Origin of the sequence: Streptomyces sp. NPDC050287, assembly GCF_044459385.1 — a bacterium.
In the GTDB taxonomy this organism is placed as follows: domain Bacteria; phylum Actinomycetota; class Actinomycetes; order Streptomycetales; family Streptomycetaceae; genus Streptomyces.
This window is the reverse complement of sequence record NZ_JBITIY010000005.1, coordinates 1-56,245: the sequence shown is the minus strand read 5'-3', so window position 1 is coordinate 56,245 and position 56,245 is coordinate 1. Positions and strand designations below refer to the sequence as shown.

Annotated in this window: 69 protein-coding genes and 1 pseudogene (1 of these 70 cut by a window edge); 42 read left to right on the top strand and 28 right to left on the bottom strand. The window is 70.5% G+C overall.

From position 1 onward, the window contains the following. The 3 genes from ACIBK3_RS18870 to ACIBK3_RS18860 form a co-directional block, all read left to right on the top strand. On the top strand, positions 1–518 hold the 3' portion of the coding sequence (locus ACIBK3_RS18870; RefSeq protein WP_266586666.1) for a relaxase/mobilization nuclease domain-containing protein. It extends 1,207 nt beyond the left edge of the window; 518 of the gene's 1,725 nt are visible here — the last part of the coding sequence; its start codon lies beyond the left edge, outside the window; its stop codon occupies positions 516–518. A gap of 82 nt (positions 519–600) precedes the next feature. Next, positions 601–1,038, top strand: a complete 438-nt coding sequence (locus tag ACIBK3_RS18865; protein ID WP_266586664.1) for a hypothetical protein — start codon at positions 601–603, stop codon at positions 1,036–1,038. Between the two features lie 95 nt (positions 1,039–1,133). Next, positions 1,134–1,826, top strand: coding sequence for a hypothetical protein (locus ACIBK3_RS18860; RefSeq protein WP_266586662.1), 693 nt, complete (start codon positions 1,134–1,136; stop codon positions 1,824–1,826). 79 nt (positions 1,827–1,905) lie between these two features. Here ACIBK3_RS18860 and ACIBK3_RS18855 read toward each other — a convergent pair whose 3' ends face one another. The 4 genes from ACIBK3_RS18855 to ACIBK3_RS18840 all read right to left on the bottom strand — a co-directional run bounded on the left by ACIBK3_RS18855 (position 1,906) and on the right by ACIBK3_RS18840 (position 4,681). After that, positions 1,906–2,979, bottom strand: coding sequence for a hypothetical protein (locus ACIBK3_RS18855; protein ID WP_266586660.1), 1,074 nt, complete (start codon positions 2,977–2,979; stop codon positions 1,906–1,908). A gap of 179 nt (positions 2,980–3,158) precedes the next feature. Continuing rightward, positions 3,159–3,845, bottom strand: a complete 687-nt coding sequence (locus ACIBK3_RS18850) for a DUF317 domain-containing protein (RefSeq protein WP_266586658.1) — start codon at positions 3,843–3,845, stop codon at positions 3,159–3,161. A gap of 78 nt (positions 3,846–3,923) precedes the next feature. After that, a complete protein-coding gene (locus ACIBK3_RS18845) occupies positions 3,924–4,205 on the bottom strand; it encodes a hypothetical protein (RefSeq protein WP_266588548.1) in 282 nt (93 codons plus the stop codon). A gap of 104 nt (positions 4,206–4,309) precedes the next feature. Continuing rightward, entirely contained in the window at positions 4,310–4,681 is a 372-nt protein-coding gene (locus ACIBK3_RS18840; protein WP_266586656.1) for a DUF317 domain-containing protein, read from the bottom strand. A 313-nt stretch (positions 4,682–4,994) separates the two neighbouring features. Here ACIBK3_RS18840 and ACIBK3_RS18835 point away from each other — a divergent pair, with 313 nt between their 5' ends. Both ACIBK3_RS18835 and ACIBK3_RS18830 read left to right on the top strand, forming a co-directional pair. Continuing rightward, the gene (locus tag ACIBK3_RS18835; RefSeq protein WP_266586654.1) at positions 4,995–5,753 is read left to right on the top strand and encodes a hypothetical protein; all 759 of its coding nucleotides are present in this window, start codon (positions 4,995–4,997) and stop codon (positions 5,751–5,753) included. A 120-nt stretch (positions 5,754–5,873) separates the two neighbouring features. Beyond that, positions 5,874–7,208 carry a hypothetical protein gene (locus ACIBK3_RS18830; protein ID WP_266586652.1) on the top strand — a complete coding sequence of 445 codons (1,335 nt, stop codon included), beginning with the start codon at positions 5,874–5,876 and terminating at the stop codon, positions 7,206–7,208. A 373-nt stretch (positions 7,209–7,581) separates the two neighbouring features. Here the strand turns inward: ACIBK3_RS18830 and ACIBK3_RS18825 are convergent, their stop codons facing one another. The 24 genes and pseudogenes from ACIBK3_RS18825 to ACIBK3_RS18710 form a co-directional block, all read right to left on the bottom strand. Next, positions 7,582–7,857, bottom strand: coding sequence for a hypothetical protein (locus ACIBK3_RS18825; protein ID WP_266586650.1), 276 nt, complete (start codon positions 7,855–7,857; stop codon positions 7,582–7,584). 438 nt (positions 7,858–8,295) lie between these two features. Continuing rightward, positions 8,296–9,294 carry a SpaA isopeptide-forming pilin-related protein gene (locus ACIBK3_RS18820; RefSeq protein ID WP_266586648.1) on the bottom strand — a complete coding sequence of 333 codons (999 nt, stop codon included), beginning with the start codon at positions 9,292–9,294 and terminating at the stop codon, positions 8,296–8,298. 499 nt (positions 9,295–9,793) lie between these two features. Then, complete coding sequence (locus tag ACIBK3_RS18815; RefSeq protein ID WP_371651766.1) at positions 9,794–10,231, bottom strand: hypothetical protein; 438 nt, start codon at positions 10,229–10,231, stop codon at positions 9,794–9,796. Then, complete coding sequence (locus ACIBK3_RS18810) at positions 10,113–10,733, bottom strand: DUF317 domain-containing protein (RefSeq protein ID WP_399367796.1); 621 nt, start codon at positions 10,731–10,733, stop codon at positions 10,113–10,115. Before ACIBK3_RS18810 ends, ACIBK3_RS18815 begins: the two co-directional genes overlap by 119 nt. A 72-nt stretch (positions 10,734–10,805) precedes the next feature. Then, the gene (locus ACIBK3_RS18805; RefSeq protein WP_266586638.1) at positions 10,806–11,141 is read right to left on the bottom strand and encodes a DUF317 domain-containing protein; all 336 of its coding nucleotides are present in this window, start codon (positions 11,139–11,141) and stop codon (positions 10,806–10,808) included. A 47-nt stretch (positions 11,142–11,188) separates the two neighbouring features. Then, positions 11,189–12,061 carry a DUF317 domain-containing protein gene (locus ACIBK3_RS18800; RefSeq protein ID WP_266586636.1) on the bottom strand — a complete coding sequence of 291 codons (873 nt, stop codon included), beginning with the start codon at positions 12,059–12,061 and terminating at the stop codon, positions 11,189–11,191. Between the two features lie 45 nt (positions 12,062–12,106). Next, a pseudogene (locus tag ACIBK3_RS18795) lies at positions 12,107–12,758 on the bottom strand (HAD family hydrolase). Next, positions 12,755–13,918 carry an MFS transporter gene (locus tag ACIBK3_RS18790; protein WP_266586634.1) on the bottom strand — a complete coding sequence of 388 codons (1,164 nt, stop codon included), beginning with the start codon at positions 13,916–13,918 and terminating at the stop codon, positions 12,755–12,757. The pseudogene ACIBK3_RS18795 and the gene ACIBK3_RS18790 overlap by 4 nt, the downstream one beginning before the upstream one ends. Then, a complete protein-coding gene (locus ACIBK3_RS18785; protein ID WP_266588546.1) occupies positions 13,915–15,135 on the bottom strand; it encodes an ATP-grasp domain-containing protein in 1,221 nt (406 codons plus the stop codon). The genes ACIBK3_RS18790 and ACIBK3_RS18785 overlap by 4 nt, the downstream gene beginning before the upstream one ends. A 93-nt stretch (positions 15,136–15,228) precedes the next feature. Further along, entirely contained in the window at positions 15,229–15,492 is a 264-nt protein-coding gene (locus ACIBK3_RS18780) for a hypothetical protein (RefSeq protein ID WP_371651764.1), read from the bottom strand. Then, positions 15,489–16,727, bottom strand: a complete 1,239-nt coding sequence (locus ACIBK3_RS18775) for an MFS transporter (RefSeq protein ID WP_266586632.1) — start codon at positions 16,725–16,727, stop codon at positions 15,489–15,491. Before ACIBK3_RS18775 ends, ACIBK3_RS18780 begins: the two co-directional genes overlap by 4 nt. Further along, positions 16,724–17,239 carry a hypothetical protein gene (locus ACIBK3_RS18770; RefSeq protein ID WP_266586630.1) on the bottom strand — a complete coding sequence of 172 codons (516 nt, stop codon included), beginning with the start codon at positions 17,237–17,239 and terminating at the stop codon, positions 16,724–16,726. The genes ACIBK3_RS18775 and ACIBK3_RS18770 overlap by 4 nt, the downstream gene beginning before the upstream one ends. Further along, positions 17,236–18,126 (bottom strand): winged helix-turn-helix transcriptional regulator, encoded by an 891-nt coding sequence (locus ACIBK3_RS18765; protein ID WP_266586628.1) that lies wholly within the window; start codon positions 18,124–18,126, stop codon positions 17,236–17,238. The genes ACIBK3_RS18770 and ACIBK3_RS18765 overlap by 4 nt, the downstream gene beginning before the upstream one ends. A gap of 30 nt (positions 18,127–18,156) precedes the next feature. Continuing rightward, a complete protein-coding gene (locus ACIBK3_RS18760; RefSeq protein WP_266586626.1) occupies positions 18,157–18,576 on the bottom strand; it encodes a hypothetical protein in 420 nt (139 codons plus the stop codon). Between the two features lie 11 nt (positions 18,577–18,587). Next, positions 18,588–19,031 (bottom strand): hypothetical protein, encoded by a 444-nt coding sequence (locus tag ACIBK3_RS18755; protein WP_266586624.1) that lies wholly within the window; start codon positions 19,029–19,031, stop codon positions 18,588–18,590. Then, positions 19,028–19,483, bottom strand: coding sequence for a hypothetical protein (locus ACIBK3_RS18750; protein WP_266586622.1), 456 nt, complete (start codon positions 19,481–19,483; stop codon positions 19,028–19,030). The genes ACIBK3_RS18755 and ACIBK3_RS18750 overlap by 4 nt, the downstream gene beginning before the upstream one ends. A gap of 114 nt (positions 19,484–19,597) precedes the next feature. Further along, the gene (locus ACIBK3_RS18745) at positions 19,598–19,924 is read right to left on the bottom strand and encodes an SH3 domain-containing protein (RefSeq protein WP_266586620.1); all 327 of its coding nucleotides are present in this window, start codon (positions 19,922–19,924) and stop codon (positions 19,598–19,600) included. 199 nt (positions 19,925–20,123) lie between these two features. Beyond that, entirely contained in the window at positions 20,124–20,846 is a 723-nt protein-coding gene (locus tag ACIBK3_RS18740) for a hypothetical protein (RefSeq protein ID WP_266586618.1), read from the bottom strand. 56 nt (positions 20,847–20,902) lie between these two features. Beyond that, positions 20,903–21,592, bottom strand: coding sequence for a hypothetical protein (locus ACIBK3_RS18735; protein WP_266586616.1), 690 nt, complete (start codon positions 21,590–21,592; stop codon positions 20,903–20,905). Then, positions 21,589–22,062: a GNAT family N-acetyltransferase gene (locus ACIBK3_RS18730; protein ID WP_266586614.1), complete on the bottom strand. Its 474-nt coding sequence runs from the start codon at positions 22,060–22,062 to the stop codon at positions 21,589–21,591. Before ACIBK3_RS18730 ends, ACIBK3_RS18735 begins: the two co-directional genes overlap by 4 nt. 29 nt (positions 22,063–22,091) lie before the next feature. Next, the gene (locus ACIBK3_RS18725; RefSeq protein ID WP_269653734.1) at positions 22,092–22,850 is read right to left on the bottom strand and encodes a DUF3631 domain-containing protein; all 759 of its coding nucleotides are present in this window, start codon (positions 22,848–22,850) and stop codon (positions 22,092–22,094) included. Then, positions 22,847–23,332 (bottom strand): hypothetical protein, encoded by a 486-nt coding sequence (locus ACIBK3_RS18720; protein ID WP_266586610.1) that lies wholly within the window; start codon positions 23,330–23,332, stop codon positions 22,847–22,849. Before ACIBK3_RS18720 ends, ACIBK3_RS18725 begins: the two co-directional genes overlap by 4 nt. Beyond that, positions 23,329–23,979: a DUF4913 domain-containing protein gene (locus ACIBK3_RS18715; RefSeq protein ID WP_266586608.1), complete on the bottom strand. Its 651-nt coding sequence runs from the start codon at positions 23,977–23,979 to the stop codon at positions 23,329–23,331. Before ACIBK3_RS18715 ends, ACIBK3_RS18720 begins: the two co-directional genes overlap by 4 nt. A 169-nt stretch (positions 23,980–24,148) precedes the next feature. After that, positions 24,149–24,904 carry a site-specific DNA-methyltransferase gene (locus tag ACIBK3_RS18710; RefSeq protein ID WP_054243551.1) on the bottom strand — a complete coding sequence of 252 codons (756 nt, stop codon included), beginning with the start codon at positions 24,902–24,904 and terminating at the stop codon, positions 24,149–24,151. A gap of 527 nt (positions 24,905–25,431) precedes the next feature. On the opposite strand from ACIBK3_RS18710, the gene ACIBK3_RS18705 reads away from it, so the two are divergent. From ACIBK3_RS18705 to ACIBK3_RS18525, 37 genes are all read left to right on the top strand, one after another. Then, complete coding sequence (locus ACIBK3_RS18705; RefSeq protein ID WP_266586606.1) at positions 25,432–26,547, top strand: C40 family peptidase; 1,116 nt, start codon at positions 25,432–25,434, stop codon at positions 26,545–26,547. Between the two features lie 142 nt (positions 26,548–26,689). Further along, a complete protein-coding gene (locus tag ACIBK3_RS18700; protein WP_266586604.1) occupies positions 26,690–27,055 on the top strand; it encodes a hypothetical protein in 366 nt (121 codons plus the stop codon). Positions 27,056–27,309: 254 nt separating this feature from the next. Next, complete coding sequence (locus ACIBK3_RS18695) at positions 27,310–27,618, top strand: DUF6112 family protein (protein ID WP_033530972.1); 309 nt, start codon at positions 27,310–27,312, stop codon at positions 27,616–27,618. Beyond that, positions 27,618–28,304: a hypothetical protein gene (locus ACIBK3_RS18690; protein ID WP_266586600.1), complete on the top strand. Its 687-nt coding sequence runs from the start codon at positions 27,618–27,620 to the stop codon at positions 28,302–28,304. Before ACIBK3_RS18695 ends, ACIBK3_RS18690 begins: the two co-directional genes overlap by 1 nt. Before the next feature lie 39 nt (positions 28,305–28,343). Next, positions 28,344–29,705: an ATP-binding protein gene (locus tag ACIBK3_RS18685; protein WP_399366885.1), complete on the top strand. Its 1,362-nt coding sequence runs from the start codon at positions 28,344–28,346 to the stop codon at positions 29,703–29,705. A gap of 87 nt (positions 29,706–29,792) precedes the next feature. Beyond that, positions 29,793–31,265: an SCO6880 family protein gene (locus ACIBK3_RS18680; RefSeq protein WP_266586596.1), complete on the top strand. Its 1,473-nt coding sequence runs from the start codon at positions 29,793–29,795 to the stop codon at positions 31,263–31,265. 56 nt (positions 31,266–31,321) lie between these two features. After that, the gene (locus ACIBK3_RS18675; protein ID WP_266586594.1) at positions 31,322–31,792 is read left to right on the top strand and encodes a DUF6238 family protein; all 471 of its coding nucleotides are present in this window, start codon (positions 31,322–31,324) and stop codon (positions 31,790–31,792) included. A gap of 24 nt (positions 31,793–31,816) precedes the next feature. After that, positions 31,817–32,359, top strand: coding sequence for a hypothetical protein (locus tag ACIBK3_RS18670; protein WP_266586592.1), 543 nt, complete (start codon positions 31,817–31,819; stop codon positions 32,357–32,359). 45 nt (positions 32,360–32,404) lie between these two features. After that, positions 32,405–33,919 (top strand): ATP-binding protein, encoded by a 1,515-nt coding sequence (locus tag ACIBK3_RS18665; protein WP_266586590.1) that lies wholly within the window; start codon positions 32,405–32,407, stop codon positions 33,917–33,919. A 44-nt stretch (positions 33,920–33,963) separates the two neighbouring features. Next, the gene (locus tag ACIBK3_RS18660; RefSeq protein ID WP_266586588.1) at positions 33,964–34,416 is read left to right on the top strand and encodes a hypothetical protein; all 453 of its coding nucleotides are present in this window, start codon (positions 33,964–33,966) and stop codon (positions 34,414–34,416) included. A 34-nt stretch (positions 34,417–34,450) separates the two neighbouring features. Then, positions 34,451–35,239: a hypothetical protein gene (locus ACIBK3_RS18655; RefSeq protein ID WP_266586586.1), complete on the top strand. Its 789-nt coding sequence runs from the start codon at positions 34,451–34,453 to the stop codon at positions 35,237–35,239. Between the two features lie 23 nt (positions 35,240–35,262). Next, a complete protein-coding gene (locus ACIBK3_RS18650) occupies positions 35,263–35,802 on the top strand; it encodes a hypothetical protein (RefSeq protein WP_266586584.1) in 540 nt (179 codons plus the stop codon). A 301-nt stretch (positions 35,803–36,103) separates the two neighbouring features. Further along, entirely contained in the window at positions 36,104–36,901 is a 798-nt protein-coding gene (locus ACIBK3_RS18645) for a hypothetical protein (RefSeq protein ID WP_266586582.1), read from the top strand. Between the two features lie 32 nt (positions 36,902–36,933). Further along, complete coding sequence (locus ACIBK3_RS18640) at positions 36,934–37,452, top strand: hypothetical protein (protein WP_266586581.1); 519 nt, start codon at positions 36,934–36,936, stop codon at positions 37,450–37,452. 310 nt (positions 37,453–37,762) lie between these two features. Further along, positions 37,763–38,035, top strand: a complete 273-nt coding sequence (locus ACIBK3_RS18635) for a hypothetical protein (RefSeq protein WP_266586579.1) — start codon at positions 37,763–37,765, stop codon at positions 38,033–38,035. A gap of 77 nt (positions 38,036–38,112) precedes the next feature. Further along, complete coding sequence (locus ACIBK3_RS18630; RefSeq protein WP_266586577.1) at positions 38,113–38,850, top strand: glycosyltransferase; 738 nt, start codon at positions 38,113–38,115, stop codon at positions 38,848–38,850. A gap of 151 nt (positions 38,851–39,001) precedes the next feature. Continuing rightward, on the top strand, positions 39,002–39,403 hold the full coding sequence (locus ACIBK3_RS18625; protein WP_266586576.1) for a hypothetical protein: 402 nt from the start codon (positions 39,002–39,004) through the stop codon (positions 39,401–39,403). Continuing rightward, on the top strand, positions 39,400–39,750 hold the full coding sequence (locus ACIBK3_RS18620; protein WP_266586575.1) for a hypothetical protein: 351 nt from the start codon (positions 39,400–39,402) through the stop codon (positions 39,748–39,750). The genes ACIBK3_RS18625 and ACIBK3_RS18620 overlap by 4 nt, the downstream gene beginning before the upstream one ends. A 324-nt stretch (positions 39,751–40,074) precedes the next feature. Beyond that, complete coding sequence (locus ACIBK3_RS18615) at positions 40,075–40,827, top strand: hypothetical protein (protein ID WP_266586573.1); 753 nt, start codon at positions 40,075–40,077, stop codon at positions 40,825–40,827. Between the two features lie 119 nt (positions 40,828–40,946). Then, complete coding sequence (locus ACIBK3_RS18610; protein ID WP_269654463.1) at positions 40,947–41,444, top strand: hypothetical protein; 498 nt, start codon at positions 40,947–40,949, stop codon at positions 41,442–41,444. A 109-nt stretch (positions 41,445–41,553) separates the two neighbouring features. Beyond that, positions 41,554–41,976 carry a hypothetical protein gene (locus ACIBK3_RS18605; protein WP_266586569.1) on the top strand — a complete coding sequence of 141 codons (423 nt, stop codon included), beginning with the start codon at positions 41,554–41,556 and terminating at the stop codon, positions 41,974–41,976. Between the two features lie 547 nt (positions 41,977–42,523). Then, on the top strand, positions 42,524–42,742 hold the full coding sequence (locus ACIBK3_RS18600; protein WP_266586567.1) for a tetratricopeptide repeat protein: 219 nt from the start codon (positions 42,524–42,526) through the stop codon (positions 42,740–42,742). After that, positions 42,739–43,644 (top strand): hypothetical protein, encoded by a 906-nt coding sequence (locus ACIBK3_RS18595; RefSeq protein ID WP_266586566.1) that lies wholly within the window; start codon positions 42,739–42,741, stop codon positions 43,642–43,644. Before ACIBK3_RS18600 ends, ACIBK3_RS18595 begins: the two co-directional genes overlap by 4 nt. Before the next feature lie 21 nt (positions 43,645–43,665). Continuing rightward, positions 43,666–44,376 carry a hypothetical protein gene (locus tag ACIBK3_RS18590; protein WP_266586564.1) on the top strand — a complete coding sequence of 237 codons (711 nt, stop codon included), beginning with the start codon at positions 43,666–43,668 and terminating at the stop codon, positions 44,374–44,376. A gap of 29 nt (positions 44,377–44,405) precedes the next feature. Beyond that, on the top strand, positions 44,406–45,164 hold the full coding sequence (locus tag ACIBK3_RS18585; RefSeq protein WP_266586562.1) for a hypothetical protein: 759 nt from the start codon (positions 44,406–44,408) through the stop codon (positions 45,162–45,164). Positions 45,165–45,208: 44 nt separating this feature from the next. Then, positions 45,209–45,829: a hypothetical protein gene (locus tag ACIBK3_RS18580; RefSeq protein WP_266586560.1), complete on the top strand. Its 621-nt coding sequence runs from the start codon at positions 45,209–45,211 to the stop codon at positions 45,827–45,829. A 20-nt stretch (positions 45,830–45,849) separates the two neighbouring features. Then, a complete protein-coding gene (locus ACIBK3_RS18575; protein ID WP_266586558.1) occupies positions 45,850–46,272 on the top strand; it encodes a hypothetical protein in 423 nt (140 codons plus the stop codon). Between the two features lie 25 nt (positions 46,273–46,297). After that, positions 46,298–46,669 carry a hypothetical protein gene (locus tag ACIBK3_RS18570; RefSeq protein ID WP_266586556.1) on the top strand — a complete coding sequence of 124 codons (372 nt, stop codon included), beginning with the start codon at positions 46,298–46,300 and terminating at the stop codon, positions 46,667–46,669. 308 nt (positions 46,670–46,977) lie between these two features. After that, entirely contained in the window at positions 46,978–47,370 is a 393-nt protein-coding gene (locus ACIBK3_RS18565; RefSeq protein WP_266586554.1) for a hypothetical protein, read from the top strand. Next, positions 47,367–48,173 (top strand): DUF317 domain-containing protein, encoded by an 807-nt coding sequence (locus ACIBK3_RS18560; RefSeq protein WP_329225683.1) that lies wholly within the window; start codon positions 47,367–47,369, stop codon positions 48,171–48,173. Before ACIBK3_RS18565 ends, ACIBK3_RS18560 begins: the two co-directional genes overlap by 4 nt. 513 nt (positions 48,174–48,686) lie before the next feature. Further along, positions 48,687–49,505 carry a DUF317 domain-containing protein gene (locus tag ACIBK3_RS18555; protein ID WP_266586548.1) on the top strand — a complete coding sequence of 273 codons (819 nt, stop codon included), beginning with the start codon at positions 48,687–48,689 and terminating at the stop codon, positions 49,503–49,505. A 68-nt stretch (positions 49,506–49,573) separates the two neighbouring features. Then, complete coding sequence (locus ACIBK3_RS18550) at positions 49,574–50,176, top strand: hypothetical protein (protein ID WP_266586546.1); 603 nt, start codon at positions 49,574–49,576, stop codon at positions 50,174–50,176. Then, the gene (locus ACIBK3_RS18545) at positions 50,173–50,931 is read left to right on the top strand and encodes a DUF317 domain-containing protein (RefSeq protein WP_266586544.1); all 759 of its coding nucleotides are present in this window, start codon (positions 50,173–50,175) and stop codon (positions 50,929–50,931) included. Before ACIBK3_RS18550 ends, ACIBK3_RS18545 begins: the two co-directional genes overlap by 4 nt. A gap of 48 nt (positions 50,932–50,979) precedes the next feature. Then, entirely contained in the window at positions 50,980–52,773 is a 1,794-nt protein-coding gene (locus tag ACIBK3_RS18540; RefSeq protein WP_266586542.1) for a type IV secretory system conjugative DNA transfer family protein, read from the top strand. Between the two features lie 77 nt (positions 52,774–52,850). Then, positions 52,851–52,979, top strand: a complete 129-nt coding sequence (locus ACIBK3_RS18535) for a hypothetical protein (RefSeq protein ID WP_266586540.1) — start codon at positions 52,851–52,853, stop codon at positions 52,977–52,979. A 5-nt stretch (positions 52,980–52,984) separates the two neighbouring features. Beyond that, positions 52,985–54,223, top strand: coding sequence for a DNA cytosine methyltransferase (locus ACIBK3_RS18530; RefSeq protein ID WP_269649220.1), 1,239 nt, complete (start codon positions 52,985–52,987; stop codon positions 54,221–54,223). Next, entirely contained in the window at positions 54,223–55,338 is a 1,116-nt protein-coding gene (locus ACIBK3_RS18525; RefSeq protein ID WP_399366875.1) for a DnaB-like helicase N-terminal domain-containing protein, read from the top strand. The genes ACIBK3_RS18530 and ACIBK3_RS18525 overlap by 1 nt, the downstream gene beginning before the upstream one ends. Positions 55,339–56,245 lie beyond the last annotated feature (907 nt).

Genomic DNA, 56,245 nt, shown 5'->3' with positions numbered 1-56,245 from the left:
TGATCGATATGGTGCTTTTCCTGGTCACCGCCGCCGCCCACTGGCACGGGAAGAAGGAGCACGCCCAGCAGGCGGCTGCTGCTCGCCAGGCCGCCGAGCACCTACGCGCCGCTTACCAGGCCGCCGCGCCGGTGTACCTGTCCGTCATGCACCAGCGCGGTCGGCGTCTGTCCCAGCCCCTGCAGCGCAAGCAGGCCGCCTACCTGCGCCAGGCGGTGCCGGAGCTGGCCGAGCAGGTCCTCACCGAGCAGGGCTGGTACGCCCTTGCCGCCACGCTCGCCGATGTTGAGCACGCTGGGCACGACCCGGCCGTGCTCCTGTCCGAGGCCGCCGAGCGACGGGAGTTGGACACCGCAGACTCGATCAGCGACGTGCTCGTGTGGCGGCTGCGGCGCATGGCCGATCTGCCCGCCGACCCTTCCGCCATGCCCGAGCACACGGCCACCGCGCCCGCCGCCGCCCGCGGTGCTGCGCAGCGTCCGACGCACCGCACCGACCGTCCCGCCAAGTCCCGCTGAATTCAACCTTCTTAGAGTTGCAGCAGGTCAGGGACTTGCGGCACTCTCCTCGTGCAGGCGAGACGACAGAGATGGAGACGGCATGTTCCGACGCAATCGTGCGGACCGAGAGTTCCGTGAAGCTCAGCGTGCCGGCCAGGCGGTGCTGGCGATGCACACCGAGCTGCCGCTGCCGGAGGCACCCGGCCCTGTCGCTGCCTCGGCTGTGCCGGCGGCCACGGTGGTGCCCGATTTCCTGCCGCCGGACTTCCGGGCGCCGTCCCGCCAGGACGTCTCGGGGTTCATGATGCGCTGGGACCTGCCGCTCGTCATCGACGGTGAGGTCCACGCGTGCCACTGCGGTGCGTACCGGAACTGGATCGTCTTCAACATGAGCGACGACTCGGTGTGGCTGCGCTGCCCGGTCGGCCACGAGACGGAGGAGACCCGGCTGGACACCGCCTGGTACAACCGCAACTCAGGTCCGGTCGACCACTTCCACCCCACTCTCGAAGACGGACTGCGCCACCTCGGCCGCTGAAGCCACGAAACCCCTTCCCTCACCCCTGCGTTCGTCGGCGCCCGGAGGGCCGACCCGGTCAGACCATCCGTCTCGCATCACCAAGGGGTTTCCGCATGCGCCGTTCCACTACGACCGCCCTCGGCCTCGGCACCGTCTTCACCGTCCTTGCCCTGACCGGCTGCTCCAGCCACACCGAGCCCGCCGACGTCTCGGCCGCATCCTCCGCACCCGCGCACCGGGGCGGCAGCTCGGCATCCGCGCCGCTGTCCTCGATCCAGCTGAACCAGCGGCTGCTGAACGAGAGCGACCTGGGCGAGGGCTACACCCGCAAGCCCGAGCCCGCTCGCAGCAACGACGACGTCACCGTCATCGGCTGCCCGGCGCTGGAGGAGCTCGGCAGCGACGCGGCCACCGGCTCCGGCCTCGACTTCAGCCGCAAGGCGAAGGCGTCCTTCACCTACACCGGCAGCAGCAGCTCCGAGGTGAGCGAGGAGCTGTACAGCGACAGCGCCGCGAAGTTGTCCAAGGGCATCGGGAAGATCTTCGACGCGATGCTCTCCTGCCCCTCCTACCAGGTGACGTCGGGCAGCACCGTAGTCGACATGGGCACCGCGAAGGCGTCCGCGCCGGGCCTCGGCGACGAGCAGTGGAGCCAGCTGCTCACCTTCTCCGCCGGCGGGCAGCGCAGCGTCGTCAAGCAGACGGCGATCCGCACCGGCAGCATCCTGCTGATCGTCTCCGGCTCGCCGGGCCTCGTGGACGCCCACCTGGGCGAGGCGGTCGCCAAGGCGCGCATCGCACGCTGACCGGCTCCTCCACCTGCCCCGGTGTCCGGGCCTGTCCTCCCGACAGGCCCGGACACCGGGGTTTCGGCGTATGGGGCGATCAGCCGTCGAGGCGGAGTTCGCCTGGCTCGTAGCGGAGTTGGAAGGTCTGCGCGTGCTCCCCGTGCATCCAGTACAGGGTCATGGTCGACAGCATGCTGCGCTTGATATAGCGGGTGCGCGAAGGCATTCCTTCGTCCTGTTCGACGATCCAGGCTTCCACCCGCTCTGGCAGCCCGAACCGCAACGCGTATGCCTCTGGGTGCTCCGCGGAGCGCAGTTCCCAAACCGGATGTGACGCTGCCTGATTGATGCGACGCAGGCGCACCGCGTGCGTGGGGTGCGCTCTCGCGTAATCCACGAAGGCGTACAGATCATCCGAGGCCAGTCCCAAGACGAACGGCGCGGCAGGGAAGGCCAGGACAAGACCCAGTTGCGACCGGCTGTGCAGGGCCTGCGCCAGGTAATCGAGTGGGCCTCGAATCGCATCGGGCAGGTCCACGTCGCCCGCGTCCATTTCCAACAGCGGGCCACGAAGATACGTCCGTATCTCGTGCACCTTCGGCCGCTCGGCCGCGGGGGTCACTTCGAGCGCTGCGTGAATGGTGTCAGCCGTGGTCTTGACGAGATTCCGCAGGACGGCGAAGTCCGGTGCGGAGAGGTCGATCAGGGATATCTGGTGGGCCAGCGCGTAATCCTGCGCCTCCGGGCTGAAGCCGGACGTAGAGAAGATCGCGTAGCTATAGCGGTATCGCGTCCGCGGCCGGCCTGTCCCCGGAGCGGTGAGCGTGGTGGTCTCGCCCTCGTTCACATCGTGGATCACACCGTGGCCGTTGCGCACAGTGGGCAGACCAACTGGAGCTGTGGTCAGGTACTTTGCCTCGACGAACAAGCGGACCGGCAGCGAGAACGGCGGAACGTACCGGAACTGTCCGAGCGCGTCGACCTGGTGCCACGCCCCGCGTCCACGGACCAGCAGACCGTTCTTGTCCTTCTTCAGCACCTTCCACGGCTCTTTGTCCTTGTCGTCGTCGGCAGTGAGGACTTCGAAGCCGCTGGAGCGCAACAGCCAGGCCAGCACCTCCTCCAGGAGGTAGCCGCGCAAGGGTCCTTTGCCGATCACTTTGCCTGCCACGACGGGGATCCTATGCGCGGTCTGGATCTTCGTTCCAGGGTCCCCTCAGGCGCGCGGCTGCCGGGGTACGGCGAAGGCCCGGCGGTTCTCCTCCCGCGAAGAGAGTGGAACCACCGGGCCTGGAAAAGGGGCATCACCCCGCCGATCCCCCGCCTCGGCCACCGGCTCTGAGCTGCCCGTCAGCCGCGGCGGACGACGGTGAGACGGTCCTTCGCGCCTTCGGGGAGCGTGCGGCGCGGTACCGGGCCGGGTGCGGCGAGCGAGGAAGCGAAGGCGGCGACGAGCTCGTGTGGGGCGCTCGCGCTGAAGCTGGCACACCACAGATACGGCGCCCCGAGCACGGGCTCCGCCCACGCCTGCCAGCCCAGCAGGTCATCGCGGGGGTCGGCGTCGTGGATGAGCGGCGGCAGCATCTCCAGCGAGACGTTCGTGGAGAAGCCCGGGTCGGTGGCGGTCGTACGCGGGCGGTCCATGTCGCGCCGCCAGCCCCGGGTGCCGAGTGCGGTGAGGACCGACTCGGCGTTCTCGAGCCCGGCGTCGGGGGTCTCGCTGGCGTCGAGCGCGAGCAGGAAATCGGTGAGCGCCTCGTGCGGTACGCCGGCGGTGAAGTACGCGTTCCACTCGGTCAAGGCCGACGCAGGGTACGGACGGGCCGACAGCTGCCAGGCCACCGGGAGGCCGCCCAGCTCGAACGGGTAGGCGGCGAGGATCCACTCGGCGCCGCGCAGGCCGTCGGGGCTCACATAGAGCAGGGTGCTGCGGGAGGTCGGCCACATGCGCCAGCCGAGCTCGGTCAGAGTGTCGCCGATCCGCTCGGCGAGGACGCCGTCATCACCGGCCAGGTGGCGCGGGGTGACCCAGTACATCGAGTCCGGCGAGTGGGGGTGGGAGGGATCGATGGGGTGGTGCGGGTGCAGGGGCGCCTCCGTCAGTTCGAGGTTGGATCACTGGCTGGTGTTCGGCCCGGTTGCGCCGCGTCGGCGGCGCGAGGGTCCCTCGGCCGGCGGTTGCCAGGTCAGAGCGACAGCCACGGCGGGCGGCAGAGGGCCGAACTGCTCGGCCTCCGGGGACTCGGCGATGTAGACCATCGGCCGGCCGTGCTCGTCCACCGCTTTCTCCACGCCGCCCAGACGGTGGGCCATGGGAAAGAAGGGGTTGACGGCGAGACGGACGGGCGTGTCGCGGTCGCAGACGGACAGCAGATCGAGAATGTCACCGACGGTCATCTCGGGCGAGTGCGGGTCCAAGGCGTTCTCCTAGCGGTAGCGGACGGGGCCACGAGAGCAGGGGCAGGGTACGCGGCGCGTACGAGGGGAAGCGGACGTGCCGGTCACAGGGGCTGGGAGGTGGCCAGGATCTGGGCCACGACAGCAGCGATGATCTCCGCCGGGGTCTCCGTACCGAAGGACATCCGGTAGCCGGGAACGTTCGCGGTGCCGGTGACCGCGATCACCCAGCCCTCGCCCGTCACCCAGTCCTCGTCCGCGCCGCCGGGCCGGCCGTTCGGGAAGTAGCCGAGGTAGAACCGGCCGTCGTGCGAGCTGACGTGCACGTCGGCGCGGTCGTCGACGATGTGGGTGAAATCGGCCTCCGAGAACTGGTCGACCACCTCCATCGCCTGACCGGCACCGAGCTTCCAGGAGCGGAGCCGCAGGGCCCCGACCGTGGTGGCGAATCCGGGTTGCGCCGCATCCAATGCCACAGCATCACCTCTCTGACCTGGGGTTTTTCGGAAGGTCGTTCAGGTTGACATGCCGTTGCAGCGTCCACCAGTCCTTTGGGCGATCTTCTTGTCTGCCACCGGCGAACTTGTCCTTGGACAGCGATGTGGGATCTCTATCTCCGTGGCCGAATCTCACGACCGATGGCCAAGCGGTGGCCGATCGGCCACGGATCTGAGATTGGTTGGTCAGCCCCTGTCCCGTCTCGCTGCTGGGACATGCCGTCTGTGCCAGGCGAGAGCGGATGGCCCGGGCCCTGTGGAAGAGCCACCGCGGCAGCGAGATACTGAGGCCGTGGAGAGCGGACAGGTTCGCACGCTGCACTTTGCGGTCGAGTGGGTCGATCAACACCCGGTGACCTGGCTCGAAGGTGCCTTCCCCGCCTCGTACGAGGTCGAAGGTTGGAAGCTGACGCTCACCGAAACGAGGCTCGCCGCCGCGCCAGCTGCGCGGATGATCGAGGACGAGGCCCGCTCTGCCGTCATGCCGCTACTGGATACTTGGTCGGCCGAGCTTGAAGTTGATCAGCGCCTCGTCGTGATGCTCTACTACCTCGGCGCTGACGTGGAGCCGGATACAACTGGCGCGAGGGGAACAGTTGCCAGCGCGGACTTCGCAACTGCGTCGGCCACAGCGTTCGACGCAACCATCGTCATTGAGCGCGACGCCCCTCCGCAGCCGGACTGGTCCTGGCGGGACACAGACGTGACCAAGGCTGCGCGGACGATGTGCCTGCGTCCTCTGCGGAGCGGGACCCGACCGATTGCAGACGCCGCCTACTGGCTCTCGACCCACCTGAAGAAGTGGGCCGCCGACGGGGATCAGACTGCAGCCGAGCGGCTCAACGTGTCCTCGGGTTACTTCAACAAGGTCAGTCAGTTGGGTGCAAGAAGCGACGAGCGGAAGGTCTCCACGGCCTCACTGGCGCTGGCTGCGGAGGACAAGGAATCACTTAGGAGCGCAGTAGAAGTGCTCATCCGGCGGCTGCACTTGGCAGAGAGTGGCCTCCGCCCGGGCCAGCACCTGGACCTGTCCGATTGGCCGGCTTCGTAGCGGTCCGGGCTGCCCCGGTGACCGGCTCGAAGACGACCCACGGGCAAGCACCTCGATTCGGGCGGGCCAGTCGGCCAAAACCGCTGGTGGGTTTGGGGGCGTAACCGGGATAGTGGCCCGGTGCCTGCGAAGTTGACCGATATGCCGCCTGACCGGCTGGATGCGCTGATCAAGCATCCCTTCCACCGGGAGAACGCCGAGGGGCTGATCAGGTTCATCCGCGATCTGCGGGAGTGTCACGGTCCCGAGGACTTCGTAGCCTTTCAGCACGACCTACTGACCGCCACGCTCGAAGCGAGTCATGCGCGTGCCGCGCGAAATCGGGTGATCAAGCGGCTCAAGAGGGGAGAGAAACTCCCCGCAGACGCGCCCGAGCTGGTAACGGGCAACCACCACGACGTGGACGACTGGCGGCTCGAGTCGGATGTCCTTGAGCGCATAGGCCGACAACTGCGTTCCGTGGGGGATGCCATGGCGTGGCGGGCATTTGGCTACGACCGCCGCTACATCCTCACCCTGCGACGGAACGAAGCGCCCGGCCCGATGACTTTCGCTAAGGAAGGCACCGTCCACGAGGTCCAGTTCATGCAGCAGCAGTGGAGCGAACACCGGCGCTTCGCGATGTTGCATGACCTGACGAACTGCCTGCGCATCGGCGACGCGACTGTCTTCGACACCCCCGACGAGAACAACCTGCAGACCATCTACCTGCATGAGCTCAAAACAAACCCGAAACGGCGTGAGGGCGCCCAGCTCACACGGACCCGCATGGCGGCCGAGGCACTGGACGTGAACGGGCCGCTGCCCGGACCCGACAAAGCCCGTCTCATCGAAACCGGCATACCGTACGCCAGCCACCTGTCGACCCTCCGCGACGCCTTCGCCTACGCCCACCAAGAGGGACTGAAGACGATGCGTGTGCCTGGGCAACGCGCACTGCTCGCGCTCGACATCCCGGCGGCCGGCAACCGTTGGGGCCTACAGGAAGCCACACGACAGTTCCACTCCGCGTACGCGGCATTGCTGCGCCGCACCCGACTGACCGGACAGCAAATCTGCTTCGGCAGCGGTGACAACACCGCCCGCAACACGCTGGCCCCGCCATGGGGCATCTATCCCCTACAGCCTGCGGAGTGCGCCGGCCTGATCGCCGACGTTCTGGTTTTCACCGTGACGATGTCGTCCGACAACTTCATCGAGGAGCTACATAAAGCCGGCCTGAACGCCGAGTGGGTCCTGGCCGAAGGCGCCGACATGGCGCCCCTCCAGCCCGTCGTGGCAATCTACGGACATGGCCACCGCGTCGTGATGGCCCGTGCGGAAATCGAGCGGCTACTGCTGGAACTCACCGACCTTGGCACGTGGGCACGAGGAGTGGAACGTCTCCTTCAACTGGGCGTTGCAGGCTGGCAGCCGTGGCCTTACTTCACTGACGAACACAAAGTCTGGGCATGACACGGGGCGCAGCCCGCGCGCGAGGCCCGTGACCTGGCCGACCAGACCCGGGTGCGGGTCGGCGGACTGGCCAAGTACATCCAAAGGCCCCCGATGGCCAGGGGAGTTGCGTTCGGCGCCCTGGAAGATAAGACCGGCGTGATCAACCTGGTCTTCTCTCCTCCGGTCTGGGAACGCACGCGAGAGGTAGTCCTCGGTGCTGCTGGAGGGGCACATCGAACGTGACCGCGGCTCGGTCAACATGATCGTGCACCGCGCGCACGCCCTGGCGGGCCCCGGTCGGGTCCATCAGCCGGGGCCATTCAGGTGACGATCTACGGGAAGCGGAGGTTCGGCCGCTGCGCCCGCGGCAGGGTCATCGTGATGCCTGCCGTCACGTGCGGCGCTGCGGGTCGGGCGCGAGCGTGATGGACATCCAGTGCGCCGCCGCTTCGCGATAGCTGTGTCCGACCGGGGCCAGTTCGCCGCTGCGGGTGAGGCTGAAGATTGTCACCATGATCATGTCCGAGCCGTCCGCGACGGAGGTGAGCTGGGTGCGGCAACGGCTGCAGGACCCTCGATGCAGCGTCGGCCAGGTGGAGAAGTACGTCGGCTCGCCTGCGGGGCCCGTCCACTTCAGGGCGTCCCTGCGGAACCCGACCCATGCCATCGCCGGCGCCCCGGACAGGCGCGTGCAGTGCTCGCACGAGCACAAGTGGGGGTGTCGTCCGGGATGCCTGACGCCTCATACGTGTGGTCACCGCACTGGCAGCGCCCACTCCACAGGACAGGGACGACGATCGGCTCGGCCACGGAGACGGCTCCTCTGGTGCGGGAAAGCTGATTCCGGCGGCAGTGTGCCGTACCGCCGCGACATCGCGCTGATGTTCGGTACCGCTCGACCCGAACGGGATGGCGAATCCACCCTTGAAGGCGAATGTCAGTACGAGCCCTTACGGCCACGGCGGCTATCGGCGGTACCTCCCAGTCGGGGCGGTGGCGCAGCCTCCAGCGCCTCCATCAGCTGGCCCCACGTGAGCGCCCACGACGAAGCCCCCAGAATCGAACGATCCGATTCCGGGGGCTTTACGGAGAGAAGCGGGTGAGGTCAGCTCGTGGTGGAGCCGTCGTCGGTGGCGTTGTCCGCGCGTCGGCGACGGGCCGCGAAGAGGGCGCCTCCGCCAGCAGCGATCAGGACTCCGGCGCCGCCGATCAGCCACGGGGTGGCGTCGGCGCCGGTGTGCGCGAGAGAGCCCGCAGGGGTGGGGGCCGCAGTGCTCGACGCGGTCTCGTCGGAGGTAGGGGTACCCGAGGCGGACGGCGCCGGGTTGTCCTCATCCTGGCCGGGCTTGTCCGGGGTCGGCCGGTTGCTCGGCTGATCGGTCGGCTTCTCCGTGCGCGGCGGGGTGGTGACGGTCTTGGCATTGGTGACGGCCACGGTGACGGGATCGCCCGGCTTGGCCTTGAATGCCTTCACGGACGGGTAGATCTCGTAGCCAGCGGGCGCCTTCACCTGTTTGAGCCAGAAGTCGCTGCCGCTGCGGGAGTTGATGGGCAGCTTGCCGCTGGCCGTGCCGTCGGAGCCGGTGGTCAGCGTCAGGATGGTCTTGTCGCCGCTACCGATGTTGACCGTGGATCCGGCCAGCAGCTTGCCGGTCTTGTCGTCCTTGGCCTTCAGCCGAACTGAGGCGGGCTTGAACGGGTCGATGATGGTCAGCGGGGTGTCGGCACCGGGGGTGACGATGACGTCCTGGTCGTCGACGACCTCGTGCAGCGGGCTGCCGCTGGAGACTTCCTTGAGCCGGTAGACACCGGGCGGGAGGTCCTGGAAGGTCAGCTGGCCCTCGGCGTCGGTGGTGCCGCTGGCGGCCTGCTTGCCGGTGGAGTCGAGCAGGGTGAACGTGGCTCCGGCGAGAACCCCTCCTCCCGGGTCCTTCTTCAGGATGGTGACGCCGCCGTTCTCGGCCGCGCTCAGCGGAGTGATGGACGTGGACGTGGTCGGCTCGGGGGTGTTCGCGGAGGCGGCTGGGACCAACGCCAACGTGCCGGTCACTGTGGCGACAGTGACGGCCACGGCGGACAGGCGGCGGGCGGAACGGGTAGGCAAAAAGGAACTCTCCTGGAGGGGACACGGGCAGAGATGCCCGTCGGTGCAAGCGGGGTAAGGCCGGTCAGCGGGTACGGGCCGGCGACGGCTGGGGCAGCAGGGGCGGACGGGTTTGCCCTGGAAGGTGCGCGGGGGCGTCGATCGTGGTTCCGCGGGCGGCGGTCTGGACGAGGTGGTGTTGGTCCTCGATGGGCAACGTCACGATGTGCGATAGGCCCTGCGCGACGGAGGCACCGCGCAGTGTGCCCGCTGGCAGGTCGGCGGCATGCACGATCCGGGCTGCCGCCTCGGCTTCGATCAAGAGGCCGAACGCCGGTGGAATGTTGAGCAGTTGGGCAGCCTGCTCGCGGCTGCCGGTCAGTGCTTGAGTGAGGGGAAGTCCGTCGTCGAGGACGCTGTCGACGATGTCCAGCCAGACCGGCGTGGCCTGGTGGAGGCGGGTGAGGAAGTCGGCGTCTGTGAGCCAGCATCCCCGGGACGGCTCAGGATCCGTATCGAGCTAAGCCGGTCGCCGCCGTGCGCTGTCGGCGCTGCTGGGCGGGGACGGTTCGTGCGTCCAGACCTTCAGGTAGTCCTGGATGGCATGGCTCAGGGGTATGACGGCGGCGCCGATCCAGGGTGAGGTGTCGTCGTGGTGCCAGTCCCGTACGACGCCGTAGCCGTCATGTCCGGGCTGTTTGCCGAGGCGGGCGTCCCGGACCACGAACGTGCTGTGGTCGGCGAAGGACAGGTACGCGTGGTCGAGGGCGCCGCGGTCCGGGTGGAGGATGCTCAGGCGCAGTCCGCCGTACTCACGTTCTCGGATGGTCTGGGCGAACTCAATGCGCAGCCGCAGCGGCGAGTCGGGCGAAACGACGGCGTAGCAGGCGTCGCCGATCACTCGTCGTTCGTGGACGGGCAGGTCGAGCAGGTCGGTGAAGAAGTGCTGGGCGTGCAGGGACAACGGTGGTGGTGCTCCTCGGCAGCGGACGGTTCTGCGGGGCGGTTACCTGGGTCGGCTGGCCGACGGGGCGGGACGAACGGTCGGCGCGGGCCCGGTGCCCGGGGCGCTGACGCCGGCGTGCGCGGACGGCAGGGTCGGCGACGAGGGTGCCGACGCGCGGCTCTGTGCCGGCGCCCTGGCGCGCGGCGGCATAGGTCAGAGCGGCGGGGAGGGTGAGATGGAGGCGGGTGTCGGCCGGAATGTTCCCCATGGCGCGGGCGAGCGGCACGGGTGAGGCCAGGGAGGAGGCGAACGCCGCGACCAGGGAGGCGGGCACGGCGGAGGAGAACGTGGCCTTCCACAGCGGGTGGTCCGGTGGCCCGCCCCACGCGGACCAGACGGGTGCGGCCACGTTCTTGTGCACGTAAGCGTGTTGCAGCATGCCGTAGCCGTCTGGGCTGCGGAAGTACTGGACTCCGTCCGTCTTGACCGTGTGGTGCCAGCGGGCGGTGAGCAGCGGCAGGTATACGTCTTGGGGGCGGACGTCGTCTGGGCGCAGCAGGTTGCGTTCGCCCTGTCTGTTCGCCTGTCACAGCGCGAGCACTTCGGCATACAGGTCGCGAACGAGTTCGACGGGGGTACTGGCGTCGAGCGTGGCCGTCCAGGTGGCCGACAGGAAGGGCTCCTTGTGTGCGGCGATCAGCCACTCGCCACCGCGCACGTGGTCCTCGGACGGTACGTGCCCGGCGAGCAGCTGCATACCGGGACTGATCACGATGGCGGGGCCGTCTCCGGAGTGGTGGAGGGTCCAGCCCTGATCGAAAGGGAAGGGCCATACGTCGACGAGGTCGTGGATGCCGGGGCCGGCGAGGTGGCGGGGCAGGACCTCGACCACGTCGAGATCGTCCAGAGGGCTGAGTGACACAAGGTCCGTTCGGCGGGAGGGAGTTGCTGGTCGTGGGTGGCGGCGGATCAGCGGCGCGCGGCCGTGCGTGGGGCGGCGGGCGCCGGAGGAAGGGTGGCCGTGCTCCAGCGCGGGACGCTGCGGGTGCCGAGTGCCGGCGGTCGGCGGGTGAGGGCGCGCTGGACGTCGAGCGGGGTCGGAACCGGGGGCGCGGGCGGTGTGATGGGAGTGAGCTGTGCGGCCTGGCGCAGCCCAGGGAGCATCGAGTCCCTCCAGCGTGGCAGGGGTGCCGGGTCGGACACGCTCTGGGTGATGGCCTTCACCAGAGCGGTGGGGGTGTTGGTGGTGGCGGTGGCGTACCAGCGGGCGTACCTGTTCTTCGGTCCGCCCCACAGGTGCCAGCGGGCCTCCAGAGTGGTGAGTTCCTTCTCCGGGTCGAGGCGGCCGGTGGTGTACTCACAGGTGGCCATCCCGTCCGGGGACTGCAGTTCCATCACGCCCCAGCGCGGGTGCTGGAACTGCCAGCCGTTTTTGATGAGCGGGACGACTGCGTCGAAGGCGCCGAGCTCGGGGTCCTTGAGGTCGGGCTCGGCGAGGTAGATGTCGGGGCCGGCGGTGTACGCCTGAGCGAGGGCGGTGGTGAAGGCGGTGACGAACTCCGTGGGTGCGGTGTCGTTGAAACTGACGCCCCACGCTGGCGGGGCGAAGCGGTCGCGGTAGGCGCTGATCCGCCACAGTCCGTCGTCGTCGCCCTCGGGCAGGAATCCGAGTCGGACGCGGTGGTCGGGCGCAGTGACGTAGGCGTTGGCGAGGTTGTCGTGATGGAGGTCGAAGCCAAGCGCGAGGAGCGGCGCCAGCGCGGGGTCTGCATCGCAAGTGCTGCCTGCGAGGTAGCGCGGGGATACGTAGTTGTCGCCGTCGATCTCTTCGGTGTCGGGCACGAAAGTCCTGAGGTTGAGGCTGGGGAGATGAGCACACGCTTCTGGTCAGGTACGCGTGCTGTTCGCAAGTGCGGGCAGCAGCTGGTGTTCCAGGTCTGCGGGTTGGCCGGCGTAGTGCAGGGCGCGCAGGCCCAACTCGGCGGCGGCCCTGCAGTTGTCCTCGCGGTCGTCGACGAACAGCACGCGTCCCGGGTCGGCGACGCCGGTGGCCGCCAGGGCGTGCTCGTACGCGGCCGAATCGGGCTTACACAGGCCCAAGCGGGCGGAGTACAGGGCGTCACTCATCAGATCGCGCCGCCAGTTGGTGGCGTCCAGGACGTCGCTGAGGTGGGCCGGGGCGTTGGAGAGGAGCACCATGGGCAGCCCCGCGGCCCGGGCGCGGTACAGGATGTCGAGGACTCTGGGGTCGGTGCGGGTCCACATGGCGGTATCGGCGGCCCGCAGCGTACGCAGCCACCGCGCCGGGATGGTGCCCGAGCACCTTCGCCCAGTAGGCGAGATCGCTCAGTTCGCCTGCGTCGTACGCGTTCCGGGGGGCCCAGAAGGCTTCTTGGAAGGAGGGGAGGTGTCGGTCGGGCCACTCGGCGAGGTCGGCGAGGCGGGTCCACATGCCGGGGCTGGGCTGGAGTCCGAGGACTCCGTTGTAGTCGAGGAGTAGGGCGTCCACGCCGTTCGGGGAGACGGAGGTGTGGGTCAAGGGCTGGGTTTCTCCAGGGCTTTGGGAGCGAGGGCGGCGACGGCAGCGGCGAGGAGGGCGGGCAGCAGCAGCGCGTGCGACAGGGCGGTGACGGTGGCGAGGGCGCCGATGAGGGCGGGGCCGGCGAGCAGGCCGACGTAGCCGGTGACCGCGACGGTGGCGACCGTGCGGGGGCCGCCGATGCCTGCGGCGGTGATCAGGCTGGGGATGGTGACGGACAACCCCAGGCCGAAGGCCGCCCACCCCAGGAGGGCAAAGACGATGGTGGAGCCAGCAAGCCCGGTTGCCAGGCCGAGCGCGGCCAGGGCGGCGCCGGCCCGGACAACAGCGGGAGCGCCGAAGCGGGCGGTGAGCCGGTCTCCGGCGAGGCGACCGGCCGCCATGGCGGCGCTGTAGACGCCGTACGCCACGGCGCTGGTCGCGGCGGTCGCACCGAGGTCGTGCAGGTGGACGGCAGCCCAGTCGGCAGCGGCCCCCTCGCCCAGCAGGGTTCCGGCCGCCAGCGAGCCCAGCAGCCACAATCGGGACCGCGACAGACCCCCGCGCTCGTCCAAGCCCGGTGCCACACGGTCGTGGACGGGCTCGAGTCCAGGGCTGGCAAGACAGCGGGTAAGGCGCGTCGCCGCACCTGCCGCCGTGGCGGCGGTGGCGGCGACGCCGGCGAACAGGACGGTGTGCGGGGTGGGGGCGGTAGCTGAGGCCAGCACAGCGCCTGTGAGGCCGCCGAGGCTGAAACTCGCGTGCAACCGGCCCATGATCGGGCGGCCGTGAGCGTCCTGGCAGCGGACTGCGGCGGCATTGACTGCGACGTCGAGGACGCCGTGCGCGGCGCCGAAGACGAACGCCGCCACCAGGAGGCTCTCCAGGCTGCGGCATACCCCGAGGACGGCAAGGCCGACGGCGAGAGCGATGGCACCGCCGGTCAGCAGTGCGGGCAGGCGGGCCGAGTGGGCGAGGCGTCCGCCGGTCTGGAGTCCAACGACCATGCCGAGGGCAGCGGCCAGCAGGACCAGGGCGAGCCCGGCGGTGCTCACCTCGGCGGTTTTCTGAACGGCCGGCATGCGTGCGCCCCAGACGGCCATCACCACGCCCAAGCCGGCAAAGTACCCGGTCAGCAGACGGCGGCTGCGCGCCAGCTCGGGTCCCGCGGTCTGGTTCACGCGGCGTGCTCCCGGGTGGCCGGGGCCGCCTGCGCGACCGCAGCCACCTGGACGTCGAGGTTGCGGTACGCCTCCTGGGCACGGGCTTGGGCGATGGTGGCGGTCGGCCCGGTGGTGATCAGGTAGCCGATGCGGGCGGTGAACAGATCGCCCCCGTCCTGCGGCAGCACGAGCTGGTCGCCGGCCTGTCGCTGGAAGCGCACGCGCTCCACTCCCCCGGTGGGTGCCGTGACACAGCGGGCGGTGAGGGTGCCGGAGTAGGCCGGGTAGATGAAGCGGATCGCCGCGGCCTGGTGGCGAGTCGGCGTCAGGTCGGGAGTATGTCCGCAGGCGATGTCTGCGGCAGCACGGGCGAGGTCGACGCCGGTGGCCAGGTGAACGAGGTGGCTGATCATGTCGCCGGCGATCCGCGCGTTGACCTCAATGAGGCGGGGGCGGCCGTCGACCACGCGGATCTCGACGTGGCTGACGCCGTCGGTGACACCGAGGGCGTCGATGGCCGAGACGGCGGCCGGGGCCACGGTGGGAAGGAGCGGGTCGGTCGCATCGACCATGTGCGCCAGCTCCTCGAAGTGGGGCGGCATGCCGACGGTCTTGCGGGTGACAGCGACGACAGTGGTCTGCCCCTGGTGGGTGACGCACTCAACACTCACCTCCGGGCCGTCGAGGTACTCCTCGACCAGGACCTGGGTGCTCTCCACTCCGTGGCTGGCGGTCTTGGCGGCGAAGGCGTACGCGGCCGGCAGCTGGTCGGCGGTGTCGACGCGGACAACGCCCATGCTCGCGGCGTGCGCGGCGGGTTTGAGGACGACGGGGAAGCCGATGCGCCGGACGGCAGCTGCCGCCTCGTGCTCGGTGCGCACGCTGACGGAGGCGGCGGAGGGCACCCCGTGGCGGGCGAACAGGCTGCGGCTCGTGTGCTTGTTGCGGCAGCCCTGGAGGGCCTCCGGAGCGGTGGTGGGCAGGCCGAGCCGGCGGGCCAGGCGGGCGACGGGGATGAGATACCACTCGGTCCACGTCATCACGCCGGCCAGCGTGTGCCGCTCGGCGAGCGCGTGCCCGGCCGCGGTCAGCGCCGCCTGATCGGCGGGGTCGGCAACCTCGTAGTCGAGGAGGAACTCCTTCTCCCAGGTCGGCGCGGCGCCGGAGATCAGGACGACGTCGTAGTGGGCGGCGACGTTCTGAAGGCAGGTGCCGCGATACGCCTGGGCCTCCATGTCGGAGGCTGCAACGACCAGGACGACGGGGCGAGAGGACAACAAGGCTCCAAACAGTGCGGGGGAACGGAGAGCTGAGGCAGGACGCCTGGGTCAGGGGGTGCGGCGGCGTCGCAGCTCGAAGGCAGACGCCCACTGGGGGTGGTCCTCGATCAACTTGCGGGCGTACAGGGCGGTGAAGGAGTTGTTCAGTCCGCGCACGCCCGCGGGCAGCTGCCAGCGCAGGTCCTCGAACAACGTCCTGAGACCGACCCGGTGGCTCGAAGCGACGGGCGAGATACCGGCAGGGCGTAGAGATCGGCAAGGGTGCGGGAGGTGGGTTTGGCGGCGTCTCCGTGGGGTGTTCCGAGAGGTCAGGTGAGAGAAGTTCGCAGGGCGGGGGTGGCGCGCAGCCGGGCGAAGGAGGCGAAGAGGCCCAGGGCCTGCAGTGCGGCGCAGAGGGTGATCACGTGGCCGAGCTGGGCGGGCGGCACGGTGGCGACGAGGACACCCGCGATGGGGAAGGGCAGCAGGAGCAGCAGGATGGTCAGCGACAGGGTGGCACCGAACACCGGTGCGGGGATGAGGTGGGAGCGCAGGGTGCGCAGCACGACGGTCATGCCGCCCTCGCCGGCCATGAGGACGGCGATCAGGGCGAGATAGGTGCCGTAGGTGTCGGCGAAGGAGACGGCCAGGCACGCCAAGGCGGCGATCGTGGCGGACACGGCGCCGATGGGCCACAGGCCGAAGCGGTCGATCGCCCGGCGGCACAGGGCGACCGCGAGGAGCGAGGCGACGGCGGCTGCCGACCAGATGAGGCCGACGTCGGCCGTGGAGTGTCCGAGCTGTTTGACGATGATCACTGGGGTGGCGGCCTGCAGCAGGCCGACGGTCAGGTTGGAGACGGTCAGTCCGGTCACCAGCCAGCCGAGGGCCGGTAGCGCGCGGAGGGTCGACCAGCCGGTGTACAGCCCCTTAAGGACGGGCCGCGGCGCGGCGGGCTTGCTCCGGTGGCGCTGGCGCGGGGCCAAGGCGCTGGTGAGCAGCGAGAATGCGGCGATCACGATCAGCATTCCGGTGGCGCCGGCCCGCTGCAGGAGCAGCCCGGCGAGTGCGGGGCCGACCAGGGTGGCGACCTGGTCGATGCCGAGCAGCACCGACTGAACGCGGTGGGCGCGGGCGCCGGCCTCGCGGCCTGCCACTCCGCCCGCGGTCTCGGCCGCGATGTAGGAGCATTCGGTGAGGATCCCGGTGGACGCGGCGAGCAGCATGACGGTGACCGTCGCGCTGAGGCCCGCCTGCGTTGGCAAGATGAACGCGGTGGCCAGGACAACCAGGGCCCGGCCCGCAGAGGCGAAACGGAGCACGGCGGTGGTCCCGTGGCGGTCGACCAGAACTCCTGCGAAGGCGAACGAACCCAGCCTCGGCACCCATTCCAGCGCGAACGAGAGGCCGGTCAGGGCGGCCGAGTTGGTGGTGGCCAGTACCAGCAGCGGGATGCCGTAGGTGGCCATGGCGAACGCGGCAGCGTCCGTGCTGCGCGGCAGGTAGATGCCGCGCAGCAGAGTGGGGACCGGGCAACGGGCATGCCAGGGTCCGACACGGGATCTCACGCAGCGCGCCCCGATTCCTCCGCCGCACGGGACGAGCGGGCGATGTCCTGGTGCAGGACGCGGGGGTACGCCGTAAGCCACTCGGACAGCGCCGCGCGCGGAGCCGACGGTTCGGTCGCTGCGCCGGATTGCCCCAGGCTGCCGTCCTGCATCTGGAAGGCATGCTGGACGCGCGCGACGAAGTCACTGGTTCGGCTGGGGAGTTCGTTGGTTCGGGCCCAGCGTGCGGCGGTGTCGTACACCTCGGCGAGGTCCTTGCCACTCGCGGTGAGCTGGTAGCGGGCCAAGGCGTGTCCGCGGGCATGGATGAGCCCGAGGTCGCGTGCGGTGTCGATGGCGTGGCGCAGTTGTCCGGTGGTGAGGTCGCCGAGGGCGCCCTGCAGGCTGCCGCGTTGGCGACTGATAGGGCCGTTGTCGTCGATCTCGGTGATCAGGCGTATCAGGCCCGGCAGGGACAGGGTCCGGATCGCTCGGCGTTCGCGCAGGACGCTGGTGGGCAGGGCGGCTGTCATCGGCGCGGGCCTCCCTCCGGTGTGATGGGGCGGGCGGGTATCTGGTGGGAGAAGAGGTCGCTGGACTTCCACTCCGGACCGTTGGGCGGCGGGGTGGCGGCCAGGGCAGGGACGGCAGACTGTGCGGCCGGAACTGGGGGCGCCGGCAGGCGCGTCGGGGTGGTCGCCCACGGGCCGGAGCGGGTCTGGGACGGGGCGGTCCCCGGTCGGCGAAACGGCTCGGCCCCGCCGGACGGGAGGACAGCCCACGCAGTGATGGCCTGGAAGACGGGGGCGAGCGCCTGGCCGCTAGCGGACAGCTGGAAGTCGCCGCTGCCGGTGGCCGTGACGAGGCCGTCGGCGACCAAGCGGTCCAGGGGCTTGTAGACGGCGTTCAGCCCGTAGCCGGACATGGCCTCGGTGGCCAGGGTCTTGGCGCTCGCACGGCCCCGGGCCTGCAGGGTCATAAGGATCGGGGTGGCGTGCCGCGGGGCGATCAGAGTGATCGTGTCGTCGATGTTCTGGGCCGGGGGGATCCGCTCGGGCTCCAGCTCACCGGTGGCCTTGCTGGTGACGAGCTGCTTCTCCAAGTGGGTATCGCCCCAGGAGGCGATCACGGCCAGGACGGGCAACAGCTCGGCGCCGCGGCCAGTGAGGCCGTACGTGACGTGGCGCGGGGCGTACTCCGTGCGTTCGACCACGCCAGCGTTGGTGAGGTGGCGCAGCCGGGGGTGGAGCTGGCCGTCGGCGAGCCACGGCAGCCGGGATTTGATCTCGGCGTAGCGCAGCGGCTGGGAGGAGAGGGTCATCAGCACCCACACGCTCCAGCGCGTGGCGAGCAGATCCAGCGTCTTGGTGACGCTGGAGTAGTCGTTCGGGGTGGTAGGGGGCTGAGCGGTGGTGGCCAAGGATGGGGCTCCTCAAGCAGTGCGGGCAGATCAGCGGGTGCGGGAGGCGGCGGTCGCCGGGGCGGCGGGTACGGGCACAGCCGGCGGAGTGTCGGGGGCCGGTGCACGGCGCAGTCCTGCCAGGACCGCGCCGGTGTTCTTGGCGTAGGCGTCGCGGGCGGCGACGGACTCGGCGATGCGGCGGGCGCAGTCGACGATGTGACCGGCGGCAAAACGGCCGATCTCCCGCTCAGGAGCGATGAGTTCGCGCAGCCTCTCCAGCTGGAAGGCGATGTTGCGCTCAGCGAGCACCAGATCGCTGTGACTGCCGGTGAGCGCAGCGAGCAGGGTGGCGTCGGAAGTGTTGCCGGCGAGGGCATCGAGTTCGGCGAGGGGCTGTCCGAACAGCGCCTCGATGCGCTGGGCGATGATCTCGGAGATGGCGTGGGCGGTGGCGTCGGGCAGGGGCAATCGGCGGGCTTTCAGGGACGGCGGGTCCGCACCGCCCCGGCACGGCCGGTTGCCGGGGCGGGCGGAGCAGTGGCGGTGATCTTCGGTTGGGCGAACCGCACCGACTGCGCGGGGCGTTGATCGCGAGCGGGCATGGTCCGCAGGAGGTCGTCGAGGGCGGCGACGTAGCCGTCCCGGCCGGCCAGCGCAGCCTCCAGCCACTGGGCGTCCCAGCGCAGGTCCTCGGCGGACAGCTCGCCCAGGTCGCGGTCGCAGGACATCGAGGCGTGGACGCGATCACGTACGCGGACGACCTGTTCCTCGGCGACCGCGAGAAAGCTACGCAGTTCCAGCGCACGGTGGAGGGCGGCGCAGACCTCAAGATGGGCTGCCTGCGCATACAGCTCGGCGACGGAGGCACCGAACGCCTCCTCCAGCACGGTGTCGCGGCTGGTGGACTTGTCGATGACGCTCATCGCGTCACCCCGCGCGTCGGGATACCCCGCTCGCCGGGCAGTGCGGGCGCCGCGGTGGGCAGCGCCGGCGCGCGGCGCGCGGCGGGGTCGGCACCACGCCAGGCGCCAGGCCCGCGCTTGCCAGGGGCGAGGGGGTCGAGGAGGTAGTTCACGACCATCACGCGACCGTCACGTGCAGTGACAGCGGCGTTCACCTGGTGCGCCAACTCCATGACAGCGCCGTAGAGTTCGCCCGGGTGCGTGCCGAGCGCCTCGACAAGCGCGTCCTCCACGGTGTCGAGTGCGTCCTGGGTTTCGGCGAGCAGGCCGTACCAGTGCACGACACTCGTGGCATCGGGGTTGGCCTGTGGTGCCGCCTGAACCGCCCGGCGCAGATCGGCGAGAGGCATCTGGAAGCGGTCCTCGATCCGCTCAGTGACGACGCCCATCACGTCCTCGCTGAACTCGGGCACGGAGAGGCTCCTTTCATTCGCTTTTCGGGGGCAGGAAAATGCACTGCAAATCCGGTCCGTGCGGGAGCGGTCCGCGAACCCGGATGCCGAAGAGGGGAATTGCGGGCCGGTCTGCTAGTCCAGGCACATCGCGGTTTCGCGGTAGACGTACGTTCCGGACACCCACCCCTTTACGCCGGTGGTCTTGTCCGTGATGTAGCGCCAGTTCCCACTGCTCTTGTGGACGGTGAACTTGTGGCTGCGGTAGAGCACGCCGAGCGCCGTGGACTTGGCGGACGCCTTGGAGCGGATCGTCACAGCCTTCGTGTGCACCTTGTACGGGAGCGGCTTTGCCGAGCAGCTGCTGACGGTGGTTGCGGCACTGGCGGTGGGGATGGAGACGAGCGGGAGAGCGAGCGCGCCGAGAACGGCGGCGGAGACAGCTATGCGGCTGGTGCGCATGGGGAATTGACCTCCACGAAAATAGGGAAGGGATTGCGGAAGCGGACCCGGGCTGATGCCGTGCGGGCCGAGAACAAGAGTCCGGAGAATCCCCGGTTTCGGTAACCGGGGATTGCGTGCTATGTTCCGCGCCGCCTAGCTCAGGGCAGCCGGCATTTCAGTGGGCGGGGAAGGGGAAATCCGGTGGGTAGCCGCGAATCTAGCGGCCCGGACCGCGCGATGGAGCGGGGTGCGCGGGCAGAGCGGGGACGCCCGGAGCGGTGGTGTGGCGGGCTGGCGGTGACGCGGCCGGCAGCGGGATCGCCTCGCCATCCCAGTGCGCTTCCCACCACTGGGTGGCTGCCTCGAAGGTGGCGAAGGCGCCCTCGCGCAGTGTGTGCGTCCACGCGTCGGTGTCGACCTCTTCGAGCAGTACCCGGAACGGCAGTGGCGCCTTCTCGTCGATGGCGCGCAGCAGCACGGTGGTCTCTATCGGCTCGGCGTCGTGCGTGTAGCTGGTCAGCGGGGCGAAATGGTCGCCGTCGCTGCGCAGTCGCTTCTCCAGGGCGCGGGTGGCCTGGTTGGCGGGTGTGGTGCCCATGCCGTCGGGCAGGAGGATCTTGTCCTCGGGGCAGCCGCGGGCGATCAGCCAGGACTGAGCCATGGACGGCAGCGGCAGTTCCTTGTGCGTGAAGCGGAAGGTGCGCGCCGCCGAGTCGCGTTTGAGGTGCAGGGCGACGATCTGAGGTTCGCCGGGGATGCCCCAGGTGACGGCGCGGTTGTGCATCACGTAGAAGCTGTGCTCGCCGTCCTCGGTGTGGTGCTCGGCCAGCAGGGTGAGCATGTCCTGCTCGATGGTGATGTGCTGCCAGAACTGGTCGGCGACGTGGTCGTTGACGGCCTCATATCCGTCGAGGCGGAAATCCGGTTCGTAGGTGGGCATCGGTGCTTTCGGTGCAACGACGCCATGGACGTCGTGGGCAGGGCGTGTTGATCTGTTCACCGACGCAGGTGTGCGGGAGCGCGTGATGACGCTGACTGGGGCGACGGCGTGGTGCCGGGCGGGCCTGCGGGGCGCGGGGCGGCAAGGACGGCCCGGCCGGCGTCGGTGAGGGTGACGGGCTGGCCGGCGTGCACTGGGTGGGAGGTGTCGCGGTCCACGAGGCCGCTCGCCTGCAGGCGCTGCAGCTGGGCGTAGGAAATGCGGGTACGGGAGGGGGTGACCACGGCGAGCCGGTGGGTGAGGAGGTTCTCGTGCAGTTTGGCGCCCTGGACGATGGCGAGCAGGGCCGCGACGTCTTTCGTCGGCACCTGCCGTGGCGCTCTTCGCGGGGCGGCGGCTTCGATCGGCTCCAGCGCGGCGGCGGCCTTGGCCTGCTCGGCGTCGCGCTCGCCGATGGCGTGCGCCAGCTGGTCGACCGTGCGCTCGATCCGGGCCAACAGCGCCTCATCGACGGGGAACTCGCCGGACACCAGGCGGGCGAGACGGGCGCGGTGGAAGGTGACGTCCCGCTCGGCCCGGACGAGGTCGCGGTGGGCGTCCGCCAGGGCCGCCTGCGGTGCGTCGAGGAGACCGGCCTCGCGGTGCCGCCACAGCGTCTCGATGCTGCACCCTGCGGCCGTCTCGATCCTGTGGTCGAGCACGGTGCGCGGGTGGCGGTTGGGCGAGGGGGCGGGCGGTGAGCTCATGTCGGAGCGGTTCTTGTGTGCGGGAGGGCGTCCGAGGCGCACGCGTCCAGGGCGATGCTGACCTCGACGTAGGGGCCGTCGCGGGTGCGCCGGGTGGGCCCCAGACGCTCCAGGAGCCGGAGCATCGGCGCGTTGGACGCCTGCGTGAACGCGGTGAGGGTGTGTGCCCCGCGCGTGCGGGCCATCCGGGCCGCCTGCCGGGCCAGGGCTGTTCCGATGCCGCGGCGGTGGTGGTCGTCGGCGACTTGCAGTCCGAGGTCGACGACGCCCGGCTCCCGGCTGACGGGCCCGAGGCAGACGAGGGCCAGTGGCCGCTCGTCCGCGTCGAGTCCGAGCCAGCACTGCGCCTGGGCGAGCAGCCGTGTCAGGTCGCGGGGCGTGAGGCGGGTGCGGCCCCAGCGGCGCAACAGGTTCTGTTCGGAACACTGCGCGTGGAAGGCGGCGACCAGGTCCCAGTCCGCCGCCGTCACCTCGCGGGTACGCGCGAGGGCGGGGTGGGTCAGCAGGAGCAGTCCGGGCGGGCGGCCTGCAGGTCGCCGCGCCGGTAGGCCCGGTAGCGGCTGCCGTCGACCTTGCGCGGCTTGCGGGACTGGACTCCGTAGGGGCGCAGGAGCAGAGCGAGGCGGACCGGGGTGAGGTCGGCATAGCGCCAGCGTCCATCGGCCTCGCCGGGCAGCTCGCGCAGGCGCGTGACCAGCTCCGCGGTGCTCACATACTCCGCTGCACCCAGGACGTCGAAGATGTCAAGGCAGGCGTGGACAATCGTCCTCGGCCGGCTCGGGCAGGTCAGGAACTCCTCGCACGTGGCCTTGTGGAGGTCATCGAAGCCGTCGAGGTCGTCGGGACCCTCCAGATCCTCGAAGTCGTCGAGGCCCTCGAAGTCGGGATCGAGGTCCGGATCGAAGTCGGGATCGAGGTCCGGATCGAAGTCGGGCTCTTCGTCCTCCACCGGCTCGTACTCGCTGGGCGGTTCGGGCCCGTACGCAGCCGCGCAGCAGCAGGAGGTGGACAGCAGCGCACTCAACTCGGCTCCGGCTGCCATGCGTTCGATCAGCAGGTCGGTGAGCGTGTCGAGCTGCTCGGTGGCACTGACGCCGGCGGGACGGTCGGCGCCGGACAGGGCGGTGAGCTGCCGGTCGAGGTCCTGGATCTCGACGAACACATCGACGATGGCGCGGTGGTGCGGGTTCTCGGTGACCTCGGTCGGCGCCAGTACCGCGGCGGCGACCTGGTCGATCAGGGTGGGGAACTGCGTCAACGAATGGGGCCTTTCAGGGTCGGGGGCAGTGCGGGTCGGGGAAGGCCGGGCATCGCGTAGGGCGGTGGTCCTGGCTTGGGGATGGGCTGGCGCGCGCCCAGCTGCGGCGAGCGGGTGCGGGCCGCGTGGGTGCGCTCGCCCAGGGGCCGCCGGGTGATGCCGAGGCGGGCGCGGGCGGTGTCGTACACGTCGTGCGCCTCCCGCGGGCGTACGGCCACGACGTGGATCTCGGTGGTGTGCGTGGAGTTCGCGGGCGCCGGCCGCTGGGCGTAGACGATGCGCCACGCGTTGCGGTGATCGACGTAGACCTTGCGGCATCCGGCGAGATCGCGGGTGAGTTTGGCGCCGAACAGGCGGGCGTTGACGACGTCCTGGAGCTGGGCGAGCGCCAGGTCGCGGATGTCTGCGGGGGCCTGGAGAAGGTCGTTCAGGGCCCGCGGGTCGAAGGAGAGACCGAAGGCGAGCCGGTCGTGGCCGCTCATCCGGCCCCCTGGCCGGGTGCGCCGTTCTCGTCGGACTCTGCGGTTTCGGCGGTGGTCCGGCTCGAGGGCGGCGGTCCGGGCAGCAGGCGGTGGGCGGGGCGGTCCGGATCGGTCATGCACGCGGACAGCGGCCCGCCGGCAGCCCGGACGGTGGCCATGGCGTGGGTGAGGAAGTCCCGGTGCCAGACGAACAGGCCGGACAGACCGGCCTCGGGATCCTTGTGCTGCTGGTAGGCCAGCCACAGGGCGTGGAGCCAGGCGACGACGTCGGCGTGTTCCTGCCACTGCTCGCACCACGGGGCGGCGGTGGTGACCTCCGCCCCGTAGACCCGGACGAGGAAGTCATCCACCCAGTCCGACAGCGCGTCGAGCTCGTCTTCGTACTCCTCGCCCTCCAGCTCCAGGATCGGGCGGGGCTCCGGCAAGGAGCTCTGCGGCGCCAGGCCCGCGAACCCTGGCATGCCGAAGGCGCCGAACGGTGAGTCCGTGGGCGGCGGTGCGGAGGCGAGGCTGTCGAGCTGGCGGGCCTGCTCGGCAGACTGGTCCAGCAGTTTGCGGACGCTCGCCTCAATGCTCTCCAGATCGGACTCCGGCAGCCGGACCGGTTCCGGCTCCCCGCCCTCCGGGGGGACTATGGATTCAGGCACGAAAAGGGGCCTCCTTGAGCCGCAGCCAGTGGGCGTGAATTCCGGCTCAAACCATCCGGAGAATCCCCGGTTTCGGTAACCGGGACTTTGCTGCTATAACGCCCAGCGCGGCACGGCCATGGCATGACGGGCCACGCACCACAGGCCGTACCACGCTGCACAACAGGGCTCAGGACGTGAGGGTCAAGTCGTCCTGGGACAAAGTCTGTTGCAGCGTTTCAGTGAGCCGGTCGGCTGCTATCGCGGCATAGTGCTTGGTCTTCTCGACGCCGATGAAATCGCGGCCCTCCAGCAGGGCCGCGACTCCCGTCGAGCCGGATCCGCAGGTGAAGTCGAGCACCGTGCCGCCGGGCGGGGAGATCTGCACCAGCTCCCGCATGACGGAGACGGGCTTCTGCGTGATGTGCTGGCGACTCTTGCCCGACGGCTGCGAGGCGCTGTACAAGCCGGGCAGGTAGACCGGGTTCCTGGAGGCGTCGATCGGTCCGTTGCTGGCCCAGACGACGAATTCGCAGTTCTGGGTGAAACGTCCCTTCTGAGGGCGGGCCTGCGGCTTGTGCCAGGCGAGCACGCCACGCCAGAGCCAGCCGGCGGCCTGGATGGCATCCGTGGTGATCGGCAGCTGCCGCCAGTCGGTGAACAGCAGCGCCGTGCCGCCGACCTTGGTGAGCCGGTGTGCCTCGGTCATGATCTGGGTCAGCCAGAAGCCGTACGACCGCTGATCCATGTTCTCGCCGGTGAAGTCCGGCAGTTCGTGACCTGCGTCGGCAGAGGTGTACTTCTGCTTCGCGCTGCGGGAGGTGCGCTCCTTGGCCGTTCGCCCGCCGCTGTTGTACGGCGGGTCGGTGATGACGGAGTCGACGCAGTCGTCCGGCAGTTCGGCGAGGACGCCGAGCGCGTCGCCCTGGTGCAGGGAAAAAGGCAAAGAGATACCCCAATTCGGGTCGGGTGAGGTGAGGGAGAGACGCTCCGGCCCGCCTGGATAACCCGCGGGACCGCATGCAGGCAGGAAGGCACTGCGGGCCACGCAGCGGCGGGGGCGAGGGGAGGAGACAAAACTGTAGGGCACGATCCCCGGTTGAGCGCTATCGCCGCCGAAAACCCCGAAATAGAGCCTTGATCAGAGACGATTTCGGCAACCGGGGATCCGCCCTTAGTGTTTTGGAACTGCCCGGCGGACCACGCCGATGGCGCATCCCCGCCCCTGCCTTCGTGGAGGTATCCCCATGTCCTGGCACACCTGACCCGACGCCTCTGCACCAGCGCGAGCGGCAACTCGCCCACGTGCACCTGGGCCCCCGATTTACCCACCACCCCGGCCGTCGCGCCCTTTCCTCAACGACGCACGCGCCGCCGGGACTTCACCAAGGACCTCGCTGTGACATCGCACTACCCTCCCCTGCCCGCGCACCGGTCTCCGGCCCATGACGGCCGCCCGGGAGGCGTCCCCGATTGAAGGGCGTGGCCGCCGGCATCGGCGTCTTCGTCCTCTCTCCTCTCCTCCTCGCCGGCACGGCCATGCTGATGGCCACCAGCAGCGAGGCCGCCCAGACCACCTACTCGTCCTTCAGCTGCGTGGGCGACGTCGACACCGACACGGTCGTCGAGCAGGTCACCAAGATCCTCAACGGTGCGACCGCCAAGGCCGTGCACGTCGAGGGCCTGTCCCTGCCCGAGGAACAGATCCCCAACGCCCGCACGATCGTGGCCACCGGGCTCGGCCTCCACGTGCCGAAGAAGGGCCAGATCATCGCGCTCGCCACCGCGATGCAGGAATCCCGGCTGCGCAACCTGAACGCTGGCGACCGCGACTCGCTGGGTCTGTTCCAGCAACGGCCGAGCCAGGGATGGGGCACCGCTACGGAGATCCACGACCCCGTCTACGCGAGCGAGCAGTTCTACAAGCACCTGCTCGCGGTGGACGGTTGGCAGCAACTGACCGTCGCCCAGGCCGCGCAGAAGGTCCAGCGCTCCGGCTACCCCGACGCCTATGCCGACTGGGAGGAGCTGGCGACCGCCCTGCACAAGGCGATCGCCGCGACGTTCCCCGACGCCGACCATGACACCAGCGAGACGAACACCACCTCCAGTACCGCGCCCTGTGCGGCGGCCAAGGACGGCTCCGGGTACGGCAGCATCCCGGAAGGGTCGGTACCGAAGGGCTACTCGATTCCGAAGGACGCCGATCCGAAGGCGCGCGAGGCGATCGCCTGGGCGATGGCGCAGCTCGGCACGATGTACCAGTGGGGCGGCACCTGCACGGCGCCGCACGGCCCCGACCCGATGGGCCGCTGCGACTGCAGCTCGCTGACCCAGCAGGCGTACAAGCACGTCGGCATCCAGCTCACCCGCACCACGTATACGCAGGTCAACGAGGGCAAGGCCGTGTCCCCCAAGGCGCTCAAGCCCGGTGACCTGATCTTCTCCCGCGGCAGCGCCGCCCGCCCCGAGCACGTCGGCATGTACCTCGGCTCGGGACTCGCGATCGAGGCCCCCCGTACCGGAAAGCCTGTGCGGATCACGCCGCTCGCGGACTGGGACATCCTCGCCGCCCGCCGCGTCATCTGACCCCCGGTCGGGGCGCGGCAGCCCCGGCCCACCGCCCCTGACCGGGATACCCCCTGGGCCTCTTCCGCACTCACCTCGGACGGGCCCCGCAGGACCCGCCGTCCTGCCCACCCTCATTCCCCTGACATCACGGAGCACCTACTTGATAACCCGCCACAGCACCCAGCGCGCCCTCGCGGCAGCTTCCCTGGGCCTGGCCGTCGCCGCCGGCGGCCTGGCCACCGCCAGCACGGCACAGGCGTACGACACCGGCACCACCACGATCAGCTGCAGTGCGGTCAAGATCCGCAAGGCCCCGTCGAAGTCGTCCACCGTCGTGGGCATCGGCTACCGGCACGACAAGGTCGTCTACGACCAGTGGGCCTACAAGAAGGCCGAGAAGACCTGGTACACCCGCGGCACCGTGACCCGGAAGTCCGACGGCAAGAAGATCCGCGGCTACATGATCTACAACTGCGCGAACCCGTACAAGACCAACCCGGCACCGAAGCCGTCGATCCCGAAGTAGCGCACCCCGGAAGCCGGTTCGGAGCCTGAGCCGAAGCGCCATCGACAGCAGCCCCGGCCCGGCCTGTGGCCTCGTCCACCCTCGGCGCGAAACCTGCGTGACCTCGTGCACGCCACACCGCCCCAACGCGGGCGCCGACCGGGCCAGCCGTCTCCCGCACCGCTGCCGGCCTTCCTTCTCGAGGCAGTTGCCTCGCCCTCTCGCCCTTTCTGTGATTCCCGCGCGCCGGGCTTCGGCGTGCCCAAGGAGCCTCATTGCACCTGCTCGAAACCGTGCAGTATCTGGCCTACGACCCCGGCATCACGCCCTCGGGCGGTGGCCTGCCCGGCCTCGCCGTGCTCAAGAACGTCGTCAACTCGATCAACCTGTTCGCGATCGTCGCCGTTGTCGGCGCGCTCGCCGTCTCCCTCGGCGTGTGGGCGTGGGGCCACCACACCGGCGGCCACCAGGCCGAGGCCAACGGCAAGAAGGGCGCGGTGGTCGCGGCGGGCGCCGCCCTTGGTCTCGGCGCCGCGAACGGGGTCGTGGCGTTCTTCTCCGCCCTGGGGTCGCAGGTCCACTGATGCCGAAACGATTCCCCTCCCTGTCCGGCTACGGCCTCGGCTGGTCGACCCGCCAGCGCATCACGGTCCTCGCGACCGGCCTCGCCGTCCTGCTGGCCCTCGCCGTCGTCGTCGCCCTGCTCACCGGCCGCACCACAGCCGGCGACAGCCAGGCCGCCGCTCCGTCCTCCGGGCCGAGCAGCAGAACCTCCGCGTCCGCCGGCCCGGCGGCGCCGGCCGGGGCCGGTTCGGTGGCCAAGCCCCCGCAGCTGGCGGACCCGGTCGCCTTCGCCAAGGCCGCCGCGGCAACGCTGTGGTCGTACGACACCCGCACCACCAGCCGTGACCAGCAGCTCGCCGGAATGAGGGCGTGGCTGACGTCGGAGACGAAGTACGCCGACTGGTCCTCGATCGCCACACAGGTGCCGGAACCGGTGCTGTGGTCGCGGATGGCCGACCAGGACCAGTACGCCACCGCCACCGTCACGGAGGCCCACTACCCCTCGGCGTTCAAGCAGGCCCTGGCGGACGATCCGTCGGCGATCACCGAGGCGTACATCTACGCCGTCACCGTCACCGGCAAGCAGCAGATCGCCTGGAAGAAGGGCGGGGCCGGCGCCGAGGACCGCTCCATCACCCTCGCCGTGCAGTGCCGCCCCAACGCGAACTGCTCGCTGGTCTCCATCGCCCCCCGCGTCGTGCCCTGACCTGCCCCCAGCCCACCTGAGAAAGGAGGGGATTCCCCCTTGGGCTTCTGCGACCTCCCTCTCGCGGACAAACTCTGCGCCGTCGGTGACGCCGTGGATTTCGCCTCCGACCCGGGCACGGCCATCGGCAACTGGATGGCCAAGAGCGCGGGCGAACTCGCCGCGGCCGCAGCTGACTTGGCCGCCGAGGCGGTCAACACCACCACCAAGGTCGACTTGAACGCCGGGTGGTTCCGAGACAACTACGAGATGATCCTGCCGATCGGCCTGATCGTCCTCGTCGCCACGTTCTGCGCCCAGCTCGTGCGCGCCGCGATCCGCCGCGACGGCCAGGCGCTCACCCAGGCATTCACCGGCACCGCCACCGGCGTGCTGTTCGCGTTCACCGCGATCGCCTTCACCACCGTCGCCATCGAAGTCGTCAACGCATTGAGCGACGGACTCTTCAAGGCCGCCAACCTCGACATCGGCACCGCGGTGCGGCGCATCGTCAAGGTGGGACAGATCGCTGAACTGTCCGGCCTGGGCTGGCTCGTCACCGTCTTCGTCGGCATCGGCGCCGCGATCGGCGCCTTCCTCTACTGGTGCGTGATGATGGTCCGCAAGGTCGGCATCCTCGTCATGGTCACCCTCGCCGTCTTCGCCGGAGCCGGCGGAGGCTGGGAGGTCGCCCGCCGCTGGCGCAAGGGCTGGATCGAAGCCACCGCCACCCTCGTGGTCAGCAAGTTGCTGATGACTGTGATCTTCGTCCTGGGGATCGCCGCGATGGGCAAGACCGAGGCGAAGGACGGCATCGCCGCCCTCGCCGACGTGATGGCCGGCATCGTCATCCTGGCGCTGGTCCTGCTATGCCCGTACGCCACGTTCAAGTTCGTGCACTGGGCCGCCTCCGAGGGCTCCGACGCCGAGACCCTGCACCGCTCCGGCGGAGCCGGTGCGCAGATGGCCCGTCAGCACGCCGAACGCGCCGGACGCAAAGCCGCCGCCGCGGTCGCGACCGCGGGGACTGGCGGTGCCGCGGCCGGAGCAGGCGCCGCTCCCCAGGGCCCGGACTCCGTGCCGGGCGGCTTCCCCGGCGACATCGCCGCCAACCCGGACACCGGCAAGGAAGGCGGCAGCTCAAACGCCCCGTCGTCCGGGAGCGAGGGGATCAAGAACGGTCTGGACAAGGCCGTCCAGCCCCCGCCGACCAGCCCTCGTGACGACACCAGTGGTCAGTTCGGCGGTGCACCCGGACCGGGTGGCGGTTCCGGATCGCCCCCCAGCGGCGGCAGCGGCTTCATGTCGCAGCCCGGCGCCGGCGCCTCGACGCCACCGCCGCAGGGCGCCCCGCCGGCACCGAACTCGGCCGGCACCTCCAACGGAACCGGGGCACCGCCGCCTCCGCCCGCCGGCCTGTGACCTTGCCCGACTCCGGGGCGGCACGCGCTGCCCATTCCTCGCCGCGCGCCGCCCCGGCCACCGCCCCGCGCACCATCGGAACGGCCCTTGTCTGATCTCACCGTCCAACCGCTCACCGTCAAATTCCCCCACCGGTCCAGGCGCGGCATCCTGCTCGGCCTCTCCCTGCCCCAACTCGTCCTCGTGTCCTGCGCGTTGGCTCTGCTGCTGGTCACGGTGGTATCCACCGGGCTGCTCGGCGCCATCGCCCTGGCGCCGCTGTGGGCCGCGGTCACCGCCCTGGTCGTCGTCCGCAGGCACGGCCGCTCGCTGATCGACTGGGCGCCGATCGTCCTGCGCTTCGCCCGGCGGCGGCGCACCGGCCAGAGTCTGTGGCTCGCCCGGCCCGTCACCCGTCCCCGCCAGGACGGCATCCTGCACCTGCCCGGCACCGCCGCCTCACTGCGCGTCGTCACGCCCGGCGATTCCGCCAACCAGGCCGCCGCCGTGCACGACCCGCACGGCCAGACCCTGACCACCGTCGCCCGCGTCTCCAGCAGGGCCTTCGCGCTCCTCGACCCGGCGAGTCAGAACCACAACGTCAGCAGCTGGGGGCGGGTCCTGGCGGGCATCGCCCGCACCGGACACGTCGCCACTGTGCAGGTCCTGGAGCGCACCGTGCCCGACAGCGGCGACACCCTCACCCGCTACTGGGCCCAGCAGGGCCACCCCGAAACCCCGGTCGCCGGACAGGTCTACAGCGAACTTGTCGCCTCCGCCGGCCCGGCCGCTGCCCCGCACGAGGCGTACCTGGCGATCTCCCTCGACCTCAAGGCCGCCAAGCGCCTCATCAGTCAGGCCGGCGGCGGACTGCCCGGCGCCTTCACTGTGATGGAACAGACCACGTCCGCCATCGCCCAGGCCGCGCGCAGCGCCGGACTGATGGTGACCGGCTGGCTCAGCGCCCGCGAGATCGCCGCCGTCATCCGCACCGCCTACGACCCCAGGGCGCTGTCCGCGCTGCAACAGTGGTCCAACTCCGGCCGGGCCGAAGCCGACCCGGCAGCCGCCGGGCCCGTGGTCCAGGTCGAGGAGTACGACCGGCTCGCCACCGACTCCGCCCGGCACGCCACCTACTGGGTCGAGGACTGGCCCCGCACCGAAACGAGCGCGGGCTTCCTGCACGGCCTGATGTTCACCGCCGGGGTCCGGCGCACCCTCTCCCTTATATATGTGCCGCAGGGGCTCGAGTCCGCGATGCGCGACGTGCAGCGCAAGAAGGCGGCGATCATCGCCGACGCCAACGAACGCTCACGTCGCGGGCAGGTCGACTCCGAAGCCGACTCCGTCGAATACGCGGACGTCAAGGTCCGCGAGCGCCAGTTGATCGCCGGACACGCCGACGTGTCGCTGACCGGGCTGCTCACCGTCTCCGCGGAGACCGACGCCCTGCTCGACGCCGCGTGCGCGCAGATCGAGACCGCCGCCGTCACCGCCCAGGTCGATCTGCGACGGCTCAACTTCCAGCAGCCCGACGCCTTCACGCTCGGCGCCCTCCCCCTCGCCCGCACGGCCCTGTAGCCCCACTCCGGCACCAGCCGACGTCCTGCCCCATGGCAGGAAGGAAATCTCCCCCTTTGACCTCTGCCATCCCCGTCAGCGACGCGTACCCGTACCTGCGGGCCGCCAGCGCCGGTATCCGCCACCACGCCCGCGCCCTCACCCCACGCACCCAGCACACCGCTTCACCCGCGGATCGCGTGCACCTCGACGTGCTGCACGCCCATCTGACCGCACTGCACCACCTGCTCGACCAGCTCGCCGAATCCACCCGTCCGCCGCATCCCGCCGCCGGCCGACACCTCGCCACCGCGCACACCCGGCTGTGGCAGTCCGCCGCCGCAGTGCACGACGCCTTCCACCTCCTGCCCGCCGCGGACGAGACCCCAACGGACACGGAATGCCACCCCGAGCGGCTGCCCGAGGGGCCACCCGTCCTGACCATCTGCCAGCGCCACCTCGCCGCAGGTCACGTCGTCCGCCGCAAGACCACACCCAGCGACCTGAACACCCCGCTGCACGGCCACACCACCACCTGCAGCCAGTAACCCCCGCACCCCGAAAGGCCCTGAATGCGCAACCTGAAGCGCTCCACCTCCTCCGCCGCCGTCGCCCTCGCCGCGCTCGCCGGCACCGCCGCCCTGGCCACCGCCACTCCGGCATCCGCCGCCAGCTACCACTGCAAGACCAGCAGCCACAGCGTCGACGACCCGAGCTATAACGGCCCCGACTCCGACAACTGGGACTTCGACGTGACGCTGTGCGCCATGCGATCCGGCGGCTACATCTACACCACCGCCACCGTGTACTGGGACGGCCCGTACACGGCCAAGAACCGCAGCACCCTGACCTTCAACAAGGCCAAGTTCCAGCTCCAGACCAAGCGGAGCGTCAGCGGCACGGACCCGGTCGTGAAGTCCGGCGCCTACACCGGCCTGGAGCACGCGCTCGAACACAGCAGCGGCAACGGCAACGGCTCCTACTCGACCGGAACCCTCAAGTCCAAGGCGGGCTCCGGCCGTTACCTCGCAGACGGCTACATCCAGCTGGACTGGTCGGGCGACGGCAAGAGCTATCGCAGCCCGATTCTGTTCACCGCTTCGCCGGTCGTCTGACCCCGCGCCGCGTCCAGACCGCCGTCACGTGAAAGCCGCCCCGTCATGAGCCACCGGCCTGCGCGCCGAGCCCGCCGCGCCAGCGCCAGCCCCCTGTTCACCCCGCACGGCACCGATCGCGCGTCCCGCAAGGCTGCCCGCCGGCAGCTCGCCGAGGCCGCCGCGAAGGCCCGCCTCGAAGCAGCCGCCCACACCAGCGGCGCTGGCGTAGCAGAACAGGAGATACCGGCGCCCCTCTTCCCACCCGCCGGGCGACCCGGCCCCGCGTCCTCCCGCAACAACAGGCTCAAGCTGCCCGCCCACCGCATGACCACCGCTACCGCGAGCGGGGCGTACCCGTTTCTCGCCGAAGGCGGCCTCGGCGCCGAGGGCATCTACATCGGCCGCGACGTCCACGCCGAAGCCAGTTTCTGCTTCGACCCGTTCGCGCTGTACGGCAAGGTCGAGGGCTTCACCAACCCCAACGTGCTCCTTGCCGGGGTGATCGGGCAGGGCAAGTCGGCGCTGGCCAAGTCCTTCGCGCTGAGATCGATCGCCTTCGGGTACCGGGTCTACGTCCCGTGTGATCCGAAGGGGGAATGGACGCCCGTGGCGCAGGCGCTGGGCGGTACCTCCATCGCGCTCGGGCCGGGCCTGCCCGGAAAGCTGAACCCGCTGGACGCGGCACCGCGGCCCAACAGCGTCTCCGAGGCCGACTGGGCGGGCGAGATCCGCAAGCGCCGCCTGCTGCTGCTCGGCTCGCTGGCCCGCACCGTGCTCGGGCGGGACCTGCTGCCGATGGAGCACACCGGCCTCGACGTCGCGCTGGATGCCGTCGTCACCCGCGCCGCCGCCACCGGTCGCACCCCGCTGCTCGGCGACATCGCCGCCACCCTCAACAACCCCGACGAACTCGACGTGGCCGGCGGCATCATGTCCGGCCGACTCGGCGACGCCTCCCGCGACCTAGCCCACGCCATGCGCAGGCTGGTCCACGGCGACCTCGCCGGGATGTTCGACGCCCCGAGCACGGTGGCCTTCGATCCCAACTCGCCGATGCTCACCATCGACCTGTCCCGCCTGGGCGGATCCGGCGACGACACCGCCTTGGTCTTGGCGATGACCTGCGCGTCCGCGTGGATGGAATCCGCACTGTCCGACCCGAACGGCGGCCGGCGCTGGATCGTCTACGACGAAGCCTGGCGCCTGATGCGCCACCCCGGCCTCCTGCAGCGCATGCAGTCCCAGTGGAAGCTGAGCCGCGGACTCGGCATCGCGAACCTGCTGGTGATCCACCGGCTGTCCGACCTACTCACCGCGGGCGACGCCGGATCCCGCGGACGGGCCCTGGCCGAAGGTCTGCTCGCCGACTGCTCCACCCGCATCATCTACCGGCAGGAGACCGACCAACTCCATGCCGCAGCAGCCCTGCTGGGCCTGACCTCGGTGGAGACCGACGCGATCTCCCACCTCAACCGGGGCCGAGGCTTGTGGAAGGTCGCGGGGCGCAGCTTCATCGTGCAGCACCTCCTGCACCCCCACGAGCTGGCGCTCTTCGACACCGACGCCCGCATGCACTGAAACCCCGCTCACCTCGCGTTTCGACGACCGACAGGAGCCTTCCCATGTCCGCCTTCACCCCACGCCGACGTCACCGGGCGGCGGTTTCCGGCTCCGCCCTCCTGGCAGCCACCGCCCTGGTAGCCGGATGCGGCACCACCACCGAGGCCACTGACACCACCTCCGTCAGCGTCTCCCCGGCACCTCGCACCCCTACGCCGGCCGCCACGCACACAGTTCACGGGCTAGACGGCACGTGGCGGCCGATCAACTCCGACAGCCCCATCGCCTCGCTGACCATTTCCGGAACCGCCGTCACCACGACCGGCACCCTTGCCTGCCCCGGCACTCTCGCCCAGACCACCACGGAAACACCCGTGCTCACCCTGCACTGCACGACACCGGACTCGGACCGCGCCCGGGGCACACTCAAGCTCAAGCCGGACGGATCCGCGCTGGTCATCAACTGGGACGGCCCCCAGTGGGGCGGCGTACTCGACAGCCTGCGCCGCGTCTGACCACATACCCGCCGCACAGAACCCCCAGGAGCCCATGCCCCCGACTCGCACCGACCTGTCCGCCTTCGCCGCCGCGCTCGCCGAACGCCTGCCCGGCACCTGGACGAGCGAGTACCACCGCCACCCCACCTACCAGGACCAGTTCCCCACCATCGAACGGCTCTGGGACGCCGGCCACGTCGACTACATCGTCAGCCAGTACGTCCTCGGCCACGACGCCGTCCTGAACGGCCCCGATGGAGAGCAGCTCTACGTCACCGACCGGCCCCTGTACCGCCACCAGTTCGTGGTGGCCCCACTGGAGCCCGAGGGCTTCAAGACCCACCAGATTTCCCCGGTACGTGAGCCGAACGGCATCGCCGTCCCCAACGATCCGGCCCGCGCCGCCGCCGCAGTCACCCGACGCGTGCTGCCCCGCTACCGGGCGGCCCTGGACGCGGTCCGTCACAACGCCTTTAGCCAGCCCGAGCCGCCGCACCGACAGCCCGCGCCCGAGGTCGCCCAGACTCTCACGCTGGTCTGGTACCCGGACGGTGTGGTGGGAGCACCATACGACTCGGTTCCCGAAGAGGCACGCATGACGCTGTTCGGCTGCAACTTCCAGTACAGGCCGAATGAGTTCGCCTTCGTGCTGCCGGCCTCCTACAGCTCCAAGGAGCGCGCCCTGCTGGTCCAACTCGCCGCCCAGCGGCTCACACTCCAGGGCATCGGGGTCAACTTCCGCCGCGCCGCTCCCCTCCCGCCTCCCACTGCGGCATCAGCACCCGCGAGCAAGATGCTGCCAATGGTGTCCTCCTCCCCGAAATCCACTTCTCGCCGGTAGAACCCGGCTTCCGCATCAAGGAGTTGCCGCTGTCCGACCCCGACCAGCGGATGCTGCTGCACGACGTGGCGGACCGACTCAACACCGTTGCCGACCACCTTCCGCTCCCCGACCAGATCCGCCCGGATCCGGCGCTGAGCGAGATCCTGGACGACGAAGTCCGTCACCTGGCCCGCCTGCTGGGATTCCTGGCCGGCGAGAGCGCCTTCCGCCATCGCGCCGCCGCCCGCTCCTCGGCCCGGCCCACGACCACGGTGCGCCGCACGACCCTCGCGCTCGCGAGCGCCGCCGAACCCACCGGGCTCGCGCTCGCCGCCCTCAGCGCCGCAGTTCATCGCCTCGGCCAGCTCGCCGACCTCGCTCACCAGGCCCCTGGCCCCGCCCGCGACCGGGCGATCACCACCGAGCACCAACGGCTCGAAGACCGCCTCGGCGACAGCCGCATCTACCTCGCCCGCGCCGCGAAGCACCTGCGCGCCGCTGCCGACACCCGCACACCACCGGCCGCAACCTCCATGCCCTCCCCGCCGTCAGCCGCCCCAACCCCATCCCGATCCCGCTGATCCCCTCCCCCGGAGCGCCCCCATCCCCTCGCACACCCCCGCCCGCCGCACAGCCCTGCTGCTCACCACGCTCGCGACCGTCACCCTCACCGCGTCCGCCTGCACGACCTCCGACACCGGCAGCCACGACGTCGCGGCGAAGGCCACTCGCACCGCCTCCCCCGCTCCGGCCGCCGTACCAGCGCTGACGAAGCAGGAGGCCCTCGCCCAGATCACCCACTACTCGAAGATCAACAACGAGGCCAACGCCGACAACGACCGCACGCTCCTCGACAGCATCGAGGACGGCCCGCTGTACGCCATGTCCGTGGCGGACTACAAGGAGGACGAGGGCCTGGCCAAGGCCGACCGCAAGCGGTACAAGCCGTGGTCGTACGACACCGCCAACGCCAAGCTGTACATCCCGCGCTTCACCGCTGGCCAGGAACGCTGGTTCGCCGCCGCGCTCTCCGGCCAGAAGGGCAAGGATCCGAGCCGACTTGCGGTCTTCGCCGAGCAGCCGGAGCACACGCGGTGGGAGATGGTCTCCGTCGTCGACCTCGACGACAAGACACTGCCGGACATCGCCCTCGACCAGCACGGCTATGCCACCGCAGTCGCCGCCGACGGCAACAAGCAGCTCGCCGCCGATGCCGACCTGCTGCGCACCGCGGTGATCGACAACTTCGCGACCGGCGGGGTGAACACCGGCACCAAGGTCTTCACCCCGACCACGGCGAGCAAGCAGCAGATCAAGGTCCACGACAAGACGACCAAAAAGTACGGGAAGTTGGGCACCACCGTCTTCGCCGGGGCAGCCAACCGCTACAAGGACGCCTACGCGCTCAAGACCACCGATGGTGGGGCGCTGATCCTTTTCGCCCACACCCACACGCAGACCGACGCCGTCGCGCACTCCGGGCTGCAGATCAACCCCGGCAAGGACGACCGCGCCTGGCTCCACGACATCCCTCGCACCTCGGTCACGTACACGTTCGTCTGCTCCGACGCCGCCACCGTGCCGGACAAGGCCACCCCGTCCCGCCTAATCGGCTACACGTGCGCCCGCACCGACGCCTCCGGGCCGCCCGTCGCCTCCGCACTGACGACCCGCTCGTAACCGCGGCCCGGCTCCACGCCCCGAGGAGTTCCTTGTCCCTGCCCCACCCCGACTTCGACCTGTACGACAACGTCGGTCGTACCAGCGAGCAGATCAGCGCCCACCGCGGCAACCGGCCCACCACCGACGACCTGCACCGCTGGGCCGCCCACGACGCCAAGCAGTTCACCGACGGCCTCACGATCGAGGACGCCGGGCAGAGCGTCATCGCCTGGACCCGCCGGCTGTACGAAGTGCGCACGAGCGCCGAGTTCCAGACCGTCGCCACCGCCGTCCTCGGCGACGGACACAGCGCTCTGAGCGAGTTGCACCAGTTCCTGGAGACGGCCGCCGAGTGGTGCGAGCGCAACCACGAGCCGAAGATCGCCGAACGGTACCGCCGGCACGCCGAGCAGTTGTCCGAACTCGGAGACGAACTCAGCTACTTGACTGACAACCACCTCGCTGACACCTACCGGCGCACGCACCCGACAGCCCCGGCACAGCCCACGAGCGGCCCCGCGGCGGCACCCGCGCCACCGGCCGCGCCCGCACGCCGCCCCTCCCGCTGACCCGCCCCGTCGACAGGAAGATTCTCTGTCCACTCGTTCTGTCATCGCCCGCCCCACCGTCACCGGCTACGCCGGGACGTACGTCCACTGGGACGGCTACCCCAGCCATCACCTGCCGCTGCTGCTCACCGCGCACCAGCACCGGTTCGCCGGCGACACCGAGGCACTGGCCGCGTACCTCATCGAAGACGCGCCGGAAGGCTGGTCCTCCCTCGGCACCGACCTCCTCGACCAAGCGCCCGACGCCCTGCGCGACCGCCTCGCCGCCGGCCGCGACCGGCCCGGCAACCGATACCCGGCCCGGCCGACCGTGCCGCCTCTGATCTACACGGAGCGGACGGCGTCCCGCCTGAACTGGGGATACGTCCTCCACCCGCACGGCATCGAAGTGATCGGCCTGCTGGCGTACGACCGCGGACCTGTCGTCGAGTGGGACACCGACCCGCGCAGCCGCATCGTCGCCGATCCCGGTGCATGGAACCCGGATTCTCCGGAGCCGGTCGTGCCGCCACGTACCGCCCCGCGCCTGTCCACCACTGCTCCTGCATCGGCGCCGACACCCCGCAAGGCCGCCCGCCGATAGCCCCGGCAGCCCGCACCGTCCCCACCGAAGCCCGCCCGGAGAAGCCCCTGTCGCCGCACCCTCACCCTAAGATCACCGTGGTCATCGCCACCCAACTCCGCCCGGAGCGACTGGCGTTCCTCACCGCCATGCACGCGAGCCTGTGCCGCCAGAGCGTCCCATGGGAGGCCGTCGTCGCCCTCGACGGCGCCGACCCCACCCGGCTGCCCGCCGCGCTCGCCGCCGACCCCCGCATCCGCACCCTCGCCCTGCCGCGCCCGGTCGGCGCGGCCTGCGCCCGCAACTTCGCCCTCAACGAAGTGCGCACCGAGTATGTCCAATGGGCTGACGACGATGACGAGTTCACCGACTGGGCCATGGCGCTGCGGCTACGCACGCTGGAGGAGACCGGGGTGGGCTGGTGTGCCGGATACAGCCAGGACCTGCACGCGGACGGGTCCACGACCCTGTGGCGGTGCCCGACGCCGCCCGGCCGGCATGAGGCCGGGGACGTATGGCGGTACTGGAAGGACCCGGCCGACACCATCCCGCTCGGCCCGACCACCCTCCTGGCCCGAACCGACCTGGTGCGCGCGGCCCCCATGGGCGGTCTCGTACAGGGCGAGGATTACTGCGCTCTCGCGATCACCTGCCTCGCCCCGGGAATCCTGCTGCCCGTTCCGGTATACCGGTACCGCAAGCACGCCGCGCAGATGACCGCGCAGGACTCCTACGACGAGTTGGAGGGAAAGGCGCGGGTCTTCGCCCACCAGTTCGGAGCCAGCCTGCACGCCGCAGCGCGCGCTCTCCGCGATTCCGCCTCCTCCGCCGCGTAGCTGAGGCGCCCCGTTTCGCGCCCGCTCCCCGATACCACCTGAAGAACCATGCGCCCAACGACCCCGACCAGGACAGTCCCCGACCGCTCAAAGAAAGGATTCGCCTCTGTCTGACCACTTCCGCCTCGGCGCCCATCCCGACCACGGCTTCGTGGCCGCCGCCACCGCGAACATCCCCGCGCACCTGGCCGACTGGTTCCTGGTCCGTGAACAGTTCGAGCCGGTCCCCGAGACCCCGGGCTTGTACCGGCTCACCCACCCCCAGCAGGATGGGGTCCGCCGGACCCGCCAGGCCGTCCTCGACCTTCGCCGACACGGCTACGAGGTGCAGGCCGACTACCCCCTCGACCCCGCCCTCACCGCCGGCCCACCGCAACCGGCCGTGCGCAACAAGCTGATGGAGCGACGCAACCCCATCGCGCAGGCAGCGGCCACCCGCTCCCCGCAAAGGCTCACCGCCCCGACAGCCACCCTCCCTGAGTTTGTGCCGCAGACCGCCGCCATGCCCGTGGGCGACCGAGCACAGACAGCCGGAAAGGGGCGGAGCCGATGAGCGACGAAGCGATCCGCATCACCCGCGGCCTGGGCGGCGAAGTCGAAGTCGACGGCCCGGTCGATGCCTTCGCCGCGAGCGTCCTGGCCCGTGCCGGATTCGACACCTATCCCACGCTGCGCGGCGTGTGGATCCGGTTGCCGTTCGACCTGGGCCGCACCTGGGAGAACGAACACGCCACCTGGGCTGCGGAGATGCTTACCGCCGCCCGCTACAGCGTCGACCTCGACCCTGACCTGTGCCCCACTCCGGCCGCAGCCTCCGCACCGCCGACGCTACGCCGCACGAAGACCGCGATGACCGCGCAGCCCTCGCCCGCCGGCACCCCGCGGCGGCCACGGCGCTGACCCGGCGTCCCAAAACGAAAGCCCGCTGCCCTGACTTCCTCCGCCGAGATCACCCTGCACCTCGCCGCCGGCAACACGATCGTCGCGCTCCCCAGCGGGGAGCGGCACCGGTGGGCCACCACCGCCCTGGAACTGACGGGATTCACCCGGCACCAGGACGAGGTCCACCGGCTGGGCCTCGACAACCACTCCCAAGCACGCGAGGCGCTCACCCAGCTCCACCAGACGGCCCGCGACTGCCAGACCAAGGTCATCACCAGTGAGCGTCCCTATCTCGGCGACATCGCGTATGTCGTCGCCGAGGGCCTTCCCGGTCCGTGGGAGGTGGACATCGAGCACTACCCGGACGGCAACATCCCCACCCACCTGCTGGACTGGGTGTGGGAGGCCGGCCCCATGCTGTCCCCGCTTGTGAAGTACCGCAACTCAGGTGCGGCGATCCTCCGCGACGGCGGCGGCACCGAACTCCTCCTGGCCGAACGCCCGTGGGATGGCCAGTACCTGGTCGCCGCCCTGCTTCCCGCCCCTGACCACCTCCACGTGATCGGCGCAGGGCCACGCACTGTCGCCGCCCCCACCGCCCATGCAGTCGCTGCAGAGGTGCGTTCACGCCTCCTGCCGGAATTCGAGCAGCTGGTGAACCTCGCGCGGCTGCGCGAAGTGCAGGGAGACCTGAACTGGTTGCGGGACGACGTCGAGCCCGGCACCGTGCCTTACCCGTACCCCGCGGACCTGGACGCCGCATTGGAGCGTTTCCTCACCCACGCGCCCTACCTGATCGCGGCAAGTCGTCGCGACGGCGCCAAGCCCCTGGCCGCGCAGGATGCGAAGGTTCTCGACCGCTTCGAGACCCTCCTCGCCTCCGTGACGCAGTCCAGCGACGACGCCGGAAGCGGGCTCGAACCGGGCGGCACCGATGAGGCCATGGCGGTGTGGCTCGAGTCCGGCGAGGCCCTGGTCGCGGTGGTCCGCAGCGCCACCGTCGCGTCGTCCCAGGGACCTTCCCGCCCCACCGTCTCGACCAGCACGCCGCCGAAACCGCCCGCGCCCGCTGCCGCCACCGGGCGGACCCGCTGACCGTCCACCACTGCCGCCTTGCCGAGGCCACTGCCCGGGGTGCTAGCACCCCGCCCAGGTCGCGCCGAACGCCCGGAACACACCGAACCACCCCTGACAATAAGGAGATTCGCCCTCATATGGCCGTCCGAACGACGTGGAACATCGTCCACAGCTGTGGACACGAAATCTCGCATGATCTTTCCAACCGCCCCGCCGACCGGCGGGCCGGATTCGCCCGCTGGCTGGAGGGACGCGACTGCACCGACTGCTGGAAGGCCGCCCGCGACGAGGACGGCGCCGGCAAGGAGGAGTGGCTGGCCGCCAGGCGGGCGGAGGAACAGCAGGCCGCCACCGAGTGGGCCGAGAGGTTCGACATGCCGACGCTCGAAGGACCCGAGAAGGCTCTCGCCTGGGGTGAGCGCTCCCGCCACCAGCTCGTCACGACTGCGTACAGCGCGCTGGTGACCGAAGGCAGCTGGGACGAGGCCGACTGGGCTGCCCTGGAGGACACGATCCGCACCGTCACCCGCGTTGGGTGGTGGATCGATCAGCGCGACGCCGAGGGCACTGACCTGCCCGAACTCCTGGATGCCGCCACCAGCGACGACACCGGAACGGAGAATCCGTTCCGGTAGACACAGGGTCTTATACCCGACGATCACCGGTTACCGAAACCGGGGATCGTCCGGATCCTTGTTCCTCCCACCGCCTCCCCTGCGCGTGATTGTGGAAGGAACCCCTGCTGTGCCCGATGCCGTTTTCCGCCATCCGCATGCCCCAGGTGACGTCGTCACCCCCGAACGGGACATCACCCACCAGCACTTCCGGCCCGGCGACCAGGTCGTCATCCTCAAGGGCACCTCCGGCAGTGAGCTGTGGGGAGACGCCTACAAGGTCGTCACGCCCTCGTGGCACACGCCGACCGACGAGGACGGGTGGCGGCTGTACGACCCGGCCGGCGGCGAGCGCACGTACCTCACCGCTCACCCGCGCTACCTCGTCCATCTCTCCAGCCGCTGCCCGGACTGCCTCATCTACCAGCAGGCGCTGCGCACTTACCTCGTCCCACGCCTGGCCGGCGCCGAACAGGACGTCGACTGCGGCTGGTACTCGGTCAACCACCTCAATCAGGTGGTGCACGTCGCCGACGCCCGAGGCGGGCGATGACCCCCAGCCCCGAGCGCAACGCGGCCCTGGCTCGCGTGGCTTCGATCGCCATCGAGACGGTCGCCGGTACCCAGTGGCCAATGCGCCTGGCCGAGGCCCTGCGTGATCTGGACGCGACGTGGCAGGAGTCAGCCGAGGTGTGCGCTGACGTCGCCTGGCAAGCCCGCGCCGCCGGGAACAGTGCGCTGGTACTTCTCGACCCTGAGCACGTCACCGACCCCGGCCCCGGCCCGGTCATCTGTCGGGCGTACCGGCACCTCTACCTGAGCGCCCTGCGCTACGACTTCCGGTGCCGCTCAATCGAATCCCTCCTGAACCAGGTGCCGTTGAGCGTGCTGAATGCGGACCCGTACAGCTGGGCGCTGTACGCCTTCGCGCGCCTGGGCCAGTCCCGCTCGGATGGCCTGGCCGTGATGGAACAGGTCCTCGCCACCGCATCGGATCACCCCAAGACTGCAGGTCCTGCTGCACGGAGTGTGGCTGGGCGGTCTGCTTCCCGGCCGCGCGGACGCGCTGCTCGCCCTCGTGGACCGGCTGCCCGAGGGCGGTGGAGACGATCCCGATCGCGCAGTTCCGCAAGGCTTCGGCGCTGCGCGCGCTGGGCCAGTACCGCCAGGCGCGCACGGCCATCGAGCGCGCCCTGGAACTCCTGCCGCCGGGCAACCTGGCCGTCCACTCCAACATGGTGCGCGAGCACACCCTGATCACCGCCGCGCACGACCTGACCCAACTCGCCCGTAGGCGCCGAAAGCCCACCTCCCAATGATCATCCGTATCCATCCACGCGACATTAGCCCCAGCGGGCCGTTTGCCGAAGCCCTCGGCCGCTCGGTCAGCGACCAAGAGGGCCTGACCGAGCACACGGTGGTCGCCCACTGGCCGGGGCTGGACTATTGCACGCTCGACGACGAGCAGAAGTCCTGGACGTCCGCCGAGTGGGCCGAGCACCTGGACGACCCCAGCTGGCAGCACCCCTTCGCGGTCTGTGCGCAGGACGACCGACGGGCCATCTGGCACGCGGATGTGCGCCTGGACGCCTGCGACCGCGACCTCACCGGCCCCGAGTGGTCCGAGATCGCCCACCGGATCGCCCGCATCGCCGGCATCCAGCGGCCGGGGGACGACCACGGCTGCCGCTGGATCGCCGTCCAGGCACAGCCCGGCCGCCTCGACCTGCTCGCCAACCTCATCCGCCCGGACGACACCTGGACCACGCAGCCGCACCGGCTGTTTCCGCTTCTGGCAGCCGAGTGCCGACGTATCGAGGCCGAGCTGGACCTCCGTTCTCCCCTCCTCGGCCCTGATCCTGGGCAGACCGCCCGCTTCTCGGAGCGCTCCACCGCGGCGGGCAACGGCGCTTCACCAGGCGCTGCCGACGCCACCACTCAACTCGCCGGGCTGCTGCGCCAGCTCGCCGACGAGAACACTGGTCCGCTCGCGACCGTGCGCGGCCTCGTCGAGCACACAGCCCACCGTCTCGATCGCCTCCCGCATGCCTACGGCCCGGCCGCAGGACACCAACTGGAGCTGATCGCCCGCCGCTTGTACGGCGTCCAGCAGGATCTCGACGCGACCGCCGCCGCCCTGCCCGCTACCGCACGGCCGGTGCCCCTCTCGACCCGGATGACCGCCGCGCCTCCCACGCCCGGCACCCGGCTGACCCACTGACCCGACAGAAAGAACAGCTTCTTGGCCTTTGCCGATCGCTTCCTGACCCTGGGGCGCGACGCGCACTCCGGAGAAGTCCTCGCCCGCGGCGGCGATCCGGAAGCCCACAGCATCCTTCAACGCACCGGCTTTGTCCCCGTCGTCCGCCTCCACGAGACCTATCACCGCCTGCCCATCGGTCTCGACATAGCCGAGGAGGAACGTCTCGCCACTCGCGCCGTGGCCCGGCTGCGCGCTGTGCGCTACCACGTCGAAGCCGATGACGCCTTCGACACTAAGACGCGCGAGGCGCACTACCAGCCACTCGGCTCGCTGGTCGCCGACCTCGCCGAGCGGATCCGTGAAGCCACCACGAGCGGCGAGGTCGCCGCCGCGCTGACCGAACTGACCGCCTCCCACGACGGAGTGCTCATCTCGCTGGGCGACGTCCTCACCGCGACCGCCGCCTTCTACCAGGGCCTGGGCCAGGCCCCGGATCCGCACACCGCGAAGCGGCTGCAGTACCTCGGCGACCACCGGCTCGGCGTCATCCAGTCCGACCTCACCCACATGCGCAACGACCTCGCCGACCGGCACCAGAACCACCCCCAGCGCCGCGCGTGCACCGCCGACGTCGGGCCGGACGAGCGCGAAGCCTCCGCCGTCTGCGCCTGTCCTGCGCCCCCGCCGCGCCTGGCCACCAGCCCCGCCGCCGCACCCGCCGCAGCAGCCCCGGCAAACAGGCGGCGCTGACCCCCGCCCCCTTCCTTTCTGAGGAGACCATGCACGTCCCCACCCCCGACACCGGTCTCGGTTCGTTCGCTGCCGTCCTCGCCGGCGAACTGCCCGGCGCCTGGACCAGCACGTACCACCCGGACCGCGGCGGCAACAACGACCACGCCGCTCTCACCGACCACGTGTGGGACATGAACGATGTCGCCGACACCCTGGCCAAGCACACCGTGGACCACTGCGCCGTGCTGACCCGCGACGACGGCAGCCGACTGTTCTTCGCGGACCCGCTCGGGCACGGCGAGGGCTACCTGATCGCCGCTATGGCCCCCACCGACGCCCCGGCCGAAGCGTTCCGTGGTGTCCGCGAGCCCGACGGAATCGCGGTGGACGCCGATCCGTTCAGCGCCGCCGAGGACATCCATTACGACCTGCTGCCCCGGTACGACAAGGCCCTCGCCCAGGTCCGCGCCAACGCCGCCCGCCTCACGACGCCGCCGGCCGCCGAGCCGGAACACGTGGTGATGACCTGGTCCGGCGACGCCCTCGTCGTCGACAAGCCCGACCGCGACGACATCGTCCAGGCCCTGGCCGACTACGGCTTCGCGCTCGACGCGGAGAACGACGTCTTCGTCCTGTCCGGTGACGACTCCGCGCACCAGGCCGCGTCCGTACGAGCCGCCGGCCACCGCTTGTCCGAGCTGGGCGTCGGCGTCGTCCTACGTAATCCGCCCGCCCGGCCCGCCCTGGGCACCGCCGCGGTAGCGCCTCCGAGCCCGCCGGTCACCTCTCCGCACCGGGGCCGGTGACTCGCGCACACGGGGACGAGCCGACGTTCCTCGTCCTGGATTACGTGACGATCACCCGAGACCCGAAGACCGCGCTGGTCGTTGCCATCGGGGGCGACCAGCGCGCGGCCGGCCTCCTGCAGACCGCCGGCGGTTTCCGTTCCGCCCCAGGCCCACGCGGCGACTACCACCGCCTGCCGCACGCCCTGCCCGTCGAGGAGCAGCGTCAGGGTGCCACCGCCGCAGCCCATGCCCTGCTTCTGGCTGGGTACAGCGTCCATCTCGACCCCACGCTCAACACCCTGGCCACCCAGGGCAGCGACCGGCAAGCCGCCCACCGCCATCTCGAACAGCTCACCTCACTCGGCAGCGATGCCGGCAATGACCGGCAGGTCGCGGCGGTCCTGACCGAGATCGCGGCACCCGACGACGGCCTGCTGCCCCGCCTGACGCAGTCGCTGCTTGCGACCTGGGCATCGTGGGGCCGGCGTCTCAAGGACACCGGCCGTGACCCGCAGGTGGCGATGCAGCTGGGGGCCATCGTCAACAAACTGTCCACCCTCACCTGGCAGATCGAGCAGGTCCGCAACGACGTCGACCGGACCGGCCCCGCACCACAGCCCCACCCCCGCCCAGTGTCCACAGCGCCCTCGCCACTGGCTGCCCCCGCCGTTCGACAGCGCTGACCCGATCCCAGAACAGGAGCATGCCGTACGTGGGAAACCGCGCCGACGACGAAGGCACCGACGTCGAGATCTACATCAAACCGCTGACCGACACGGTCCACGCCGACACCCCCACCGATGCGCCCGAGGAGCTCCTGGCCCTGCTCGACAGCCTCGGCTTCGAACGCAAGACGGCGGCGACGGCCGGGCCCGTCTATGTCTGGCACGAGGTCCCCCACCGCCTCACCGAGGCCGAGAAGAAGAGGCTCGCCACCAGCGCCGTTCCCTCACTGCTCGTGGCCGGATACCTGGTCAACATCACCAACGCCGTCTGGGACGCCGCCGCCTATCAGGAGGCCGCAGAGGCAGTGCGCCACCAGCCCGTCGCCGCAGCCGCGCCGCACACCGCGACCGCCTCCGTCATCAGAGCCCACGGCACTCCGGCGACACCTCGTCGGCGATGAGCCACGATCGAAAGGAGTCCCGCTCGTGAGCCTGGCGGACGAGCACGAGGTCGACGTCGAGTTCTATCACCGCGACGGAACGATCTACGTCGATACCCGCACCAGCGCCCCGGAGCAGCTGCTCGTCCTGCTCGACGGCCTCGGGCTCGAACGCCACAGCGACGAGGGCGAGATCTGGCATCAAGTCCCCGACCAGATGGACGAGATCGCCATGAAGGACATGGCCGATCGGGCTGCGTGGCTGCTGACCCGCCACGGCTTCCAGGTCTCCATCGATGCGGGCCTCTTCGGCGGCACCGCCTACCGCGCCGCCCTCGCCCCATCCCCAGCACACCGGCCGGCACCCGCGCCCGCAGCGCCTGCCCCGAGCGCGTCGCGCCCTCGCCGTACGCGCTGACCACCCACCGCGCCGACCCCGCACGGGGGGTCGGCCCAGCCCTCACCTGGAGTACCTGTCACCCGCGAAACCGACCGCACCCCACCGCCCATCACAGCCGACCGCAAGCCGCGCCTGGTCACCGCCCTCTTCCGCCGCTACCTGCGGGCCGTCACCGCCGACAGCCGCAACCGGACCAACCTGCTGGTCGGCGGGCACCCCGAAGCGGCCCTCGACGAAGCCCGGCGCCGGGACATGTTCCCTCTCGTCGACAGCCACCACATCCGCCACCACAACTAGTAGCCCGACCTGGCCCGTTCAGGAGGCCCATGACCAACCCCCCGCCCCTCACCTCGGTACGGCTCGCTGACGACATCGCACGCCAGCTCAGCCAGCTCACACAGCTCTTGGCCCAGTCGCCGCCGCACGAGGCCGCCCAGATTCTCGGCAAGGTCCTCGACTACGACGAGGGCCTGCTCGGACGAGTCACCGACCTGGTCGCCACCGGATCACGCTTCGCCCAGGACCACTCCCAGCGCGGCATCCTGCACCCCGAGGTGTGGCTGGCCCTGGGACGCGCGGCCAACGAACTCGACAGCGTGGGCGAGGACCTCAACGAGCACACCGGCACGATCAAACAGCTCGCCACGTCCGCCACCCCGTCCACCAGCCCGGCTGCGCGGCCCGCCGGATCGGCGATGGTCGTCAGGCGGCACCGGTGAGACAGAACAAGCAGTGGTCCGGATGGGGCGCCGCCGGTCAGCAGGCCCAGCAGCACTACCTCGTCGAGCCCCGCTATCTCGCCGGCGGCGGCGACCTGCGCCACGTCACCGAGTACCTGCGCGCCTCCGGGTGGAAGGACAAGTCCAAGAGCGGCGGCCCCCTCGTCTTCGACAGCCCGGACAAGTCCGTGCGCATCGGATACGACCCGTTCACCCAGCCCGGCAGCTGGACCATCAGCGGGAAGCAGACCGCCAAGCAGGAGGCATGGCACGCCACCTTCGGCCGGCAGACGCCCGTCGAAATCGTCGCCGGTATCACCGACGCCCTGTTCAAGGAGCGCAAGGCGCACGCCCCCAACGTGTGGGAGCCCCTGCAGCAACAGGGCTGGGAGACCGAGCGAGGCCAGCACTTCACCGCCCGCAGCCCGGAAGGCGACGCCTTCGTCCGCTTCCACCAGTCCAGCCCCGGGCAGGCGCACTGGTGGGCCGGTGCTCGCAACGAACACGGCCGTGTGTGGGAGGCGATGTTCACGCCGACCACGCCGATGCATCTGGTGCAGGCATTCAGCACGGCGCTCGCGGACCCGCAGCCCGTGCTGCGGCCCCTCGGCCGCGTCCCGCCCTCCCAGCGGATCCGCACCACCTCCGTGTCCGTCCTACCGTCCCAGCTCGGCGCGTGGCAGCAGGCCCGGATCACCGCCGCCAGAGCGGCCACATGGGCCCGCAACTCCTTCGCCACCAACCGGGCCCGCTCCAGCCCCGGCGCTCGCCCGTACGCGACGTCCGACGGCCGACGCCGCTGACCGGCCTCGGGTGGACACGCCCGCCGCCCTGTCCCCAACTTTCCTCGATGGCAAGGAGGTTCATCACCGATCTGAACTGCGACGACACCCTCACCACAGGGGATATCCACAGGGCTGTCCACAGCCTGGCCCCGCTCACCACCACGTTTCACTCAAGGACGCTGATGCCCAACCCCTCACACCCCAGCTCCGACCAGATCGCGCAGGCGATCGCAACCCTGACCCAGCTCAAGGACTATCTACGCAGCAACCCGCCTGTCACCGACGTGCTGCCGCTGCTGGCTCGCCTCCTCGACGAGGACACCGGCGCCCCCATCCTGCTCGGCGACGTCCTGCGCAACGCCGCGCACCTCGTCTCCCAGCAGGCCGCCAGCACCCAGATCGACGAGATCCGCCTGATCATCGACGGCTCCGGGACGCCGCCCAGGAGGCCACGGACTGGCACGTCCTGCACTGGGACATCCAGCGCGTGGGCGGCCAGGCGTTCGCGCCCGCAGGTCCGCCGACGACTTCGTGACCCGCCCCTACATTGTCAGCAAGGCCGACGCCCCCTGGTCTCGTATCTGGTTCGACACCAGTCCCCGTCATCTCGCCGGGCCCGGCGACCCGCGCCATGTCACCCAGGCGCTGCGGGCCGGCGGCTGGAAGAACTACGCCGACCCCGACTTTCCCCATGTCGTCCTGGCCAGCCCCGACTTCCGCCACACGCTCGTACTCGAACCCGCTGCGGACTCGTACTCTGCCTGGTGGCGGATCTCCTCACAGCGCTGGCACGCGTCGTTCGGCGGCAACACACCCGCCGAGATCATCGCCGGATTCACCGACGCCCTCCTGCACCCCGCCCCGGCCACGGAGCCAGACGTGTGGCCGACCCTGCAAGCGGCGGACTGGACCTACGAGCGCGACGAGCGGGGCAATGAGAGTGCGCGCCATCCGGACGGCATCACCACCATGGAGCGGCGGGCGACGCTGACGAGCGACTACTTCAGCTGGAGCGCCGAAGTCGCGCTCCCCACCGGGCTCGGCGGCCACCAGCGGCTGTGGCACGCGTACTTCGACAACCGCACACCCCGCCACCTGCTCGCCGCCTTCTCCACCGCCCTCACCGACCCCGCGCTCGTGCCGCGCGGCCACTACGACGTCCCGCACTCCCACCTGGTCACCCAGGTGGAACGCGGCGCCCATGGCGAGCAACTGGCCGCCGCCCACGAGGCGCGCCTGAAGGCCATCCGGGCCGCCGCCCGCAAGGCCCGCCGCAGTGGCGCGCCGACCACGCACCCCGTCCCGGCACCCGCCGCCGAGTTGGCCGCTGCTGCGGCCCGGGGCCGCTGAACCACGCGGCGCGGCGCCGGCCGCGCCGCGCCCCCTCGCCGTCACACCTGTATGCCCGAAGGCCCTTCTTGACCATTCCAACGGAACCCGCGAGCCCAGAGCACCGCCTCCATCTGAGCCAACTCGCCATCTACCTGCGGGAAAGCAGGCAGATCCTCGCCGCCTGGGACTCCTACTCCGACCAGCACTCCGACCCCGACACGCACCAGCCCTACGACGAGGACGCCTACGGCCTGCGCCAGCGTGACTCCGACACTTTGGTCTCCTTCGGCTGGGTATATGACCACGTCGACGAACTGGTGCACGTCGCCGAACAGCAGCTCGCCCAGCTGCCCACCTCCGTCCGGACCCGGCGCTACGCCTGGCAGGTGCGAGAACTGCGCGACAGCACCAAGGGGCTGTACGCCGTCCACGACGACTGGCTCGCCGTGCGCCGCGCACTGCCCGCGAGTGCCCGGCCCGGCACCGAGGCGTTCGAGGAACGGCTCGCCGAAAGCTACGCGGAAGCCTGGCACTACCTCGACCAGTGGGCGATCCACGGCCAGGCGCTCTTCGCCATCAACGCGCTGGCACAGAAGCGACCGAAGGCATCCGCGCCAGCACTGGTCACGGCGCCCCCCGTGCCCAAGGCCGCCGCAGCGTCGTCTGCGGCCCGGCGGTGGTGCGCGTGAGCGACACCGTCGAGCAGGCGCTCATCACCCCGCGCTATCTCGCGGGCGGCGGAGACCCGGGGTGGATCACCGTGCCGCTGCATCGCGCCGCCGGCTGGAGCTACGGACACGACCCGCTGATGCCGCGCGTCCTGCTCACCAGCCCGGACCAGCTCATCCAGCTGCGCCTGGACCCCGACCCGGACGATCCGGGCTGGTGGACCATCCGGCACGCGCGTACCGCGGATCACCCCGGCTGGACGGCCACCTTCGAAGCCCGCACCCCCGTCGAGATCATCACCGCCTTCACCGACGCCCTGACCGATCCATCCGGCCCGCCCACCGCAGCGCCCGATCCCTGCGCCCCGCTGCGGGACGCAGGCTGGCACACGCCGCCCCACCTCGGCAGCCTCGCCTCCCCCGACAACATCGCGCACGTCTGGCGGATCGGCGCCCCCGGTCGGGATCTGTGGAGCATCGAGACCGCGGTGATCCAGGACCCGACGATCTGGCGTGCCCTGTTCACCGGCACCACCCCGCTGCACCTGATCGCCGCCGTGACGCAGTCGCTCGCCGACCGGACGCCCATCCCCCGCGATCCGAGCCGGATCCCGGGCCTGGCCCGCGACCGCATGACCGTGCACACCCATCACCTCCCCGCGCCGGACATCGCCTTCGCCCTGGAGCGACGCGTCAGCACCCTCGCCGCCCGGCACCGCCCAGCGACCACTGCCCCACCCGCGCCGCACGGCCGTTCGCCGCGCCGCACCCGCTGACCGGCCCCGCCCGCGCCGCGCTCCTCACCCACGTACCTGGAACAGCCCTTGCCCCAGCCCTCCTCCTCGTCCACCGACGGCTACGACATAGCCTTCCGCGTCCTGGGCGTCGTCCTCGCCATCGCCGTCCCGCTGTCGAACGTGGCGTGGCTGGGCGGCAACCTCACCGCCTGGGCCACCGACACCGGTCCCCGTGCGCCGTATCAGCCCGTACAGGCCCTGCTCCATCCCGATCAGCTGTGGCCCCGCCTCGGCGACACATCCCTGCTGCTGGGCACCCGCATCCTGCCCGGCACCGTGCTACTCGCACTCGGGATCACGGCCGCCGTGCTGTACAAGCGACACAAGGACGGCATCGGCGGACGCAGGAAGCGCGTCGCCGGGATGGCCAAACAGCGGGACATCGAGCCGCTGATGTCCAAGGCCATCACCGCCAAGGCAAGATCATTGCGCCCAAGCCTGAAGGACGCCAAGCACCTCAACCCGGCCGACACCGGCATCCTGCTCGGCAACCTCCAGGGCACGAAGCACGAAGTGCGCATGGGGTACGAGGACGTCGCCGTCGCGATCATGGCGCCGCGCTCCGGCAAGACCACATCGCTGGCGATCCCCTCCATCCTCAACGCGCCCGGCCCGGTCCTGCTCACCTCCAACAAGGCGGCGGGCGACGCCTACACGGCCACGCTCGATGCGCGAGCGGCCGTCGGCCGGGCCTGGTCGATGGACCCGCAGCAGATCGCCCATGCCGAACGGGCCATGTGGTGGAACCCCTTGTCCGACGCCAAGACCCTCGACGGCGCCGGCAGGCTCGCCGGCCACTTCCTCGCCGCCTCGGTGGACGCCTCCCAGCAGGGCGACTTCTGGTCCAAGGCTGGCTCCAACATCCTCTCGCAGCTGTTCCTGGCCGCCGCCCTCGCCGAGCGGCCGATCACCGACGTGATGCAGTGGCTGGCCTTCCCTGCCGACCGGACCCCGCTGGACATCCTGCGCGACCACGGGTTCGCCGCCGTCGCCGCACAGTTGAAGGGCACCGTGGAGGGCCCGCCGGAGACCCGCGACGGCATCTACGAGACGGCCCGCCAGTACGCCGCCGCCCTGCTCAACAGCGAGATCGCCGCATGGGTGACCCCGCAGAAGGACGTGGCGGAGTTCAAGCCGGGCGAGTTCGTCGCCTCGAAGGACACGCTCTATCTGCTGTCGAAGGACGGCGGTGGCGGCGCCTCGGCCCTCATCGCCGCGTGCGCGGACTCCGTGATGCGGGCCGCGACCGCCCAGGCCGAACGCGCCGGAGGACGCCTCGACCCGCCCATGCTCGCGATCCTCGACGAGGCCGCCAACGTCTGCAAGATCTCGGACCTGCCGGACCTGTACTCCCACCTCGGCAGCCGCGGGATCATTCCCATCACGATCCTGCAGAGCTACCGGCAGGGTCAGAAAGTCTGGGGCGACGCGGGCATGGACGCCATGTGGTCCGCCTCCACGATCAAGGTCATCGGGTCCGGCATCGACGACCCGGACTTCGCCGACAAGCTGTCCCGTCTGATCGGTGACCACGACGTCGAGACCACCTCCACCTCGACCTCCGAGTCCGGTAAGTCCACGTCCGTCAGCATGCGGCAGGAACGCATCCTGGCCGCCGACGCCATCCGCGCCCTGCCCAAGGGCACCGCGCTCGCCTTCGCCACCGGCATGCGCGCGGCCATGCTCGACCTGCGTCCCTGGTATCTCGAGCCCGGCGCCGGCGATCTATCCGCCGCCTCCGCCCTCGCGTCCAAGGGCATCACCGAACGCGCCGTCGCCAAGGCCGCCCCGAAGCAGACCGACTTCGGCACCGCCGCCTAGTCCGCGCCCGCCTTCCCCCACTCAACTCGCCCACGGAGGCGCCCATTCACACCTACGAGCCCACCGACCTGGACGACATGGAGCCGCACGAAGCCGTGGATGCCGTCCTCGCCGACCTGCGCGACCACCGGATCACCAGTGATGGAAGTTGCCTGTTCGCCGCCACCCGGCACATCGGCCTGCTCTGCTTCGGGTTGCCCTCTTGAGGCGGATCATCCTCGACTTGTTCGCCGGGCCCGGCGGCTGGAGCCACGCGCTCACCGTCCTCGGCGCGCGAGATGTGGGCCTGGAGGGGGATGAGTGGGCCTGCAAAACCCGTGCCCAGGCAGGGCAGTTGACGATCCGGACCGACGTCGCCGTCTATCCGTCTTGGATCTTCTCTGGCCGGACCCTCGGGCTGATCGCCTCCCCTCCCTGTCAGGCATGGTCGATGGCGGGCAAGCGCCTCGGCCTCGTTGACCAGCCCCTCGTTCACCAGGCCGTCGCCAACCTTGCCGCCGGACGCGACACCCGCGAGCAACTGCTCGGCGCGTGCGCGGACCAGCGCTCCCTTCTGGCCGCCGAGCCCATGCGCTACCTGCACGCCCTCAACACGGTGGGCGAGCCCGAGTGGGTGCTCATGGAAGAAGTCCCCGATGTCCTGCCCCTGTGGCGGCAGTACGCGGCGATCCTGCGGGCCTGGGGATTCTCGGTATGGACCGGCATCCTCAACGCCGCCGACTACGGCGTCCCCCAGACGAGAAGGCGGGCGATCCTGCTCGCCTCCCGCACCCGCACCGCCGAACCTCCGCCGCCCACCCACGCACAGTCCGCCGAACCGGAGTCGCTGTTCGGGCCCGGCCGCGCCCGCTGGGTATCCATGGCCGAAGCCCTGGGCTGGGGCGCCACAGACCGTCCTGTGCCCACCGTGTGCGCTGGCGGCGGCCCGGGAGGCGGCCCCGAACCCTTCCCCTCCGGCTCACGCAAGACCCTGACCGACGCCCGCGACCGCGGCACCTGGACACCACACCCCGACGCCGAACTCGTCCTGGCCTCCCGGCCCGGTGAGAACCACACCGAAGATGCTCCGGCATCCACGTTCACCGCCGAGGCGCACCGCTGGTCATGGTCACTGCGCAGCAACAACCAGACCAACGCCACCGTGCGCCGGGCCGACGAGCCCGCCGGCACCCTGTTCTTCGGCCACCGGGCCAACGAGTGCACCTGGGTCTCCAACACCGCCTCCGGCCTTCCGGACGACGAGCAGCGAGCGGCGCCGACCCCGATCAAGATCACCGCCCGGGAAGCGGGCGTGCTGCAGAGCTTCCCCGCCAACTACCCGTGGCAGGGCAACAAGGGCCAGACCTTCTCGCAGATCGGCAATGCCGTCCCCCCGCGCCTGGCAGCCCACCTGCTCGCCCCACACCTGAACAAGCCCTTCAACCCCGACGACTTCATCCTCGCCGCCTGATGCCCCACACCCCCGAACCCGACGACGACCTCGACCGCGTGCCGACGCCGGTCCACTACGCCGAGCAGTCCCTGCTTGGCGCCCTCCTCCTAGAACCTGCGCGTCTGACCGACACCGAGCCGCTGATCGCTCACCACTTCGACAGCCATACCCACGCCGCGCTGTTCACCGCGATCCGCACGCTCCCGCCGCCCGACCTGGCCGACCACGCCAAGGACACTGCCTGGCTCAACGCTGTTCTGGACCATGCGCGTCCGCACGCTCCCGGCCTGAACGCCTCCTACCTTCACACCCTCATCCAGTTCTGCCCGCTGCCGAAGCACGCGGCGGCGTACGCCAGGATGATCCGCGCCGACAATGCCCGCAGGGTTCTGCGCGCCCACGCCGGGCGTCTCTCGTCCACCGCAACGGACCCGAGCCTGCCCTACCCGGTCGCCTCGACGCTCGGCATGGCCGACGACATCGGCCGTGTCCTGGACGCCCTCGCCGCACAGTTCGCCCCGCACCCCGGCTCCTTCCCCCGCACTCCACTCCCTGCGGATGTCCTACGGCCGGCCGGCGAGGAGGACCTCGATGAAGAACGCTTCCTTCTTGCGACCGCCACCGCCTACCCGGCTGAGGTACAGCACATGAGGTGGCTGACCGAGGCGGACTTCCTGCTGCCGCTGCACGCCGCGCTCTGGCAGTCCATCACCTCGCTGGTCCACCGCGGCGACATGGTCGACCCCGTCACCGTCCTCGGCGAGGCCCAGCACCACGGCGTGCTCACCGGCACCCTGACACCCGAGGACCTGATGGCCCTGGTCTCCACGCCCGCCGGCTCACCCGAGTACTGGGGCGAGAAGATCCTCCAACGCGCTCTCCTCGCCCGCGCCCAGACGGTCGCCGCACGGATCACCGCCTACACCGACGACCTGGCCAACACCCCCCACCAGTTCGTCACCGGCAGCCGCCGCGCCCTGGCCGACCTCAACTCCCTGCGTACCCGCTGGATGCGCGCCACAACACCCTCGCCCGCTCCCACCAAAAGCCAGCCGGCACGCCGCGGGCAACTGCCCCACGCGACCGGTCCTCCGCCCCAGCCCGCACTACTCAGCCCGCGCGCCCACCCATGACCCACTATCGGGCCCGGCCGTCCGCCGACCGGGCCGGGACCCGAAACGAGTACGCCTTCCATGCCCGGCATTCCTCCCGACGCCCCATCCGCCTCGACGCCCAGGTCTTCCTCGCGTCCATCCCGCCCACCCCACCGCCGTCGTCGCACGCCCCGGCAGGCGCAGACGCACCGCACAGGCCCTCCTGGCCGCCCACGGCTTCGACTCTCTCGACGAGCGCACCATGGTCCTGGCCCGGATCGACCGTGAGGAGCCGTACTGGGCTGGCACGGATGGTCCTGCAGTCCACCCATGCCCGCGAGCAGGGCCCGGGGCCGCACAACACCGTGGCGGCCTTGGTGGACCCCGTGTGCGGTCTACCGCTCCTCCTCAAGAGGTTCCGCGGAGACACCGACGAGAACTACGGCAGCGATCAACAGTTCGTTCTCCCAGACACCGACAAGACGGCCGTACTCGACCTCCGGGCCACGGTGGAGCGACCTCCCTCCAGCCTTGCGCCCGGCGGCCGAACCGATCCCGCGGCAGCCGCCTCGGAGGCGCGCTCCGCCGGGTTCGAGCCGTTGGAGCCCTATCCCGGGAAAACCACCGACCGGTGGCGCTGCCGCTGCATGTGCAACACGGACATCACACTCACTCTGACCAGCATCAGAGGAGGCCGCACCGCGTGCGGCACGTGCTCCCAAGGCCCGACTCGGTAACCATCGGTCACAACGTGCCAAAGGCAAACGCCACACCCAGACCGTCATGGCGCTCGCCCGCCGCCAGGGTCAACGTTCTCTGCGCTCTCCTGCGCGACAGACGATGCTACGAGCTCAGACGCCATCCGCTTATCGATCACGGGGCTGGCCTGGTCGAACAGGGTTCCTGATCGGGTGATCGCGCGAGAGCCGGCGCATGACAGCAGGGC

Coding starts and splice junctions, on each gene's coding strand:
- ACIBK3_RS18865 (WP_266586664.1), top strand. CDS start 601: ATGTTCCGACGCAATCGTGCGGACCGAGAGTTCCGTGAAGCTCAGCGT.
- ACIBK3_RS18860 (WP_266586662.1), top strand. CDS start 1,134: ATGCGCCGTTCCACTACGACCGCCCTCGGCCTCGGCACCGTCTTCACC.
- ACIBK3_RS18850 (WP_266586658.1), bottom strand. CDS start 3,845: ATGTACTGGGTCACCCCGCGCCACCTGGCCGGTGATGACGGCGTCCTC.
- ACIBK3_RS18845 (WP_266588548.1), bottom strand. CDS start 4,205: ATGACCGTCGGTGACATTCTCGATCTGCTGTCCGTCTGCGACCGCGAC.
- ACIBK3_RS18825 (WP_266586650.1), bottom strand. CDS start 7,857: ATGGCATGGGTCGGGTTCCGCAGGGACGCCCTGAAGTGGACGGGCCCC.
- ACIBK3_RS18785 (WP_266588546.1), bottom strand. CDS start 15,135: ATGGAGGCCCAGGCGTATCGCGGCACCTGCCTTCAGAACGTCGCCGCC.
- ACIBK3_RS18770 (WP_266586630.1), bottom strand. CDS start 17,239: ATGACAGCCGCCCTGCCCACCAGCGTCCTGCGCGAACGCCGAGCGATC.
- ACIBK3_RS18755 (WP_266586624.1), bottom strand. CDS start 19,031: ATGAGCGTCATCGACAAGTCCACCAGCCGCGACACCGTGCTGGAGGAG.
- ACIBK3_RS18745 (WP_266586620.1), bottom strand. CDS start 19,924: ATGCGCACCAGCCGCATAGCTGTCTCCGCCGCCGTTCTCGGCGCGCTC.
- ACIBK3_RS18740 (WP_266586618.1), bottom strand. CDS start 20,846: ATGCCCACCTACGAACCGGATTTCCGCCTCGACGGATATGAGGCCGTC.
- ACIBK3_RS18735 (WP_266586616.1), bottom strand. CDS start 21,592: ATGAGCTCACCGCCCGCCCCCTCGCCCAACCGCCACCCGCGCACCGTG.
- ACIBK3_RS18720 (WP_266586610.1), bottom strand. CDS start 23,332: ATGAGCGGCCACGACCGGCTCGCCTTCGGTCTCTCCTTCGACCCGCGG.
- ACIBK3_RS18690 (WP_266586600.1), top strand. CDS start 27,618: ATGCCGAAACGATTCCCCTCCCTGTCCGGCTACGGCCTCGGCTGGTCG.
- ACIBK3_RS18670 (WP_266586592.1), top strand. CDS start 31,817: ATGCGCAACCTGAAGCGCTCCACCTCCTCCGCCGCCGTCGCCCTCGCC.
- ACIBK3_RS18665 (WP_266586590.1), top strand. CDS start 32,405: ATGAGCCACCGGCCTGCGCGCCGAGCCCGCCGCGCCAGCGCCAGCCCC.
- ACIBK3_RS18660 (WP_266586588.1), top strand. CDS start 33,964: ATGTCCGCCTTCACCCCACGCCGACGTCACCGGGCGGCGGTTTCCGGC.
- ACIBK3_RS18655 (WP_266586586.1), top strand. CDS start 34,451: ATGCCCCCGACTCGCACCGACCTGTCCGCCTTCGCCGCCGCGCTCGCC.
- ACIBK3_RS18645 (WP_266586582.1), top strand. CDS start 36,104: ATGTCCGTGGCGGACTACAAGGAGGACGAGGGCCTGGCCAAGGCCGAC.
- ACIBK3_RS18620 (WP_266586575.1), top strand. CDS start 39,400: ATGAGCGACGAAGCGATCCGCATCACCCGCGGCCTGGGCGGCGAAGTC.
- ACIBK3_RS18610 (WP_269654463.1), top strand. CDS start 40,947: ATGGCCGTCCGAACGACGTGGAACATCGTCCACAGCTGTGGACACGAA.
- ACIBK3_RS18595 (WP_266586566.1), top strand. CDS start 42,739: ATGATCATCCGTATCCATCCACGCGACATTAGCCCCAGCGGGCCGTTT.
- ACIBK3_RS18585 (WP_266586562.1), top strand. CDS start 44,406: ATGCACGTCCCCACCCCCGACACCGGTCTCGGTTCGTTCGCTGCCGTC.
- ACIBK3_RS18575 (WP_266586558.1), top strand. CDS start 45,850: ATGCCGTACGTGGGAAACCGCGCCGACGACGAAGGCACCGACGTCGAG.
- ACIBK3_RS18565 (WP_266586554.1), top strand. CDS start 46,978: ATGACCAACCCCCCGCCCCTCACCTCGGTACGGCTCGCTGACGACATC.
- ACIBK3_RS18535 (WP_266586540.1), top strand. CDS start 52,851: ATGGAGCCGCACGAAGCCGTGGATGCCGTCCTCGCCGACCTGCGCGAC.
- ACIBK3_RS18525 (WP_399366875.1), top strand. CDS start 54,223: ATGCCCCACACCCCCGAACCCGACGACGACCTCGACCGCGTGCCGACG.